Genomic DNA, 57,542 nt, shown 5'->3' with positions numbered 1-57,542 from the left:
TCCTCGGCCCTGATTTTCTACTGGGGCATCGCCCGCGAATTTCCCGAGCTCGACCTGCACAACATCTTCTTCTCAGCCGATTACCGCCGCGAGTTCGAAGCCATTTTTCAGGAAAAAACCGTGGCCGACGACGTAACGGTGTACGTCAACATCACGAGCAAAAAAACGCCCGCCGACGCCCCGCCTGGCCACGAAAACTGGTTTGTGATGGTGAACGTGCCCCACGACCAGGGCCAGGACTGGGACGCCCTCACCCGGCACACCCGCGCCATCGTGCTGCGCAAGCTCAGCCAGGCGCTGGGCCAGGAAATCGAGCCCCTCATCCGCGCCGAGCGGGTGTGGACGCCGCCCGGCATCGCCGCCGATACCTCGTCGTTTGGCGGGGCGCTCTACGGCAGCTCCAGCAATAATGCGCTGGCGGCCTTTCTGCGGCACCCGAATTTTTCGGGGGCGCTGCAGGGGCTGTACTTTTGCGGCGGCTCGGTGCATCCGGGCGGTGGCATTCCGCTGTGTTTGCTCTCGGCAAGAATCGTGGCCGACTTGATTGATAATTAATAATTAACAATTAATAATGAATGATTGAGAATGACGATTGACGGGGGCAGCCCTACTTTACCTTCTGCTTCACAGAACCAATTGCTCATTGTTAATTATTAATTGTTAATTAACCCAAATGGAGTTTTCAGAGTCAATTATTCCGGCCCCCAACCCGCGCCGGCTGCTGGTCGCGCAGGGGCTGGTACTGCTGTTTCACGTCACGGGCTTGCTGGGGCTTGCTTTTTCCAGTGACCCCGGCTTTTACTTGAAGTTCACGCCGCTCACGCTACTACTGTCGGGCGGCTTGCTGCTGGCGTTCCAGCGCGACAAGTCGCCGGGATTCTGGAGTTTCGCCATTTCGGTGGGCATGCTGGGCTTTCTGGTTGAGGTCATTGGCGTACACACCAGCCTGTTTTTTGGGCACTATCAGTACGGCGACACGCTGGGCGTAAAAGTAATGGACGTGCCGGTGCTCATCGGGCTAAACTGGCTGATAATGACTTACAGCTGCGGCATGCTGGCCCGCTACCTGCCCCTGCCCGAACTAGCGCGGGTGCTGCTGGCCGCCTTGCTCATGGTGGGCTTCGATGCCTGCCTGGAACCGGTGGCGGGCCCCTACGACTTCTGGCACTGGACGGCCAACGTCATCCCGATGCAGAACTTCCGCGACTGGTTCATCTTCGCCTGCCTGATGCAGCTACTGTTCAGCCGGGCACGCTTCGAAAAGTACAATGCGCTGGTGCCCTTGCTTTACCTTACGCAGCTGCTGTTTTTCTTTCTGCTGGGTTCCTTGTAGGAATTGTTGCATCTTCGGGGCAAATAGGCCGTAAATGCCCGTTGAGCGGCTTGCCCGTGCGTTGCTATATCCTTTCCATTCCCCTTTCCTCCCACGCTATTGGAAACAATCCTACCCTTATTCCGGCAGCACGGCCTCAAGGCCGTCACCGACGAGCAGCTGGCGGCGGCTCTGCAGCTCTCGCCGAGCGAATTTCGACAGCGCTACCCCAGCCGCGCCGCCCTGGTGCACGAAGTGACCCTGGCCGACATGGAGCGGCAGAAACGCGGCCACGCGGCCCTGTTTGCGCAATATAGCACGGCCGTAGAGCGCCTTTACGCCCTGATTGAGTACGGCCTGAATGACATGGTGGGCGTGGCCCCGAGCTACATCGCCGACCTGCAGGAGTACCCCGAAACCTGGGCAGCCGTGCTCGACCACCTCACCACCTACTCGGCGCCCCAGACGCAGCAGCTACTCAACGACGGCATTCGCCAGCGCCTGTTTCGCTCCGATATCAACATTCAGCTGGTCACCAAAATCCTGCTCGAGCAGGTGAACCTACTGCTGAATCCGCAGGTGTTTCCGCCCGACCGCTACAATATGGCCGAGGTGTTTCGCAGCATATTTCTGTACTACGTGCGCGGCCTCTGCACCGAGGAAGGCGCCCGCATCGCGGCCAATCATTTCTCGCGCTTGTAGGCACGGGAAGCAGCCCGGCGGGGCAACGGGTGTATTTTAGCGGTCTTTTCCATTCCCGCTCATGCTCAAACACCTGTTTGCCCCGTCGCTGCTGGCGGCGCTGGCCCTGTCGGCCTGCCAGTCCGATTCTAAAACCGATACCGCGGCCAGCCGCTCTGACATCCTGCGCGCCGCCCTCGACACCACCGTGGCGCCCGGCGACGACTTCTTCACCTACGCCAACGGCGGCTGGCTGAAGCAGCACCCCATTCCGGCCTCCGAAGTAAGCTGGGGCATCGGCAAGGAGGTGCAGAATGAAATCTACGCCCGCCTGCGCCAAACCAGCATCGAAGCCGCCGGTGCTAATGCCGCACCGGGCAGCAACCAGCAGAAAATCGGCGATTTCTGGGCCGTGGGTATCGACTCGGTGAAAGCTGATAAACAGGCAATTGCGCCAATAAAAGCCGAGCTGGACCGCATTGCGGCCCTGCGCTCGGTGGCCGAGGTGCCGGCCGCTACGGCGCACCTAATTCCGCTGGGTGTGAATGCGCTGGTAGGCCCCGGTGTGTATCAGGATGCCAAGAACAGCGCGAAAATGGCGCTGTACCTCAACCAAGCCGGCCTAGGCTTGCCTAACCGCGACTACTATTTCAACACCGATACCCGTACCAAAAATATCCGCCGCGACTACCTGCAGCACCTCGCCAAAACCTTCCAGTTGCTGGGCCAGGATTCGGTGACAGCTAAGGCCAATGCCGGTCGGGTAATGACGCTGGAAACGGCGCTGGCGAGGTCGTCGCGCAAGCTCGAAGACCTGCGCGACCCCTACGCCAACTACCACAAGATGAGCATTGCGCAACTCAATAAGCTCACGCCCGGCCTCGACTGGAAAATGTGGCTGACGCAGCTGGGTGCCAAGGCCGATACCGTCATCGTGGGCCAGCCCGAGTTTTACCAAACCGTGGGCCTCTTGCTGAAAACCACCCCGCTGGCCGACTGGCAGGCCTACCTGAGCTGGCAGCTGGCGCGCACCTACTCGCCCATGCTCAGCCAGCCGCTGACCGATGAGGACTTCCATTTCTACAGCGCCGTGCTGCGCGGGGCGAAGTCCCAACGCCCGCGCTGGAAGCGCGTGCTCGATTGGCAGGAGGAGGCCATGGGCGAGGCCCTAGGCCAGCTGTTCGTGAAAGAATACTTCAAGCCCGAAGCCAAGGCCCGCTACGAGAACATGGTAAAAGCCGTATCGGCCTCCTTCGCCGAGCACATCCAGAAGCTGGATTGGATGAGCGACTCGACGAAAAAGGTGGCGCTGGTGAAGCTCCAGAAAATCACGCCCAAAGTGGGCTACCCCGACAAGTGGCGCGATTACAGTGGTCTGAAAATCGACCGTAGCTCGCTGGCTGAAAACATGATGCGCGCCAACGAATTCAAATTCCGCTACCAGCTGGGCAAGCTCGGCAAGCCCGTGGACCGCACCGAGTGGGACATGACGCCCCAGACCTACAACGCCTATTACAATGGCTCGAACAACGAGATTGTGCTGCCGGCGGCCATCTTCGCCATCCCCGGCCTGCTCGATGCCGACGCCGACGACGCCATCGTGTATGGCTACGCTGGGGCCAGCACCATCGGCCACGAAATCACCCACGGCTTCGATGACGAGGGCAGCCAGTACGACGCCCAGGGCAACCTGCACGAGTGGTGGAGCAAGGTCGACCGCGCCCGCTTCAAGCAGCGCGTAAACGGGATAGTGCGCCAGTTCAATGGCTATACCGTGCTCGACTCGTTGCACATCAACGGCAAAGCCACCGCCGGCGAAAACATCGCCGACCTCGGCGGCATCGTCATTGCCTTCGATGCCTTTAAGAAAACCAAACAGTTTCAGGAGAATAAGAAAATCAGCGGCCTCACGCCCGCCCAACGTTTCTTCCTGGGTTACGCCCTGGGCTGGCAAAGCCACCAGCGCGACGAAAGCTTGGCTTCCCGCATCCTCACCGACGTGCACTCGCCCGCCCAGTTCCGCGTGAACGGGCCCTTTGCCGATGTGCCGGCGTTCTACGAGGCCTTTGGGGTGAAGCCGGGGCAGAAGCTGTACCGGGCCGATTCGGCGCGGGTGACAATTTGGTAGAACGAAACCTCCCCCCCCGGCCCCTCTCCTGCGGAGAGGGAGAGCCGGTCATGCGCGGTATTATTCCCGTCCGAGAACCGTCCGGCTCCCCCTCTCCGCAGGAGAGGGGGCCGGGGGGGGGAGGTTGAGCCACAGCGCCGCCAGCCCAAACACCGCCGGCAGCACTGGCGCCAGAAACCGCACGTCCCAATCATCCACCGTGAAGGAAATGATGGCGGCCTGTAACAAAAACACCCCCGCCAAGAACACCCGCGCCGGCCGCCACACCCGGCGCAGCCCCGCGCCCCGCGCCGCCAGCCAGTAGGAAGGCCACAATATCACCACACCCAAAATTCGGTGCGCCAGTGAGTAGTGCGGCTTGAGGTAGCTCAGAAACACGAAGAGCTTACCCAGCACCAGTTGCCCGAAATAGCCGGGATTGTGGGCCGCGAAGTACAGCACCCGCGCTGCCGGGCCGGTTCCGGGCGGCGGCATATCCAGTGGCGCGGCTTGGTGCACGGCCCACAGGGGCGAGCGGAAAATCAATTCACCGCGTTGGTAAGTGTCCATTAGATAATAGGTTTCGAGCTGGTGGTTGAGCGCCTGCCAGAGCAGCGGGCTGGCCAGCACCAGCAGGAGCAGGGCGGCCCGCCAGGCCCGGCGGTCGGGGCGGCGGCGCAGGGCATCGAGTCCGGCGAGGGCGGCGGCCAGCGGCACCAGGAAGCCGTTGGGGCGCACCAGCAGCACGGCCAGCAGCGCCAGCATGAGTAGCAGCCAGTCGCGGGGGCGGCCCAGGCGCACCTGCACGAAGGCGGCTATTGATAGCAAGGTGAGGCTGATAAACAGCGACTCGGTGAGCAGGAAAGCGTTGAATAGCTGGATGTCGGGCCAGGCGATGATGGCGAACGTGGCTAGCGCGGCCGCACCGCGTCGGCCATCGTCAAGCTGGCGGATGGCCCCATAGAAAGCGCGGGCGGCCAGCCCGGCCACGACCATTTGCCCCAGCACGATGCCCCACCAGCCCGCGCCCAGCCACAGCCACAGGCTTTCGAACAGCGGATAAAGCACGTAGCGCAGGTTATGGCCGCGCTCGAAGGTGCCGTGTTCAGCAATATTGGTGGCATATTCGAGGTAGCGGGCGCTGTCGTTGGCGAAGTGGGGGCCGTGGTAGCGCCGCAGAAACCATAGCTGCACCAACACCCACAGCGCCATTAGCAAGCGCGGGTGATGTAGCCACAACCAGCGGTAAAACGTACGAAGTAGGGTTGGCCATTGCATCTTGCAAAGCTAGCTTGGTGTCGGGTGTTCGGTTTTCGGTATCTGGTTTGGAATAGCATTACTCCGCCCCAAATACCTAATACCAAACACCGAACACCTAATACCGTAAGCCTGAAACAATCCCCGCGTCTTATTCTATGCCCCTTGCCCGCCTGCTTCGCCGCTTACTTCCGTTGTTGTTCCTGGTGGGCCTGGGCTGGTTTCTATGGCGCAAAGTCAGCCCCGCGCTCGATGGTCTGAATGTGTTGGGCGACAGCGAGCCCAAAGTAACCGTAACGCATAACACGGTACTTACCCAGGTGGAAAGCCTGGGCCGGCTGGAGTTGGTGCGCTACCGTTTCAAGGATGTGGTGGAGTATAAGCGCCGCACCTACCGCTATTTGCCCGAGTCGAAAGCCGCCCTCATCGTGGCCGGCGAGGCCATCGGCTGCCTCGACCTGCGCAAGCTGCGCCCCGAAGACGTGATACTGGAAGGCGACTCCATCGTGCGCGTATTCCTGCCCAAGCCCGAGCTCTGCACTTTCCAGATTGACCACAGCCAGAGCCGCGTGTTCAGTACCGAAAATGGCTACCTGCAAGATGCTGACCTGGTGGACGAGGGTTACCGTTACGCCGAGGCTCAAGTGCGCCGGGCCGCCCTGCAATCGGGCATCCTGCCCCAAACGCAGCGCAACGCCGAGCAGATTCTGCTGCCCATGCTACGCACCCTCACCGGCCGCCGCGTGGTGCTGGCCCAACGGCTGGAAATGCCCGCGCCCGCCCGTAAAGGCTAGGCAGGTTGCTGACGTTTGTTCAGCGCCCCGGTGCTCCACAGCGCCCCGGCCACCAGCACCGGCTGGAAGAACAGCCGCAAGAACCGCTTCTCGTCGGTATCGAGCGTGAGGGCCGAAATGCGGTGGGTGTACTGGTGGATATTGCCAGGGAACACGGCCACGTAGAACGCGGCCAGCCCAATACCCAGCGCCACCCGGTATTTCTTTGGCGTCAGCAACATAGCTAGGCCCAAGCCGATTTCCACTACGCCCGAAGCCAGCACCGTTGTGTCTTTGTCGAGCGGAACCCAATCGGGCACCTGCGCCTGAAACGGGTAGCGCGCAAACGTGAGGTGGCCGACGCCGGCCCCGACCATGAAGGAGCCCATTACATTGCGGGCGAAGGTTTGCAGCGGGGTTGTGTGAGCTTGGGGCAGCATGATGGTTCGGCTGGCTTGGTGGAACAGACTGGCTATACGGCCGACCAAGTACTTAGGGTACTGCCGGGCTCGTGCATCTGCAGGCTGGCACGACGTTGGCAACGCCGCCGACGTACATCACCCGTCCCTACCCACTACCGCTATGAAATCCTCTTTTATCGCCGCGGCCATCTTATTAGCCCTGAGCAGTTGCCAAAAAGACGACATCAGCCCTGATGAACTACCGCCCGCCACCAGCACCGGCGCCGAAACCCTGGGCTTCGTCATCGACGGCAGCGGCTGGAAGCCCGCCGGCCAGAAATGCGGCATCTACGGCTGCACGGACAACAAGGTCGAAGCCTCGTCCTACGTCGCCAACGGTCGCCGCCAGTTGCTCCTCACCGCCGACCGTACCGATGGCAGCCGCAACGAGTCGTTCATCCTGCAGCTCGATTCCCTGCCCGGCCCAGGCGTGTACCGTAGCAACTCCGGCGGCCCCGGCGCCACCGGCGGCGAAGCCGGCACCAAAATCTACTTCGCCAACAGCAAGCAAAGCCTACAATACCAGAGCCGTCCCGGCACGGCTACCATCACCATCACGAAGGTTGATACGGTGCAGAATATAGTGTCGGGGACTTTTGAAGGGCAACTGAGTCGTTTGGGCGGCTCGGGCACGGTGCAGGTGGCTAGTGGGCGGTTCGATGTGCTGTATAATCGGTAGTTATTGTCAAATAAGACTAACGTTCAGGTTAGTTGCCCCATACTATTTCGGTAACGCGCCGGTCTTGGAATAGCAAACAACGACCTTCGGTTGTCTTGCGAGATTCATAGTGTGAATAGCTGACTAAAGCAGAGTTAGGCGCGAAGGCGGTAGCAATTGTGTTATCTGGGCTTAAATATCTGTTGAACAGTGGGTCAACAATTGTTATGCTTTTACCGCTGATGCTAGCCAGAAAAGTAATCGGATGCAAGTTAACGACATACAGAATCTGTTCATGCCATTGAAAGCTACCTGCCATCGTCAGGCCATAGTAATTGAAGACGGACTTTACTGCTTCGTTAGGTTTGGAATCAGCAAAATGATACTGCCAGTCGCGGGCAGGGTCCAGTTTTTTAGTAATCACCGGTAATTTTTCTGGGGCGGATATCACGGCACTGTGGGTACTGCCCTGCATATGAGCCAAAGATGCCAGAAGGTGATACTGGCCATCTATCTTCTGTACTGTTGTTGCACAGGTGGCATTGGTGTAGTGAGTGCGTCGAGTTCGCTTATCGAAAAAATAGATATGTCCGCCAAACTCGCCGTGGCAATCCATTGTACAAACAAAACGCTCATCCTCAAAAACCTTGAGGCGTCCTTCAAACGGCAGCGGTTGCTTATATGATTGCCAAGTGCGTTGAATTGTATCGAAGTAAAAAGCCCGACCTTCACGCCATCCAATAAGCTGTTGGTTGAGTATCCAATGCCGCTCAAATACAAACGTATTGAGCTGTGCTTCCAGCAAAGTATCACGCTCGAAGTTAGTTATCCTAAAGCATCCGAAGTTCCCGGTTGTAAATAGGGCTACCAAGCAATTTTGATAAACTACCGAATAGCAGGCTGGCCGGTCACCGCCTGATTTTGGATTGTGCAAACGCACCGTTTGATGCTGAAGCTTCAACGGTTGCTCCGACAACCGCAACTCGTATTCTAAAGCACGAGGTTGAGTGTAAGTGCTGTCCCGAAAAATAACCGGTGGCGTCAGCAGCGTATTGCCATGCCGCTTTGGTGGCAATTTCTGCATTAACTCATCGAAGGCAGCGTAACGACTACGTGAAGAATCCAGTTGTTGGGCGTAGCAATAGTTGTTGGATAGAAGTCCAATAACTGAGAAAAGAAAACAAGCTAAACGAGATACTGACGGCATCTTCATAAACAAGCGTGGAGGCATCAACTTAACTGTAACTGCTGATACCTCTACGGTCAGATTTGCACACGCTGCTTTTAGTGCGCCTCCAGCCAGTTCCGCCCGGTTCCTACTTCCACCTCCAGCGGCACGCCGTGGGGCAGCAGCAGCGCATTGGCCATGAGGTCTTTGATTTTGGGCGTGATGTAGTCCACTTCCTCTTTCACGGCGTCGAACACGAGTTCGTCGTGCACCTGCAGAATCATCTTCGTGCCCAGCTTTTCCTCGATGAGCCACTCGTGGATGTTAATCATGGCCTTCTTGATGATGTCGGCGGCCGTGCCCTGGATGGGGGCGTTGATGGCGTTGCGCTCGGTGTAGCCGCGCAGGGTGGCGTTGCGCGAGTTGATGTCGCGCAGGTAGCGGCGTCGCTTGAGCAGCGTTTCGGCGTATTCCTGCTCGCGGGCGCGGTTAATGCTCTCGTCCATGAACTGCTTCACGGAGGGGAATTCCTGGAAATAGGTCTCAATGATTTCGGTAGCTTCCTTGCGGCTGATGCCGATGCGCTGGGCCAGCCCGAAGGCCGAAATGCCGTAGATGATGCCGAAATTCACCGTTTTAGCTTTGCGGCGCATCTCGCTGTCCACCTGGTCGAGGGGCACGCGGAAGACTTTGCTGGCGGTGCTGGTGTGCACGTCCTGCCCCAGGCGGAAGGCCTCAATCATAGTTTTGTCGCCCGAGAAGTCGGCCATGATGCGTAGCTCGACCTGCGAGTAGTCGGCGGCCAGCAGCAGGTGGTTTTCGTCGCGCGGCACGAAGGCTTTGCGGATTTCCCGGCCCTTCTCGGTGCGGATGGGGATGTTCTGGAGGTTCGGATTGGTGCTGCTGAGGCGGCCGGTGGCGGCCACCGCCTGGTTGAAATTGGTATGCACGCGGCCGTCATTCACATTCACCAACTGGGGCAGGGCCTCCACGTAGGTACTGCGCAGCTTGGTGAGCTGCCGGTACTCCAGGATGAGGGCGGCAATGGGGTTGTCGGCGGCTAGCTGGCTCAGGATTTCCTCGCCGGTAGCGTACTGGCCCGTCTTGGTTTTCTTGATTTTACCCTTTCCGAGGTCCATCTTGTCAAACAGCACCTCGCCCAGCTGCTTGGGCGAGCCAATGTTGAATTCCTGCCCGGCCTCGCGGTAAATCTGGGTTTCGAGCTCGGTGATGTAGCCTTGCAGCTGGGCCGAGTACTCGTTCATGGCCGCGCTATCGATTTTCACGCCCTCGTACTCGATGTCGGCCAGCACCGGCACCAGCGGGTTTTCCACCTCGTTCAGCAGACTCAGCAAGCCCAAATCCTTGAGCATCGGCTCGAAAACGTGCTTGAGCTGCAGGGTCACGTCGGCATCCTCGCAGGCGTAGTCCTTCACCTGGGCCGGGGGCACATCGGCCATGGTAATCTGCTTCTTCCCCTTCGGGCCGATGAGCTCGATGATGGAAATCGGCGAGTAGTGCAGGTAGGTTTCGGCCAGCACGTCCATGTTGTGGCGCATGTCGGGCTCGATGAGGTAGTGGGCCAGCATGGTGTCGAAGAGCGGCCCGGCCACCCGCACCCGGTAGTGCTTGAGGATGGTGAGGTCGTACTTGATGTTCTGCCCGATTTTCAGGATGTTCTCGCTTTCGAAGAAGGGGCAGAACTCGTCCACAATAGCCTGCGTGGCGGCCTGGTCGTCGGCCGGCACTGGCACGTAGTAGGCCTCGCCCGGCAGCCAGCAGAAGCTTAGGCCCACCAGCCGGGCCGTCATGGTATCGAGCCCGGTGGTTTCGGTGTCGAAGCTCACCTCCGTTTGCTGCAGCAGGAAACTCAGTAGCGACTGCCGCAGCTCGGGCGTGTCGATAAGGTGGTAATTGTAAGGTACATTTTCCAGTCGGCGGCGCGGGCCGGCGGGCGCCCCGGCGTGGCCGGTGCTGCCCTCCTCGGCCCCGATGGCCACCGCCTCGTCGCCCGGATTGCCAAACAGCGAAGCCTGCCCGGCCGCCGCCCGGGGCCGCCGCACTGGCGTCGAGCCTGGCGCCGCCACGCCGGCCGGGGCCCGCTCCGGCCCGCCACCTAGGATGCGGTTGGCCAACTGCCGAAACTCCAGCTCGTCGAACAGCGTCCGCAACGTGTCAATATCTGGCGCGTCGAGCACCAGCTTCTCGGCCTCAAACTCGATGGGCACGTTGACGTGAATCGTTGCCAACTCCTTACTCATCAGGCCCTGCTCGGCAAAGTTACGCACGTTTTCCTGCTGCTTGCCCTTGAGCTGGTCGGAGTTGGCAATCAGGTTCTCGACCGAGCCGAACTGCTTCACCAGCGCCTTGGCCGTCTTCTCGCCGATGCCGGGGATACCGGGGATGTTGTCGCTGGCGTCGCCCTGTAGGCCCAGGATGTCAATGACCTGCTCCACGCGCTCGATTTCGAAGCGGGCCAGCACGTGCGGCACGTCTAGGATTTCGGCCGCGTTGCCCATAAAGGCGGGGCGGTAAATCTTGATATGCTCAGTCACGAGCTGGCAATAGTCCTTGTCGGGTGTCATCATAAACACCTCGAAGCCTTCTTTTTCCGCCTTCTGCGCCAGCGTGCCGATGACGTCGTCGGCCTCGAAGCCTTCCATCATCAGAATGGGAATGTGGAAGCCCTGGATAATCTGCTTGATGTAGGGCAGGGCAATGCCGATGTCCTCGGGCATGGCCTGGCGCTGGGCCTTGTAGGCCGCAAACTGCTCGTGCCGGAAAGTCTTTTTCGGCCCGTCGAAGCACACGCCGATGTGGGTGGGCTTCTCCTTTTGCAGTACTTCTACCAGCGTGTTGGTGAAGCCGAGGATGGCCCCGGTATTCATGCCTTTGGAGTTGATGCGCGGGTTTTTGCTGAACGCGAAGTGCGAGCGGTAGATGAGGGCAAACGCATCAAGCAGGAAGAGCTTTTTGGGGGCGGCGGTGGCAGTGTCGGACATAGGGACGAAGGTACGGCGGGGCGGGGTTTGCAGGAAAGAAGCACGATAATTGCGCGCTACTCGCCAAGCTCTCACCTCTAAGCCAACGCCCTATGCCCCGTTTGTTACTCCTGTTAGTAGTACTGCTTATCCAATGGCGGGCGCAGGCCCAACTGGTCGACCCTTCTTTTCTGCCTGCTCGCATTTACCAGCCGGGTGTGGTGCGGCAAGTAGTAGAACAGCCTGATGGCAAAATATTGTTAATCGGAACGTTCACTCGCATTGCGGGACAAGATGCGCCTCCCTCCGGGCTGGTGCGGCTGATGCCCGGCGGCAACCAGATAGACACCGTTTTTCAGCGCAACACCCAATATCTGACGGCTGGCGTCCGGCAATTCCTGTTGCTCGCCAATGGTAAAATTCTGCTGAACGCAGCCAATAGCCCGGGGCCGGTTATTCAGTTGGGGAATGTTACGCGGCAGGCCTTGTTACGTCTGAATAGTGATGGCACTCCTGACCCCACCTTTAATGCGGGCACCGGGCCGAATGCCTATATCGTGCACATGCTGGAGCAACCCGATGGCCATTTATTGTTGTCGGGGGCCTTTACGCAGTTTAACGGTGCGCCGAAAATCGGTATCGTGCGGCTATTCCCGGACGGAGCGTTGGAACCCTTTCAAAGCCCTCAATTACTGGCCAGCTCGGCGGGAGTGGCTGCTCCGGCGAGCGTGTACTATATGGCATTGCAGTCGGATGGTAAAATTCTGGTTGGGGGCCGATTTACGGGCAGCAGTGCCAACAATAGGCAGGGCAGCTTGATACGGTTGTTGCCAACAGGGGCGCAAGACCTTAGCTTTCAAACCGCGGCTTACTCAGGGGGTAACATCTTGGCCATTGCCGTGCGGCCTGACAATACGTTTTATGTGCTTGGTGAATTGGGTAATCTAAGACGTTTGCAAGCCAATGGATTGCTCGATAATTCATTTGCGATGCAGACGATAGGGAGCTACAGCCTTCCGGATGACAACTGGGTACCCGGCAATGCCTTGATACACTTGGTTCCTGGTAGCAACCGGGTGCTGGTTTGCCGCCGGGGCACGCTCCGCAACGGCTGGAACGTGGGCGGCCTGATTGCCCTGACTCCCGCCGGCACGCTGGACCCGACATTTGACAACCTGGGGGCCGCCCCCCGCTCCCCGCTCGGAATGTGCCTTACGGCAGCGGGAAAAATACTGGTGGCTGGTCAAGGCCAGCGGTATGGTAGCCCCAGCGCCACGGCAACGCCGACAGCGCTGGCGTTGCTCCAGGCCAATGGCAGCCGCGATGGTAGCCTCAAGTCGCAGATTCATAATCTGGGGCAGGTGAGTACAGTAGTGCTGCAGCCTGATGGTAAGCTGATAGTGGGCGGCAATTTCACCGAAATCAACGGGCTGGCGGTGCCGGGAGGGCTGGCAAGGCTGCACACCGATGGGCTGCCCGACTCGCTGTATTCCAACCGGGCCAGCGCCAATGATGATATAACCTCGCTGGCTTTGCAGCCCGATGGCAAGCTCGTGGTGACGGGTGATTTCAGCCAGATAGGCGGTGGCAGCCAGCCGTATATTGCCCGGCTGACCACTTCCGGTATGTTGGACTCTACCTTCCGCCCGGTTTTCTCATCCGGGAGTTACCCTTATTTTTCGCAGGTGGCGGTGCAGCCCGATGGGCGCCTGCTGGTGCGTGGCCGAAACATCAACTGGAACCCGGCTCCGCTCAACCGAAATCAGAACGTCGTCCGGCTGTTCGGCAATGGGCAAATCGACCTCAGCTTTCAAGTTAGCTCATTCAATGCCACCAATTTCCTGCCCCAGCCCGATGGCCGGATAGTGGCCAGCGGAACATTGGCCGCTAATTCGAGCACGCGCCTGTGGCGCTGGCTGGCCAACGGCCGGGTCGATAGCAGCTTCTCCGTCGCAACACCTTCCAGCATCGGTAACCCAATTGCCAATTTGCTGGCGCAGGATGCCAGGGGGCGCACCTATTTCTCGTATGTGCGCTATGTAGCGGGCAATAGCAACCTTGTGGCCGAGGTGGTGCGGGCCCTGCCCGATGGCCGCACCGATACCACCTTTTCGTATAGCTACAACCCAGCTGATATGGGTATTGATGCGGTTACGGTGCAGCCAAACGAGCGACTGTTGCTGGCTACTACTTTCTTCCGGGGTACTTTGAGCCAACCGGGTTCTACCCGCCTGCTCGATTCTGGGGTTGATGACCCGAGCTTTCAATATTGGAGAAGCCCTACTCAACGCGTCAGCCAGATGCTGGTGCAGCCCGACGGCGCTATCATCATGGCGGGCAGCTTCCGCACGGTAAGCGGGCTGCCCATCAATGGGCTGGCCCGATTGCTCGATACCAATGTGCTACGTGTTTCCAGTCAGCGGAGCGCCATCCAAACCTCGGCCTACCCTGTGCCTGCGCACGGTGAGCTACACATCGCCCTCGAGGCCACGGCCCAGCCGCAGCAGGTGAAATTGTTGGATGCGTTGGGCCGCACGGTGCTGCAACATAAGGTGAACGCCGCCAGCTTCATGCTAAATACTAGCTTCTTACCCGCAGGGGCTTACATTCTGCGGGTCGAGTATGCCAGCGATGTAGCAACGCGGCGAGTGGTGCTGGAATAGACAGAACAAGGGGGGCCTGCCGCTAGCCGGGAATTTACGGGCACAACTGGCCGGCAAATTTGCGTAACCAAAAGGTTACACATACATTTGTACCACCTTTGCCCTCCCGATGAAAAGAGACGTTTTCCAGGCCATTGCCGACCCCACGCGCCGCAAGATTCTGGCGCTGCTGCTGGGCCAAACGCTGCACCTCAATGCGGTGGCCGAGCAGTTCGCCATCAGCCGGCCGGCCGTGTCGAAGCACGTTAAAATTCTCACGGAGTGCGGCCTGGTGCGGGTGGTACAGCGCGGGCGCGAGCGCTACTGCCAGGCCCAGCCGGAGCGGCTGCGCGAAGTGGCTTCCTGGCTGGAGCAGTACCGGCAGCACTGGGAGCAAAAGCTCGATTCGTTGGAACAGCATCTGGCCCAACTGCCGCCTCCACCGACCGACAACCCCAATTCCTGATTCACCTTCAACCTTCACTCATTCAATATGAACCCTTTCACGCCCACCCCGCCTACCGCCGAAGAGTTACTCATTACCCGCACCCTCAAGGCGCCCCGCCCGGTGGTATTCCGGGCCTTTGCCGAGCGGGAGCAACTGGAAGCCTGGTGGGGACCCAAGGGCTTCCCGCTGGAAGTGCGCCACTTTGATTTTCGGCCCGGCGGCCGCTTCCACTACGGCATGCATATGCCCGACGGCAGCATCATGTGGGGCAAGTTTGATTACCTCGAAATCGATGAGCCGCAGAAGATTGGCTTCATCAACTCGTTCTCGGACGAAGCGGGCGGCACTACGCGGGCACCTTTCGAAGGCATCTGGCCGCTGGAAATGCTGAATGAGTTTACCCTGGCCGAAGCCGGTGATAACCAGACGCTGCTGACCCTGCGCGTGAAGGCGCTGAATGCCTCGCCCGAGGAGCAAGCCACTTTCAACGAGGGCGTTGCCGACATGCGCGAGGGCTTCAACGGCACCATCGACAGCCTGGTAGAGCTGCTGGAAAAAGCGACGACGACCCGCTAAGGGTTTGAATGTCGAGGCAATACGCAGATGGTGGCCGTAAGCGCCGCCACCTGCGTATTGCCCCCCATGCGCTACCTTTCCCTCGACCTCGAAACCTCCGGCTCCAACCCTTTGCGCCACCAGATTCTGGAGCTGGCGGCCGTGGTGGAGGATGCCAGGCACCCGCTGCCGCTGGCCGAGCTGCCCAGCTTCCGCCGCATCATCCGACACCCGGAGATAACCGGTACGGCCGGCGCCCTGGCCCTCAACGCCCGGCTGCTGGCCGAGCTGGCCCGCAAGGAGCCCAACCCCGAGCTCTGCACGCCAGCCGAGCTGCTGCCACAGCTGCGCGAGTGGCTGCAGAGTCAGTCCTTTAAGCCAGATAAAAACGACTGCGTGCGCGTGACGATGGCGGGCAAAAACATCGCCGTCTTCGACCTGGGCTTTCTGCGCGAATTGCCCGGCTGGGGTACGCTGGTGGGCGCCGAGCCCGCCATGCTCGACCCGGCCGCGTTCTACCTCAACTGGCGCAAAGACTCGCGCCTGCCCACAATGGCCATCTGCAAAGCCCGCGCCCGCTTCGACGACCGCGACGTGGCGCACGAGGCCCTGGCCGATGCGCTGGATGTGGTGCGGTTGCTACGGCCGTTTTATGAGCTGCCAGTGTATCGGCAGGTGCCGGGCTACGAGGTGGCTGATTAAAGAGGCGTTTTTACCTCAAAAATAAAGCTCTGGCTAGTAGCCTGCCCGTCGGCTGTCAGGCCCTGGATGACGGCTTGGTAACGGCCGGCTTGGTCGCCGGTGTAGAACTCCAGCGTGTGGGGGGCGGTGGCAGGCAGCGTGAACTCGGGGTTCCAGTAGAGTAGGTTGCGTAGGTCAGGACGGCGCGACTGCTTTTCCAGCGCAGTTTCGTAGCGCGGAGCGTAGAATTCACGTTGCTCCTGCACACCTTCGTACTGCTGTAGCAGTGCGTGCGCCGATAGCGGGAAACCCTCTAAATCGCCCTTATAGGTGCTGAAGCTTATGATGCCCGGATACACGGTATGGCCGTGAAAATAACGGCCGTCAACTACTTCCAATTTTCGGATTTTCAGTGGATTGACAGCCATTAGCTTGTTGATGTCGAACACCGGCACACCGTCCATCAACACCAGCGGACTTTCTTCGAAAGGAATTTTGGTCAGCTTATTGAGCACCATCAGCCGGAAACCATCCTTGCGGATGCGCACCATTACGCCTGGTACATATTCGCGCAGTACCTCTTCCATCACCTTGAAGCGGGTATACTTATCGAGTAAGTAGGTTTCATCGGCCAGTCCGTAAAAGGCCGTGCTGTCGGCCAGGGCTTTAGGTGTCGAAAGCGCTGCCGGGGCCGCATAGGCCTGCTGTACCTGGGCCTGGAAATGCCGCCGGGCATAGTCGGCCTGCCAGCGGGCGGCGAGGCCGAGGGCTGGCATCGGCACCTGGGCGTAGCGCGGCGAGAACGGCGAAAGCAGCCGCAGCTGGCAGGTACTGTCCTGGCGCAGGTCGGCCTGTAAGATGAGGTCGCGCTCGCCAGCCAGCTCTGGTAGCTCGAAACGGACTATGCCGTTAGCATCGCTGAGGCCGTTGGTCAGCCGGATAAGGCGGCTGGGCGACGACAGGTAAGCCGTCAGGCCCGGCCGGGGCTGGTCGGTGCCCGCCTGCGTCAGCTGCACGCGGATAGTCGGGCCGTTCAGCTCGGGCAGGTGCGCGAAAGCGGGCGGGTAGGCGGCCTGCACCTCGGCCCAGCGAAACCGGCTCCAGCCCTGCGTCAGCATGAGGTTATCGGTGGCAGCTTCAGCAGCGGGGTCGCTGGTGTTCAGATAATAATCGGGGTTTTCCACGAAGCCGCGCAGGTCGGCGCTGAGGTTCAGGTAAGCGGCAATGCCGGGGCTGGGCGCGGTATTAAGCGAGTCGAGCCGGTAAACGGCTATTGACAGATTGACCGCTGGCGCGGTGGTCGTGAGCTGCACTGCTACCTTTTCGCGGCTGCCGTACTGAGATTTATCCGGGTGGGCGGTGAGAAAATCGGCCGCTGCCGGGCGTTGAAAGTACAGCCGCTCAGCCAGGGGCTGCTGTCGGCTGTCGAATACCGTAAAATGCACGATGCCTGGCAGGAGCCGGGCTTTGTCGATGACAAAGCTGGCGCGGCCACCCTGCAGTAGTGCTTGCGTAGCCACGGCAATTTGCTGCCGGGCGTGGACCAGCAGAGCCAGTGTTTCGGATTGATTATTAGTGCTCTCGACGTGCAGCGTGAGTTGGCTGGGGCTGGTGCTTTCGAGACGCAGTACGTAGCCTTGCTCCGCCACCGGCGGCAGCACCTGGCGAACGATGCGCTTATCAGCCAGCGTAATGAGAGCTGAGTATGGACCATCGGTCACAGGCCGCAACTCGAAGCTACCCATGCCGAAACGCAGTGTTTGGCAGGTGCCCACTACCTGGCCCTGCCGGTCGAGAATGCGGCCGCTGGCGGCGAGGCCCCGCCCGTGCCGGCCAGTCACCTTAAAGGCTACCCGGTTGCGCAGGCCCCGCACCAGCGTGCCGCCTTCGGCAAAAAACTGCACGTCTACGGCCGCCGAATCGGCGGTTGGCACCGGCGCGGAGGCGGCGAAGCCGTTGAGGATGCTGACCGTGGTCTGGAAAAAATACTCCGGCCCGAAATTCTGCATCCAGCTGGTATAGGCGCGCACGGTGTAGCTGCCCGAAGCCAGCCCACCGGGCAACTGGAAAGAGCCGTGGCCAGTAGCCTGCCGCAGTGCCACTGTGGCCTGCAACACTGGCTGCCGCTCGGCATTGAGCACCTCTACGTAAGCCACCGTGCTCAACGGCAGGGGCTTGCTATACGTGCCATCGACGGCGTACACCTTGAACCACATTGTTTCGCCGACGCTGTACACTGGGCGGTCGAGGTGCAGGAAAAGCTTTTCGGGCAAAGCGGCGCGTTGGTAGCGGCTGAATTTTCCCGTGAGGCCGCCCAGCGAATCGAGCTGCGCGTGGGCGGGGAGCGTTAGCAGCAAGGCCAGCAGTGTGGCCAGGCCGAAATGCCCCCATCGGCTTGCGGCAGCGAAAATTCTGGTTTGATAACTCATGGCGTGGCGCAGGAAAGTTATTGCCAGAAAGCCGGGCGCACGTCGGTGCCGCGCAGGCGGCAATCCACGCATTCCTTCGACGTAATGGCGTAACCTTCGGGTACTTGGTACAGCGGAATAATGGAGTAGGTGCCAAATATGTTATTCAGGTTTCGTATGGCTGTAAAATACAAAATGTTGGGTGGAATACAGTCGTCGTATCCCGATTGAATGCGCCACTCGGCCGGTAGCTGGGCCCGCCGGATAAAAATGCGTTTTTCGGTCATCGAGTGTGCGCCGAGGTAGCCTATCACCAGTTCGTTACTGTCGCTGACGTTGTGCAGGTTGCCGCTTAGCTGCGAGGGCAGCGGGTCGAACAGCGTGCCGATGCTTTCAGTATTTTTGCGCAGCAGCTCCCAGTATTGGTATTCCTCGCGCGTGAGGGCGTACTGATGCACCAGAATGCTATACTTAAGGTAGAGGCGATCGGCAATGGCGGGCAGCGTTCGCAACACGTAGTTTGAAACCACATCCTGGTTTAAGTTGGTAGTTTTACTGAGGTTAACGTTTGCCGATTTTTCGTTGCTCCAGCACACCAGCGGAAAATACACGGTAATCGGCTCGAGCCGGTCAGTGATTTTATTGTACTCTAGCTCAGGTGTTAGCAGGGGCCTGGTTTCCCAGGTTTCCTCGTATTCCCAGCGATAATACTGCGACGCATCACGGTCGTCGTGGGTGTTAACCAGAATTTTCAGCTCGTCGGCCTCCGGCCGGAAAGTCACGCTGTCGATGGGCGGCGTGATTTTCACCGTCACATAATCAGATGCATAGGTCTGGCCGGTGGCCGTGCTAAAAGAGAGGCGGTGCCGCACAGCCGGGTTCAGCACCAGCGCGTCCGATAGATAAGTGCCAGGCGTAGCGCTGCTTTCGCGCAGCTGGTAGCGCGTGCCGGTTTCTTCCTCGATGTAGAGCGTAGCCCGGGTTTCTTTGGGGGCGGCCGTGCCACCGCTGAGGCCATAGGTGCGCGACAGCTTTATCTGCGTGACCCCGTTGCTGTTGAGAAAGCCATCAACCACCAGGTAGCTCTGCGGACTGCTGATAACGTCGGGCATGTAAGGGTCGATGCAACCCGCGAGTAAGCCCAACAGTATCAGCCACGAAGAATAAAAAAGACCTTTCATCTAAAAGCGGAAGTTATAGGTGACCGTGGGGATGGGCTGACCGAAAACTGAAAGCTGGTAGCCCCTCACTTGCCCATTAGCAGCCTTGAAATAAATGGAATACGGGTTGCGCCGCCCGGTGAGATTGTAGACTCCCACCGTCCAGGAGCTGTGGGCGGGCTTGTTCACCTTGTGGTTGCCTTCGATGTTGAGGGCCAGGTCGGCGCGGTAGTAGTCGGGCACGCGGTAGGCGTTGCGGTCGGAGTACAGCACCCGCACGGAGTTGCCGAACTCATACAGCGCCAGGGGCAGCGTGATGGGCCGGCCGGTGCTGTACGTGAAATTGAGCGAAGTGCTGAAGCGGCGATTGATGCGGTAGTTGCCTACCAGCGTCACATCGTGGGGCTTATCAAAATTGCTGGGGTAGTACTGACCGCCGTTAATCTGCTCGGCGGGGGTGCCGGCATTCACCCGCACCAGCGAGCGCGAGTAGGTGTAGCTCAGCCAGCCATTAATCTTGCCAGTCAGCTTCTTCACCAGCAGTTCCACGCCGTAGGCGCGACCCTCGGCGTTCACAATGTCCGTTTCGATGTGGTGGTTGAGCACCAGCGTAGCCCCGCTCTTGTAGTCCACGAAGTCGCGCATGGTTTTGTAGTATGTCTCGACCGATACCTCCACCGTATTCGCCCGGAAATTGCGGTAGTAGCCCACCGAATACTGGTCACCCACCTGCGGCCGGATGTTGGAATCGCTCAGCTTCCAGATGTCGGCCGGCGACACGGAGGCCGTGTTGGTGAGCTGATGAATGTACTGACGGGTGCGGTTGTAACTAGCCTTTACGGAAGAGTTGTCGGTGAGCACGCAGCGGGCCGATACGCGGTACTCCGGCCCGTGGTAAGTGGCCACTTTGCCGCCCGCCCCCACGCGCACCGTATCAATGACCGATAGCTCGCTACGGGCCTCGCCCGGCGCGTAGCGGAGCACCGTGCGCGGCCCCAGCGCCTGAAACAGCGAGTAGCGCAGCCCCAGCGCCACCGACAGCCGCGGCGATACCTCGATACGGTCCGAAACGTAGGCGGCGCTTTCCACGGCCCGCTCGCGCTCCAGCACGTCGGGCGTCACCAGCGAGTTTTCGTCGCGCGGGGTCAGGCTGCCGGGCCGAATGGCATAGAACTGCGAGCTGGCGCCGAATTCAATCGTGTGCCTGGCATTCGGGAAAAAGCTGAAGTCGGCGCGCAGGCCGGGCTGGTCGATGCGGTACTGCAGGCGCGAGGCATTCACCGCGTTAGCGTCGCTGCGGATGTCGTAATCGTAATGGCTATAGGTGCCCGTGAGCACGCCCACCAGCCGGGTGCTGAAGCTGTGCCGCCACTTCAGGCTGGCCGCCTGATTCACGTATTGATACGTTGTATCGCTGGCCAGCCGGAACCGGTCGGAGCTGAAGTAGCCGGTGGCATAAATGGTATTGTTAGCGTTGATTTCGTGGCTAATGTGGGCCGTCAAGTCATAGAACTGCGCCGAACTGCGCCGGAACGACTTGCTCGACAACTGCTGCAGAATCCAGTCGGAATAGCTGGCCCGGCCGCTGAGCAGAAACGCGCTTTTATCTTTTACCAGCGGCCCTTCCAGCGCCAGGCGGCTGGTGAGCGGCCCGATGCCCCCGGAAGCCGACAGCTTTTTCTTGTTGCCCTCGCGGGTCGAAATATCCAGCACCGACGACAGCCGCCCGCCGTACTTGGCAGGGATGGCGCTTTTATAGAGTTCCACCGTTTGCAGCACGTCGGGGTTGAAGGCCGAAAAGAAGCCGAACAAGTGCGCCGGGTTGTAAATCGTGGCGTCGTTGAAAAGAATCAGGTTTTGGTCGGTGGCGCCGCCGCGCACGTTGAGGCCGGTGCTGCTTTCGCCCACCGATTTCACGCCTGGCAGCGTCAGCACCACGCGCAGAATATCAGTTTCGCCGAAGGCTGTGGGCACCTGCCGCATCGTCTTGATGTCGAGCCGCTCCAGGCCCATCTGGGTGCTGGCTACGTTGCGGTCTTTCTCGGCTTCTACCACCACTTCTTTCAGGGTCACAATGTCTTCTTCCACTTCCACGTCGAGCTGGCCGCTGCCGCGCACTACCACCTGCCGCTGGGTGTTTTTGATGCCCACGCCCCGCACCTTGAGCAGGTAGCGGCCAGCCGTCGGCAGCGTCAGCGAGTAGGAGCCGAACTGGTCGGTGCTAACCCCCACGTTCGGCGATTCGCTGTAGATGGAGGCTCCAATCACGGGCTCGCCATTGGTCTGCGCGCGGATATGGCCGGCCAGCGTTACCTTGCCCGCGCCGCCGCCCCGCCCCACCTCATACACGCGCGCTTCGGCCGCGCTCACCAGCCGCGAGCGACCGGGCGTAGCAGTTGAGCGCGCCTCGGCAACGGGCCGCTCAAGCAGCGGTGTACTGCCAGCCGGGCTGAAAAACGTAGCTGGCGCCAGCGACTCAATTACCACGTCCTTCGTGATGTACACACGGTGCTCATCATCGAAGGCGGCGTGTAGCGCCGTGCCCTGCAGAGCCAGCTGCAGCACCGTCGCCAAGGGCTGCTCCTGCACTTTCAGAGTCACAAACAATGTGTCGACGGCCGGTGGGTCGAAGAAAAAATGGTAGCTGGTCTGAATTTCCAGCTCGCGCACAAACTGCTCGAAGGGCAGGTGCGTGAAGTGCCCGCTCACCAGCTTTTCGGGCGGCTGCTGAGCGTAGGCCGCCCGAACCGAAATGCATAGCAGTAAAGTGGTAACCAGGCGATAAGCGTGTTGCATAGCGAGGGTAGAAGGCCGGGTTGATAAATTTCACGCAGGAGCTCGGGCGCCACGGCTAACGCGCCGGCAGGCTGGTATAGTATTGAGCCAGCCGCACCACGCTAGCTTCCAGATTGGGGCGGTTGAAGCGTAGCTTCTGCTCCTGCACGTAGCGCTGCATTTCGCTGCTGCGGTCGGCAAACGGGCGGAGTGCTGCACTTTTCTTGCTGATGGCGAAATACTGGCCGCTTTTATTGACAAAGAGCTTGTCTGTCACAATAAAAACTGCGTTAACGCGCTGGTCGCGGTTTTGCTCCTGAATGCGCTTGGCGCGCCGGGCCAGCACCTGCGCCGGGCCGGTGTGCAGCACCTCGTAGTAGCCCGGGCCGAGCACGCGGCTGGCCGCGCTATCAGGCTGCAGACGCACAAAACGGTGTCCATCGATGACGAAGTAGCCCACTTTTTCATTCACCAGCCGGAACTGTAAGGGACTGGTGGGCTGTGGCAGCACCACTTGGTCGCGCACCACGTCGTAGCTCAGCCTGAGATTGTCAAAATAGTAGCCGTTGTAAAATACACCCCCGGCATGTTTTTCCGGCGTCAGGAAAAACTGATGACCCACGATAGTGTAGTAACGCTGAGCGTAGTTCTCGTACTCCGGTCCGTTGATGAGCTGCGGGTGGGTGGTTTCGGCGGCCGCGGTGCGCGCCCGCACAGTGGCCACCGAGGCCGCCAACTGCTCAGCCGCCGTCGGCGGGGCCGACTGGCCAAAAGTGGGGCCAACCAGCGCCAGCAGAGCGGCGCCGCCAAAGCAAATCGTTTTCATAGTAGCAGGGAGAAAGCAGGGCGTAGCTGCAAGATAAGGCCAACGCTTGGGTCGGGCCGCTTCCTGCTCCTGCGCCACCTGTTCCCAATGCTAAAAAGCGCCAGTTTCCTGACCGGTTAGTACGCTGCCGCGTTGCTTGGGCCGGGAAAGTCCGGCCCTAACGCACCGAAGCCCCGAAGAATAAACGCCGGGGCTTCGGTGGGCTGATAACGGAATTGCAGCTCAAATCTTCGCCAAACTCTTGAAGAAGCCGTCCTGATACGACTTGCCAATCGGCACAAAATGGCCGCCCTTTAGATTAGCCGTATTGTCTTCGATGGATTCGATGTGCAGGGTATTGAGCAAGTAGCTGCGATGCACCCGCACAAAATTCGGGAACTGCGCCAAACGCGTCTCCAAGCCCTTGAGCGTAGTGTAGACGATGAATTTCTGCTTGGGAGTCACGATGTTGACGTAGTCAGACAGCGCCTCCACGTATAGCACCTCATCAAAATTAACGCGTACCATCTTGCTATTCACCTTCACAAACAAGTCGGCGCTGGGCGCAGCTTCGGCCGGAGCGGCTGCTGCTGGAGTGCCAGCGGTGGGCTTGCGGCGCTCCAGCACGCGCTGCACGGCTTGCGTAAAGCGGCTGAACTCGAAAGGTTTCACCAGGTAGTCGGTCACGCGCAGCTCGAAGGCATCGACGGCAAAATCCTGCCGGGCGGTAGTGATGATGACTTCCGGCGGGTCGGGCAGCACGCGCAGCAGGTCGAGGCCGCTGAGATGGGGCATCTCGATGTCCAAAAACAGGACATCGACCCGGTTGTCCTCCCGAAAGTATTTCAACCCCGCTATGCCATCGGATAGCGACGCCACCAGCTCCAGGTCGGGCGTCAGCTCGATGTAGTGCTCCAGCGTTAAGCGGTTGATTTCTTCGTCGTCAATGATGGCACAGGTGAGCATAGAAGCGGGGTTACGTGGGAGGCTACGAGAAAAGCACGGAAACGGATTTCCGTTCGCCGACATAAAGTAACCATTCGTTGGGCAAAAAGTCCCAACAGTCCATATTTTGGAAATTGCCTATGAGGGCCATTATAGCTTTGTACGGTCAACAACGCACAATAATAGCCACTGGCTTTTTTATACTCTTCTACGCTCATGTCGTCGCTTCGTTTTGTTCTCGCCCTTGTTGCTCTGGTAGTGTTTGGTCAATCGGCCCAGGCTGGGCATGGTCGTCGCCACGTAGCGGCAGAGGGCCGCAACGAAATGCCGGCGCCCAGCCTCTCGGCCCAGGTGCAGCAGGCCAACCGTGCTATCGTCTCGCTGCAGGATGCCCTGCGTCTGTCGCAGGCCCAGGTGAAGGCCTTCGATGCCTGCGCCGTGGTGGCCCTGCGCGACCTGGCCCTGGCTACCGATTCTGACGGGCTGGCCCTGGCCCAGCGCCACTACTTGCTGTCGGTTGGCCGGGTGCTCACTCCCAGCCAGTTCACGCACTACCTTACCCTGCACCCCCGCTTCAGCGATGCTCTGCTGCGCCTCGAAGGCCCGGAAGTAGCGGCCCGCTAAAATACCTCCGTTCCGCATTCCCCCCATAAGCCTTCAACGCTTGCTAAAAAATTACTCCCTAATCCTTAGTGTCATGCGTTTCACCACTGCCGCTGCTCTGCTTGCCCTGCTGATTTCCGGCGCAAGCCTGGAGGCCGCCGCTACTGACCTGCCCACTAAGGCCCGTCGGCCCGCCGGGGCCCCAGCCAAAGTGCCCGCCAAAGCCCCGGTTGCAAAAGCCGTAGTGAAGGCCGTGAAACCACAGACCAAACCCGTAGTAACTAAGCGCACTGCCGCTCCTGCGGCAGTGGTAGCCAGCCCGGCTAAAGCCCCGGCCAGCCCGCAGGCTACCAGCGCCCAGGTCATCACTTACTCGGGTATTGTGCTGGGACCAAACGAGCTGGCCCTGCCCGGTGCCTGCGTATTCGTGGCCGGCGACCGTAGCCGCATGGTGGTTACCAACGCCCAGGGTGAGTTTGCCCTCACCCTGCCCGCCAGCCAAACCGGTAGCCTGCAGGTGTCTTACGCCGGCCTGGCCGAGTCGCAACTGCCGATGGCGACTAACAGCCACACGGCGATGTTCGTGACTTTGAGCAAGAAATAGTAGCTGCAAGTAAAAACAGAAAGCCCTTCTGCCGCGCTGGCAGAAGGGCTTTTTTGTTGTGGAACGATATAAATGATATAGGGGTATAACCAGGCCCTGCTCCTACAGGCTACCCCTTCACCGCCATTTCCTGCTTCACCAATTCCTGCACCTCGGCCCGCTCATAATCAGCTTCCTGCTGAATGTGCGGCAGTAGCCGCGCCATGATGGCCTCCTGCTGCTGGCCGGCGGCCCAAGCCTCGGCGTAGGGCGTGTGCGAAAACGTGACCTGCGAGTAGAGCGGCATCCAGCGACCCGGGTACTGGGCCGAGATTTTTGCCTCGATTTTCTTCTGCAGCAGGAAGCGCGGGTCGGCCACGCGGTCGCGCATTTCCACGAAGTTGTACACAGCCAGGTCGGCGATGGCGTCGGCGTTGGGCTTACGTTGCTGCTGAAATTCAGCGAAAATGGTGGGCCAGGCGGCGTCGCCGTGCTGGTCGAGCAGCTCGTTGAGCACCGTGCAATCTTCGAAGCCGGCATTCATGCCCTGGCCGTAGAAGGGCACGATGGCGTGGGCCGCGTCGCCGAGCAGCAGCACGTCGTCGTCATATTTCCACGGAAAGCAGCGCACCGTAACCAGGGAACCCGTGGGGTGCTCGAAAAATTCGCGCTCCAGCTCCGGCATCAGCGGCTCGGCGTCGGGGAAAACGCGGCGGAAAAAGTCAGTGACCTGGGCCGGGGTTTGCAGGCTGGCGAAGCTCTCGGGCCCGTCGTAGGGGAAGAACAGCGTGCAGTTGAACGAGCCGTCGAGGTTGGGCAGCGCAATCATCATGTACTGCCCGCGGGGCCAGATGTGCAGGGCGTTTTTCTCCAGCTGCCAGCTGCCATCCGGGCCGGCTTCGATGGTCAGTTCCTTGTAGCCGTACTCCAGATAATGCTGCGAATAATCGAACCGCTCGGTCTTTTGCAAAGCCCCGCGCACGGCCGAAAACGCGCCGTCGGTGCCAAAAAGGCGGGTATATTTTTCGGTGTGTTCCTGGCCGCTTTCGCTATCGAGCAGCTGTAGCTGCTGGCGGCGCAAATCGATGCCCAGGCACTGCTGGCCGAAGCGCACCTGCACGTTGGGCCGGGCTTCGGCCAGGTCGAGCAGGGTGCGGTTGAGGTGGCCGCGGTTGACGGAGTAAATGGCTTGGCCATCTTCGCCGTAGGGCTGGTAGCTGAGCTGGCCTTTGGCATCGTGCATGATGCGTTGGCTCATGGCAATGCCCACCTGGCGGATGTCGTCGGCCACGCCCACGCCTTCGAGGGCGCGCCAGGCGCGGTCCGACACGGCGAGGTTGATGGAGCGGCCTTCAAGGAAGCCGGTGCGGCGCGGGTCGGGGCGGCGCTCGAACACCTGCACGGGGTGGCCGCGCCGGGCTAAGTACAAGGACAGCAGCGAGCCAACCAGCCCCGCGCCCATGACGGTGAGCGGTTCGGCGGCGGCCGTAGAAGAGGAAGCGTTGGACATAGAGGGGTGGGAGGGTGGGACAATCGGGGGGCGGTGGGTGCCGCCGGGCAACGAAGCTACTACGCCTCCGGCAAATAGTCGGCTAGCCGCATAGTTAAAAGTGTTGGTTGGGCGGCGGACCTTTGGGGTTCACCGAGTGGGCAGCAGAGTTGGCCGGGAATGGCTGATGTTGGGGGAAATAATGTCGGAGCTTTGTATAATGCTAGCAAAAAGCGTGATTCCCCAATCCTGCAGCAGCCGCCCGTTGCGGCAGCGGCTGAGCTTGCCATCGTTGCTGACCCGCGCCGTTACGCGGCTGGCCCGGCGGCGGCGGGCAAGATTGCCGTCGTTAGCCACGGTGAGCGTGGGCCGGTACCAGGTAGGGGCTGATACCGGCGACTTACTCCTGGGACACCCGGATATTCGCTATTAACTAACAGATTGGGAAAAACATAGTAGGTTTGTGCTTTCATCTTTATTATTCGCTTTATGCACAAGCACTACTTCATTCTTTTTCTGCTCCTGCTACTGTCGTTAAATAGTTGGGCTCAAAACAATCAAATGCTCAGCGGCACGGTGCTGGCCGAATCGGGCATGCCGGTGCCGGGCGCCACGGTGTTCGTGAAAGGCAGCTACGTGGGTAGCAGCACCAACGAAGAAGGGCAGTTTGAGCTGCCGAAAGTCAACTTCGGCAATCCGCCGGTAGTGCTGGTGGTGTCGTTTGTGGGCTACGAAAGCCAGGAAATCAGCCTGAGCCAGCCCGACAACGCCATTCAGGTGATTTTGAAGCCCAGCGCCATGCTCGACCAGGTGGTGGTGGCGGCCTCCCGCGTGGAGGAGAACATCGGCCAGGTGCCCGTGACGGTGGAGAAGCTCGACCAGCGGCAGGTGGAGCAGATTACCACCCCCGACATCGTGGCCGGCCTGGGCCGCTTCAAGGGCATCGACGTGAGCAGCTCCAGCCTGCTCACCAGCAGCTTCAGCACCCGCGGCTTCAACTCCTCGCGCTCGGAACGCGTCATCCAGCTGGCCGATTACATGGACACGTCCATCCCCAGCCTGAGCAGCAACTTCGGGAACCTGCTGGGCACGCCCATTCTGGACGTGGGGAGCGTGGAGATTGTGCATGGCCCGGCCTCGGCTCTCTACGGCGCCAACGCTTTCAACGGCGTGCTGCTGACGAACTCGAAAGACCCTTTCAAAGACCCCGGCCTCACCGTCCGGCTGCGGGCCGGCAACCGCAATATGCTTGATGGGCAGCTGCGCTACGCCGTGAAGCTGGGCGAGCGGGTGGCCTTCAAAATCTCGGGCGGCGCGGTGCAGGCCGACGACTTCCTGGCCGATAACCAAGACCCCACCGCCCGCATCATCGAGCCCGGCAACAACCCCGCCGGCTCCAACCTGGGCTACGACGCCGTGAGCCGCTACGGCGACGTGGGCAACACCTTTACCACCGGCGCGCTGGCGGGCAAAACGGTGTTCCTGCCCGGCTTCTCGGAGCGTGAGCTGGTGACGGCGGGCGACAACAAAACGCACTCCTATAAAGTGGTGCCCAGCCTGTCGGTGCTGCTGACCAACAGCATCAAAGCCACCCTCGACTACAAGTACTGCGAGGCTACCACCACCTACCAAAGCGCCAGCCGCTACCGCTTCGTGAACAGCGGCGCGCACCAGGGCCGGGTGCAGGTGGAGGGCCGCAACTGGTTTGTGCGGGGCTTTGCTACCCGCGACTTCTCGGGCGGCCGCGACCCGCAGACGGACGGCGCCTACAACCTGGGTATCCTGGGCGGCCTGCTGCAAACGCAGCTGGCGCCGGGCTTCACGGTGCCCAACGGCACGGGCGGCACCCGCCCCGGCACCTACGCCGAACGCTATTTCGGTACCTACAATGCAGTCTATAACCAGACCTTCGCGGCTAATGGCGGCAACGCCGATGCCGCCGCCCTCACGGCCCGCACGGCCGCCAATACCAACGCGCCGCTGCTCCAGCCCGGCACGCCCGAGTTCGACGCGGCGCGCAACGCGCTTATCCACAGCACGGCCACCACGGCCGACGGCCAGGCCCTGGGCGCCCGCAACATCCTGCGCTCCTACATGTACGACGGCAGCGGGCAGTACACCTTCAATACCAAAGTGGTGGATTTGACCCTCGGCGCGGCCTACCGCCAGTACCAGCTGGGCTCCGATGGCACGTTGTTCAGCGACGCGAAGGAAGGTGACCGGATTCAGAACTACGAGTATGGCGCCTACGGGCAGGCTAAGAAGGCGCTGCTCGACGAGCGGCTGCAGCTGGCCGTGGCGGCTCGCCTCGACCGGTTCCAGAACTTTGAGACGGCGTTTTCGCCCCGCGCCTCAGTGGTGTACTCGGCCGGCGGCGACAAGCAGCATAACTTCCGCGCCAGCTACTCGCGCGCCTTCCGGGCGCCCACGCAGAACGACCAGTACATCCGCCTCGACATCGGGCGGGCCATTCTGGTAGGGAATATCGGCAATGGCTTCCAGGGCTATAACACGGCCGTAGCGGCGCAGCTGCCGGGCATCCTGGCGCCGGGCCGCACGGCCGACCTGGCTACCTACGAGTACCAGAGCAGCGCCCTGAAGCTGGAGGAAGTGAATTCCATCGAGGTGGGCTACCGCGCCCAGCTGGGCAAGTACGCTTACCTCGACCTCGACTATTTCCACAACAACTACAACAACTTCATCGCCACCCAGAACTTCATCGGCAACCTCGACGGCAGCCGGCCCTCGGCCGCCCAGATTGGAGCCGCCGCCACCGGGCGCTTCCAGAATCCGGCGCTGCCCACCCGCGTCATCCAGATTGCCACCAACGTGGACCAGACCGTGCGCAGCCAGGGCGCCGGCCTCACGCTGGGCTACCGCTTCTCGCCGGCCCTCACGGTGAATACCAACTACAGCTACAACGACCTCGTGACCGAAACCTTCAAGCCCGGCACCCAGTCGTTTTTCAACACGCCCAAGCACAAGTTCAACCTCGGCGTGGATGGCGTGGTGCTGGGCCGCAAGCTGAGCTACAACCTCAACTACCGCTGGGCCGACAGCTACCTCTACGAATCGACCTTTGCCACCGGCACCCTGCCCGTGGCCCAGACGCTCGACGCCCAGCTGGGCTACCTCATCAGCCCGCTGCACACCACCGTGCAGGTGGGCGGCACCAATATTCTCGACGCGACGAACTTCCAGGTGTACGGCGCCCCGAGCATGGGCCGGCTGGTGTACGCCGGGCTGCTGTTCGACATCAAATAGCCCACTGGCAAGCCACACGAAAAAGCCCCGGCCGCTACTGGCCGGGGCTTTTTTTGTGCCCGAAGCCGAGGCTTACTCCACCACCAGCCGGCGGCTGATTTCGCCCGCTTCGCTGCGGATGCGCAGCACGTAGAGGCCGGCCGCCAGCCCCGCCGTGGGCAGGTGCAGCGTGGCAGCCGCGCCGACGGCCTGGGCCGGAATAACCACCTGCCCCAGCGCATTCAGCACTGTGACGCAGGCCCGCGCCGGGGCCGCTACCGTCACGCCCGCTGCAGCCTTAGCCGGGTTGGGGAACACCTGCACCTGGGCCTCCAGCAGCTGCGCGGCCGTGGCCAGCACGCCGCCGGGGCGGAACTCGACCGTGAAGCGGCCGGGGGCGGTGTAGCCCGCCAGGGTGAAGGCGTAAGTGGTGCCGGGGGCCAGCGGCGTGAGGGTGCCCAGCAGCGCATCGCGCAGGTAGAGCGTGGTGGCGGGAGCGAAGCTGGTCAACTGGTCCACGGCCAGCTCGTAGCTGCCGAGGGCAGGCGCGCCCACGCTCAAGGGCAGCACCAGCGGCGTGGTGCCCAGCGGCGGCAGGCCGTTGATGGCGTAGCTGTCGGGGCCGAGCTGGGAGGCCAGGTTGAGGCCGCTGGGGTTGGGCAGCTTGCCGGCATCGTAGGCAGGGTCGGGGGTGGGGGTGGCGCCGGTTTCGAAATAGATGAACGTTTTGTCGGCCTCACCACCGGTGGCGGGGCGCAGGGCCAGGGCCAGGGTGGGGCGGCCGGTGGCGGTGGGGGCGTCGCGGCGGAAGGTGGGGTTGGTGTACACCGTTTTGCGGGCCGCGTTGGTGAAGGTGAAGCTGGGCACGGGCTGGCTGACGTGCACAAAAAAGCCCTGCATGGCCGCGATTTCGCCGCCACTCAAGGTGCCCAGGCCATTCACGTAGCTGTCATAAAAGCCGGTGTACTGGCCGGTGCTGCGGAACACGTACACGGCATCGTCGAGCCCGGTGGGGCGAGCCACGCTGTCCCAGTCGATGGGCGAGGGGTAGGGGTTGCCGAGCAGGTGGTAGCCGGCGAAGGGGCCGGTGCCCGAGCGGCTGAGCGCGCCTACGGCCACCGGGCCATCATTGAGGAAGCCACTTCCAATGGTGGGCAGGGCTGTGCCGGGCAGGTTTACGGTGTAACCGCGCCCGGGCACCAGTGGGTCGTTAATCCCGGCCGGCGACACCCAGCCCTGGTCGAAGCTGCTGGCGGGGCCGGGCACCCCGGCCGCGCCCAGGCGGGCCTCATCGAAGCCAAAGACGGTGGGGAAGGGCGTCACGCTGTTGCCGGTCGTGTTGTAGGCTGGGTTCAGCACCGGCATGAAGACCGGGCCGTTGCTGGAATAGAGCTGAAAGAGGCGCGTGAAGCGCGAGGGCGCACTCAGGTGGCGGTAGCCCAGGCCGGCGTTGGGCCCACCGATGTAGCGCTGCATGTACACCACGCCGGTGCCTTGCACGGCCCCGCCCGCATTCACCACCATCGCCGTGCCGCTGGCGTCAGAGTCCAGAAACAGGGCCAGACCGTTGGTGTCGAAGCCACGCACCAGGTGCAGCACCCGCTTGACGCGCACGCTGGCATCCTGCCGCACCGACTGGCCAGCCGTGCCCGCGATGGTCAGGTTCCAGAAAGTGGGGCTACCGCCAATCAGCTGCAGGGTGGTGCCGGTGAAGGCCACGGTGCCGCCGGTCAGGGCCGTGCTGGGGAGGCTGTTCAGCAGGCCTTTGAGCTCCAGCGTGCCGCCCGTCATGGCCAGGGTGCCGTTGCTGGTAAAGTTGCCCTCCACCACGAGGTGGCCGGGTGCGGCCACGCGCAGGCTGCTACCGCCGGCGCTGATGAGGTTGAAACAGGTGGCTCCGGCGGTGCTCACCAGCGGCTGGTTAGGCGGCGTGGCCGGGATGGTGACGCTGGTGCCGGCCGTGGGCACCACGGCGGGGCTCCAGTTGCCGGCCACGGCCCAGCGGGTGTCCACGGCCCCGGTCCAGGTGACGGCGGTGGGGGCGGCGGCACTTACGCTAAGGTTGATGAGGTAGCTGCTTTCGTCGGGGTCGTCGTTGGCGATGGTGAGCGTGCCGGTACGCGTGCCCGTGGCCGGTGCCTGCGCGTTGAGGGCAATTAGGGTGCTGTCGCCGGGGCCCAGCAGCAGGGGCGGCACGCCGCTGCTCACCCCAAAGCCAAGGCCGGTGGGGGCCAGGCCCGTAATGGTCAGCACGTCCGCCGTGCTCAGGTTGCGGATGTAGAAGGTTTGAAAAGTGCTCGAACTGGGGGCCAGGGTGCCGAAGCTGTAGGTGCTGCCCGAGGGGTAGAGCGCGCCGTTGAAAGCGCGCACGCTGATTTCCGGGCCCGGCCCGTTCAGGCGCAGGCTCAGGCTGCCGGCCGAGGCATTGGCTGTCACGGCGTCAAGGTCGCCGTCGTGGTCTACATCGGCCATGGCCACGGCGGCGGGCTCGGCGCCCACGAGGTTGAGACGACCGGTGGCCGGGAAGATGCCGGCGCCTTGGTTAATGAACGTGCGCATTGTGCTGGGAGTAATGCCAATGGTGGCGGGACCTCCCACGCTCACAATATCCAGGTCGCCGTCGGCATCCACGTCGCCCACGGCCACGTCGCGGGGATAGTCGGCGGCGCCCAGCAGCTGGCCGCTGCCAAAGCTGCCCCCACCATTGGCCTGCACGGCCGTTACCGGGGCGCCCCCGGGCACGGAAATGCCCACCAGCACGGCCTCCGGGAAGTGGTCGCCGTCGAGGTCGCCCAGAGCCAGGGCCACCGGCTGCAGCTGCAGGCCCGCGATGAAGCCGCCCGTAAATGCGCCGGTGTTGGTGCCGTTGCCATCGCCCCCATTCAGCAGGGTGCGCAGCTGGCCGTTGCTGCCCCCAAAGCTCAGCGCCACCACCAGGTCCAGGTCGTCGTCGTGGTCCACGTCGGCCAGGGCCAAGTCGGTGGGCTGGCCGCCCACGGGCAGGCCGCCGGGATAGGGCGGGTTGTCGAAGCTGCCGGTACCGTTGTTGAGGCGCACGCTCACCAGGTTGCCCTGGTTGGAGTTGGCCACCACATCGAGGTCGCCGTCGCCGTCCACGTCGCCCACGGCCAGGCGGGTGGGGTTGTTGTAAATAGTAGTGGTGGGGCCGGCCACGAAGGTGCCGTTGCCCTGGTTGCGCAGCACGGCCAGCGTCGCGGTGGTGCTGGCGTCCACGGTCAGCAGGTCGAGGTCACCGTCGCCGTCCACATCGGCCACAGCCAGCGCGGCTGGGGCCGCGCTCACGGGCAGCGACTGAGGGCTGCCGAAGGTGCTGCCGCCCAGGTTGCGCCGCCACTGCAGGGTGTTTTGGACTTGGTTGGCGGCCACCAGGTCGAGGGCGCCGTCGCCGTCGAGGTCGGCGACGGCCACCGCTTGCGTCCCCACCCCCACGCCCATCGGCAGGTCGGCGCCGCCGCCGAAGTAGCCCCGGCCGCTGCCGTCGGTTTGGGTGGTAAACTCGAACGTGGCCGGCGGGGCCAGCGGCGTGCCACCGGTGCTGGTCACGGCCGATGTCACGCTCACCTGCACCACCTCGCCGGCCTGCAGGTTGAAGGCCGGGCCCAGCGCCCCGGGGTTGTAGAGCACGCTGTAGGGGCCCACGCTCACCGGGCCCATCGTGCCGGCCCGTTGCCCGCCGCGCTGGCTGCTAAACACCTTTAGCCCCTGCGCCGAGCCGCCGGCCAGCACCCGGTCAAGCTGGGCTGTGATGATGTCGTAGCGGCCCACGCCGGTGCTGCCGGGGTCGGGCGAGAGGCTGGTGAGGGCGGGACTTTGGGCTTGAGCGGAACCGCCGAGCAGCCCCGCCAGCAGGGCCGCCGCCAGCGGATTCATCAGGTAGCTTGGTTTCATCAGGTAGCTTGGTTTCATCGAAGAAAAAAAAGGTGAACGCAAAGCGGCTCCGGCGGGCGCGCCCGCCGGCCAGACAGAGCGAGCGGGCAAAAGGTGGTATCACGGGGCCCCAAAAAAATGCCCGGCAGCGCACTGCGGGGCTGCCGGCACGGGCCGGGGCATCTCGGCAGAGTTCTGCGGAGATGCCCCGGCTACCTCCCGCACCCCGGCAGAGTGCTGCCGGGGTGCCCCGACCAATGCCGGCACCTCGGCAGAGTTCTGCCGGGGTGCCCCGGCTAGCCCGGGCAGCCCGGCAGAACTCTGCCGAGGTGCCCGGACAAATCCAGGCACCCCGGCAGATAATTTTTTACCAATAAAGTGCAAGTCGGTGGCCGTTTCAGGCCGTGGGCAGCGTCGTGGGCAGCTCGGGCAGGTTGCCGTCTTCGGGGCCGCCGGTGGTGTTGGGGAAGGGAAACAGGGCGTAGGCCTGCATCGGCTCGGCCCAGTGCCGGGCCAGCAGCGCCGAGTAGGCGCGGTAGAGGCCCTGGCACACCACCAGCTCCTGCACGTCGATGGCGGCGGCGGCCTTTTTGGTGCCGGCCTTTGTGGTGTCGTTGCTCGTGCGGGCATCGGTGAGCAGCTTGAGCTGGTCGGCGGCTTCTTTGAGCGTCACCTTGGTCTGGTCGCCGTAGTCGTTGCTGATTTTGGTGAGGTAGTAGGTAGCCCGTTCCACCACATTGTCGTTGTCGGCCTGATACAAATAATCCATGCCGCCGGGCAAGATGTCGAGCCGCTCCTTCTGGTTGCGGTCCGGGAAGGCCGGGAACACCCGGGTGGTGTTCGTCAGCTGAGCCCATTTCAGGAACAGCCGCACGGCCTGCTGCAAGGCCGCGCTGCTGGCCACCTTGCCGCGCACCACGCCGCGGGCCTGGTGCTGCTTGTTGAGCTCGGCCACCTGGGCGCGCAGAAAATCAGCTTCCTCCGGGAAGCCCCCGTCGGTGTCGAGGTTGGCCAGCACGGTGGTGGCAAAGGCCAGAAACTCGTCGTCGGACAGCGAGGCCGCCAGGGCCTCAAAGAAGTTCTGGAAATACGTTTTGTGGGTCATCGGGTAAAAAATGAATGATGAGAGAAAAGTCGGCCGCAAGTAAGTAAAAATTTCGGCCTAGCCCGCTACCTCTCATCACGTTACCTGCGGGGCCAAGAGCCAAAAAGGCCCTGGCAGCGCTGCCAGGGCCTTTTTGGTAACATTTCGGGGTGAAAAATAAGCTATCCGCCCGCCACCCACCGAAACGTCAGGTTGAGCCGCGGCCCCACGGCCCGGCTGGTCTTGGGCAGCGCGTGCTGCCAGTGGGCCTGCGTGGGCGGGCGCATCAGCAGCAGGCTGCCGCTGCCCAGGTCGAGGCCCAGGGGCTCGGCCGCCGGGCCCCCGGGCCGGGGCCGCAGCCGGAAGCGCCGGGTGGCCCCCAGGCTGAGCGAGGCAATGGTGGGGGCGGGGCCCAGCTCGGGCTCGTCGTCGGCGTGCCAGCCCATGCTGTCGTGGCCGTCGCGGTACAGGTTTAGCAGCACACTATTGAAGCGGTGGCCGGTGGCGGCCTCCACCCGGCGGCGCAGCGTGTCGAGCTGCTGGCGCCAGGGCCGGGGCTCCCAGCGCAGCCCCGAGTAGGTGTAGGCTGCCCCCGGGTCGCCGTACCAGGCCGTGAGGCGGGGCTGGGCCACCTCGCGGCCGAAGAGGCGGATGCTGCGCTGCTCCCAGGGCACGGCGGCGCGCAGGTCGTCGCAGAGGGCCGCCGCCAGCGTGGGCGACAGAAAATGCGGGTCGAGCCAGAGGTCGGCCGCGGGCAGGGGCAGGGCGTGCAAAGCCATGGCGGAGGGTGCTGACGGGGCGGCTTACTCGTCCTTGGGCTCGCCCAGCAGCTCGCGCAGGCGCTGCTGCTGCTCCTTGGGCTGCTTGTCGATAAACGCCGGCAGCGCCCGCCGCACGCCCCACAGCATGGCCGCGCTCACCAGCACGCACACCAGCAGCGGCGGCAGCCAGCTCCGGCTGCGGAAGCTGGGCACCGCCACCTGCCGCGGCCAGAACCACAGCAGGTACACCAGCAGCGCCGGCAAATCCATCACCGACGCCAGCAGCGGGTTGAGGCCTGCCTGCAGCAGCAGCAGCAGGCTGCCCACCCGGTACACCACCACAAATACCACCAGCTGCACCAGCGCCCCCCAGCGCTTCAGGCGCCCCAGGTTGATGCCCATGAGCACGCCCCCGGCCACCATCGAGAAAAACAGGGAGAAGAAAATAATGGAAACCGGCGAGTACAGGAACGGGCCGGTTGGTTCGGCGGCGTCGCCGTCGGGGTCGGCGGCAGTGGTGGCCGCGCGGGCTTCGGCCCGCTGCCGGGCAGCTTCGGCTTCGGCCTGGCGGGCGGCCTCGAGGCCGGCGGCGGCCACCGGCTCCAGCACCGGGCGCAGCGCGGCTTCCTCGGGCGCGGGCTGGCCGCGGCGGCGCAGCTCATCGAAGGCCGCCAGCACGGCTTCTTCGCGGTATTGGGTGTAGCTCGTCACGTACTCGCGTAGCGCCGCCGTTGTTTTCAGCTGCATTTTAGCGGCGTAGTCTTCCATAGGAGGATAAAGGTAAAAAGAACGACGTAGGGGCGGGGCTTGCCCCCGCCCGTCGTTGAACGACTAGCGGATACGTCGGACTAATGATTCCGTTCAACGATTCCCGTTCAACGGCGGGCGGGAGCGAACCTCGCCCCTACTTGAAAAATTGCCGCAGCGCCATTCCGGCCCTATGAACGTCCTCAAACGAATTATACAGCGGCACGGGTGCCAGGCGAATCACATTCGGCTCGCGCCAGTCGGCAATGATGCCCTGGGCGGCCAGGAAATCGAACAGCTCGCGCCCCCGCTCGTGCACCAGCAGCGAGAGCTGGCAGCCGCGCTGCGCCGGGTCGGTGGGGGTAATGATTTCGAGCTTCGACTTGGGCAGCCGGAGCTCGTTGATAAGGAATTCGAGGTAGCCCGTGAGCTGCTCGCTCTTGCGGCGCAGGGTGGCCATGCCGCCGGCGCGGTCCACCATGTCGAGGCTCACGCGGTGAATGGCCATCGGGAAAATCTGGGCGTTGGAGAGCTGCCAGCCGCCCGCGCCGGCCATCGGCTGGAAGCCCTTCTTCATCTGGAAGCGGTTGGCGGGGTCGTGACCCCACCAGCCGGCCAGCCGCACCAGGTCGGGGCGGTGGGCAAACCGCTCGTGCACGTACACGCCCGAGGTGCCGCCGGGGCCCGAGTTGAGGTACTTGTAGGAGCACCAGCAGGCAAAGTCCACGTCCCAGCCGTGCAGCTCCAGGTGCAGGTTGCCGGCCGCGTGGGCCAGGTCGAAGCCCACCATGGCCCCCACGGCGTGCCCGGCCCGGGTGATGGCCGCCATGTCGAAGGCCTGGCCGGTGTAGTAGTTCACGCCGCCCAGCAGCACGGTGGCCAGCGCGTCGCCGAGCTCCGCGATTTTCGCCTCAATGTCCTCCGTGCGCAGGGTGTGCTCGCCGGGGCGCGGCACCAGCTCCACTATCACGTCGTCGGGGGCCAGGCCGTGCAGGCGGGCCTGGCTTTCCATCGCGTACTGGTCCGATGGAAAGGCGCCGCCCTCCATCAGAATCTTGTAGCGCGTGGCGGTGGGGCGGTAAAACGTCACCATCAGCAGGTGCAGGTTCACCGTCAGGTTGTTCATCACCACCACTTCGAGGGGCTTGGCGCCCACCAGCCGGGCCGTGGCCTCGGTCAGGGTTTCGTGGAAGGGCATCCAGGGCGATGAGCCGTCGAAGTGCGCCTCCACGCCCAGGCGGGCCCAGTCGGCGAGCACCTGCTCCAGGGCGCCCTGCACGCCCTTGGGCTGCAGCCCCAGCGAGTTGCCGCAGAAGTAGGCGCTGGGCTTCCAGTCGGGCCCGGGCGGGATGTGAAATTCCTGGCGGAAAGCGGCGAGCGGGTCCTGGGCGTCGAGCTGGGCCGCGAAGGCGGGAGAAGAGTCGTAGGTCATGGGGGGGCAAATATCGGTCGGCACTGGTCAAGCGCCTATCGTTGGTCAACCAGCACCGCGCAGTGCCTATCCCATCCAGGCGCCGCCGATAAAAAGATTGAGCAGTATTATCTGGTAGATGGTGTTGACGACGTACAGCCCAATGCGGATATCGCGCCCGTACCGATTGGTAGTGAAAGCTGCCACATAGCAGAGCAGGTACCCCAGCCAGGCGGCAAAGAAAAAAGTGGCTTCGCCCGGGAAAAAGCCCGGCATGCGGGCTGGCCAGCCACACCACATGGCTAGCGCGATGACCAAGGCCAGGGCTATTCCGGCGCTCACCCAGCGCACGCCCGCCGTAAGGCGCTGCCAGGCTGAGAGCTGAAGCAGGAGGACGGCAAAAAAGGGCGTACCCAGCACATACCGGCTGCTGTTGGACAAGTCGCCCTCCTGGTAAAGCACCATAAACGCAAACACGCCAACACAGTATCCCAACGAAAAAACCACGGCCCGCGAAGGCGCCGGCACTGCCTGGGGCTGCCACCAGCTGCGCAGCCAGCGAATGCCCAGCCACAGGCAGGCAACTACGGCCAGGCTGCTCGCCAGCATGGCCAGCAAGTCGAGCCCCAGCATGGGCAGGCCTGCTGAGCTAAACAGCCGGGCAGCTGGCGGCCAGCGCATCTCATGGCCCCAGTGCTGATAGGAGTTGAACAGCGCAAAGGCGTCGCCGGTGGCCAGGAAATGCATGTACATAACGATGCCCAGCGCGGCGGCGATGGCCAGCAAGCCCGTCAGCAGGCGCAGGGCAAACTGCGACACCTCGGCGCGGGAAGTGCAGGCCAGCAGTTCGGCAAACACAAACGCCGGAATGAAAAGAGTGGCTGCCGAGCGGGTCAGGCAGCAGCCCAGCAGCCCCAGGATGGTGAAGGCAAGGTGACGCCGGTGCAGCCCGTGCAGCAATACCGCCCCAAACAGAAAGAAGAGCCCTTCGGCATACGGCACCAGGCAAAAAAACAGCGGTGGGGTAGCTAGCAGCACCAGTAGCTGCTGGCGCGACAGCGAGAAGGTGCGCCCCAGCCAAACGCTGCCCAGAAACATAAAGCAAGCATTGACAATGCTAATCCCCAGTCCATTGAGGCCAGATAAACGCCACAGGTAGGGAAAGAGCGGAAAAAAGGGAATGTTCGTCTGACCGGTCCCTGCCTCGTAGCCGTTGGTGCGCACTGAGTTGAACCAGCCGGCGTCCCAGCTGATGAGCGTCTTGGCAGTAGGGGCGGTGGTGAGGATGCCAAACGAGTAAAGCGCGGCATACACCACCATTAGCAACAGGGCGTGGCTGGCCAACGCAGGCAGCCACGCCAGTCCCGGCGTTGGCGAAGGGGTAGCGGATACGCTAGTCTGCATTTTCAAGGGAAACATCGTCTATATACACGGCATTGCGGTCGCCAATGTGTTGGCCCCAAGCGCATATTGCTATTTCGTCCAGCGGCTGTAGTTCATGCGGCAGCGATACGAATACTGTGGTCGGCATCCACTGCTGATACTGGCTGATTACTTTGTTCAACGCCAGCCGCTGTATGTGCAGCACCGTGGCGCCCGCCCCAGGCGTCGGGCTGGGACGCTGGGCCAGTACGGTTACAACAACGGCGTTCTGCCGGTCGTAGGGCATCCATGCCCACAGGCGTAGCCGCAGGTGGTGCGACCGGTCATCCTCTTTCCAAGAGGCACCGCCAAGGGCCTGCCAGGTAGTGCCACATAAGAGAGCGTTAGGCTGGTTTTTATCCAGCTTTACGGCTTGGCTTCCGCTATGCACCTGCTCGTTGCTCAGCATTACCGGCGGCATTTCCGGTACTACCGGCTGTGGCCCGGTTGCCGGTAGCTCAAAGCCGGTTGAAAGCACAATTTTGCCCGGCGGCGGGGGCGTGCATCCGGGGATAAAGCAATAAGTGAATAGGACAAATGCTCCTAAGAATAAAACAGCTTTTGCGTCTTTCAAAATCAATTGCCTTTACAAATTCAAGCGCAAAGTTAGCTGGCAACTCCCGGTGAAGCTTAGTGTTGGCCTGACAGCTGGCGACTTTTAGGGCTCAGTGTTTAGCGCTAAACCGCTCCCGCGCCAGTCCCAGCCAGTCCAGCGCATTCTGCCCCAGCATCCGGGCCTTGAGGTCGTCCGAAAACGGCATCGACTTAATCAGCTCGCCCGGCACCAGCTCGCCCAGCGGAAACGGATAATCGGTGCCGAGGGTAATTTTATCCGCGCCCAAAGTTTTCACCAGGTACTCCAGCATCAGCGGGTCGTGCACCAGCGAATCGACCCAGAACTTGCCCAGGTATTTGCGCGGATTGTGCGGATTATCAATGGCGCATAGGTCGGGCCGCACTTGCCAGCCGTGCTCGATGCGGCCGATGGTGCTGGCGAAGGAGCCCCCGCCGTGCGCCACCGCTACGCGCAGCCGCGGCAGCCGCTCCAGCACCCCGCCGAAGATGAGAGAACACAAGGCCAGGGTGCTTTCGGCGGGCATGCCCACCAGCCAGGGCAGCCAGTATTTGGGCATTTTTTGCTGGGCCATCATGTCCCAGGGATGCACAAACACGCAGGCGCCCAGCTCCTCGGCGGCGGCAAAAACCTCGAATAGCTCTGGCGCGTCGAGGTTCCAGTCGTTGATGTGCGAGCCGATTTGGATGCCGGCCAGCCCGATTTTCAGGCAGCGCTCCAACTCCTTAATGGCCAAATCGGGCGCCTGCATGGGCACCGTGCCCAGGCCCACGAAGCGCGTGGGGTAGCGCGCCACCACGCCGGCAATGTGGTCGTTGAGCAGCATGCTCAAATCGAGGCAGTCGTGGGGCTTGGCCCAGTAGCTGAACATCACGGGCACGGTGCTCAGCACCTGCACCTGCACGCCGTGCTGGTCGTACTCGTGTATGCGCACCTGCGGGTCCCAGCAGTTGTCCTGCACTTCGCGGAAGAACTTGTCGTCCTGCATCATGCGGGCGCAGCAGGGCTTGTGGTGGTCAAGCCGGATGAATCCCCCATAGCCGTAGCGCTCCTTAAGGTCGGGCCAGCGCTCGGGCAGAATGTGGGTATGGATGTCGATGGAAAGCATGGAGTGGGGTTACAACCCAGAACGTCATCCTGAGCGACGAAGGAGCGAAAAGACCTCGCCTGCTTCGTTGGGGGTAGTAATTCATTACTATTGCACGCGGCGCGGGCGAGGTCCTTTCGCTCCTTCGTCGCTCAGGATGACGTTCTGGTAAGCGGTTATGCCACCTTGGCCGGTGCCTCCATGTAAGTGCCGCACACCTTGCAGGTACGCTTGTCGTCATCGGCCCAGAAGGCATTCATGATGGGCGGCAGCTGCGTCACGATGTCCGTGATTTCGGCAAACTCCTCGTAGAGCTTATTGCCACAGTTTTCGCAGTACCACTGAAAGCCATCTAGTTCGCCGGGCGTGCGGTAGCGCTCAATCACCAGACCCACACCGCCGGCCGGGCGGCGCGGCGAGTGCGGCACGTTGGGCGGCAGCAGAAACATGTCGCCGGCCTTCATGTGAATGTCTACGGGCTTGCCGTCTTCGATAATTTTGACGGTCATCTCGCCCTCAATTTGCAGAAACAACTCCTCACCCTCGTCCACATGGTAGTCTTTGCGCGAGTTGGGGCCGCCCACCACCATCACGATAAAATCCTTGTTGTCTTTGAACACCTGCTGGTTGCCCACCGGAGGCTTGAGCAGGTGGCGGTGTTCGTCAATCCACTGCTGGAAGTTGAAGGCGCGGGTTATCATGGGGCGGGAGGGGTTGGGGTGGGAGGGGGAGGAGGGGGTGCCTGGGGTTTGCCTCGGCAAATTACTGCATACTGCCGCATCAGGTGCCAACTTTGTGGCCCAACTCCTCCTACCCTCATCCCTCCACAACTATGGACTTCCTCAACCTTCGCGCCCTTGTGGGCGGCAGCACCCAGGGCATTGGCCGGGCCGTAGCCCAGACGCTGGCCGAGCGCGGCTGCACCGTGACCCTGCTGGCCCGCAACGCCGACGCCCTGCGCCAGGCCGCCGCCGAGCTGCCCACGCCCGCCGGCCAGACGCACGACTTCCTGGTGGCCGATTTCAACGACCCCGCTCACCTCGACCAGGTGGTGCGCGCGTACCTGGCCCAGCACCCGGCCGGCTTCCACATTCTGGTGAACAATACCGGCGGCCCGGCCGGCGGCCCCATCATCGACGCGCCCACCTCGGCCTTTCTGGCGGCCTTCAACCAGCACCTTATCTGCAACCACCTGCTGGTGCAGGCCGTGGTACCGGGCATGCGGGCGGCCGGTTTCGGGCGCATCATCAACATCATCAGCACCTCGGTGAAGGTGCCGCTGGCGGGCTTGGGCGTGAGCAATACCATTCGCGGAGCCGTGGCCAGCTGGGCCAAAACGCTGGCCAACGAGCTGGCCGCCGACGGCATTACGGTAAACAACGTGCTGCCGGGCGCCACCGTCACGCAACGCCATACTTCGCTTATCGAGAAGAAAGTAGCCCAGACCGGCCAGAGCACCGAGCAAGTGGAAGATGCCATGTTGAAAACTATTCCGGCCCGGCGCTTCGGGCAGGCCGAAGAGGTGGCGGCGGCCGTGGCTTTCCTGGCTTCGCCGGCGGCGGGCTATATCAACGGTACCAGCGTGCCAGTGGATGGCGGGCGCACCGGCAGCCTGTAAGGCGGACGCTAAGGCCGCGCCCGCTGGCTACCGGGTGCGGAGCGACGCCGGCTCGTGGCGCAGAATGCTATGCTGCGCCACGAGCCGGCGTACTTTTGCCGTTCGCGAATACCCGTTGCCGTGATTCAAATCAGCACGCTTTCCATCATCATTCCCGTTTATAACGAGGCCCGCACCGTGCACCAGATTCTGGATTTGCTGCGCAGGCTGGAACTGGTAAATGGTATCGGCAAGGAGATTATTCTCGTCAACGATTGCTCAACCGATGCCTCGGCCGCCACCATCCGGGCCTATGCCGAGCGCTACCCGGAAATGAACCTGCGCCTGCTGGAACATGCCGTAAACCAAGGCAAAGGCGCTGCGCTGCATACGGGCATTCGCGAAGCTACCGGCGACTATGTCATCATCCAGGATGCCGACCTGGAATACGACCCCGAGGAATACAACCTGCTGCTGCGCCCCGTGCTCAAAGGCTTTGCCGACGTGGTGTTTGGCTCGCGCTTTATGGGTGGCCAGCCGCACCGCATCCTGTTTTTCTGGCATAGCATCGGCAATAAGTTCCTCACCTTCCTGTCGAATATGGTCACCGACCTGAACCTGACCGACATGGAAACCTGCTACAAGCTTTTTCGGCGCGATATTATTCAGAATCTGAAGCTGGTGGAGCAACGTTTCGGCTTCGAGCCCGAAGTGACGGCCAAGGTGGCGCGGGTGCCGGGCGTGCGCATCTACGAAGTCGGCATCAGCTACTACGGCCGCACCTACGCCGAGGGCAAGAAAATTGGCTGGCGCGACGGGTTTCGGGCCATCTACTGCATTGGGCGCTACGGGTTACTGCGCGGGTAGGGCTGGCCACTATTATGGCTCGCGGCTTACCTGAATATCATCAAGGTAAGTGGCCGCGCCGGAGCCGGTGCGCCACAAGTACAGGCTCAGCTTGTGCGTGTTCTGAAGCCCGACGGGCAGCGTGACTACCTGGCTTACTTTCTCCCACTTGCCGTAGCTATTCCCGGCTTCATTCAGCTTGATATCCTGCCACAGCAGGGCTGGGGCGCTGGGCGCAGCCGGGTCGGTTACGGAAATAACCAGTGAGGCGTAAGCCTGCGCGCTGGGGCGCAATACCCAAGCCGTTACGCGCAGTTTGACGGGTAGCGTCAGGTGGAAATATTCCAGTGGCTTGCTGTACGTGAGGCTGTACTCGTGTGCGTCATCTACCTTGAGCGCCGTGCGGCCGGAGTGCGCCTGCTCATGCGTGAGCGTGGCGGTCTGGTCGTCGGGTAGCCAACCGCTCACAGTTTCAAAGCTATTTGTCAGCAGGATGTTGGCCGTTTCGGCTTGGTTGGTAGCAGAACTGCAGCCCGCCAGGCACAGGGCGACGAGGCAAAAAAACGCGTATCTCATTGTTGATGGACGGTTTGAAAGAAGGCGCTACGGCCTACCATAGCTCGGTGAGGCGCAGGTCGTCGGCGTACACTGGCGCGCCCGCCGAGCCGTTCCACAAATAAATGACCACGCGATGGTCCGAATGAATGCCGTCGGGCATGTTGAAGCTTCGGCTCACATATTTCCACTGGCCGTAAGGACGACTGTCACTCAGGAAAATGCTCTGGCTGAGTAGCGGATGGTCCGGGTCATTGGCGGGCACGATGGACAAAACTATGCGAGCGTCGTCGTAGGGCGTGGGCACCCACACCCAGGCGCCGAGCGTGAGCCGCAACGGCCGATGGTGCGGGCTGAGCCGGCCCAGCGCCGCCCGGTACGTAACAGTAAATGGCTGCTGCGGCGACGAGCGAACCGCATAGCGTCCCGAGTGCGCCTTTTCGGTAGTGAGGCCCGGGAGGTCTGTTCCCCAGCCATCCAATTCCTCAAAACTAGTCTGCATCAGCTCGCGTTCCTGCAGGGGAGCCCGTCCGTCGCGGGGGTGGCAGCCCGGTAGCGTTAGCAGGCCCAACAGCAGCAGCGATAGGCTGGATTTCAGGCGTGCGGCCATCATATTGGTCGTAGAATAAGGAATAGGAAAGGTTACCACGGGCGTTGGCGGTCGCGGCGGCGAAGAATTACGGCCGGGCGCTGGCCTATCGTTTCGAAGGCTGCCGCTAAGGCGGCCTGTTGCGGGGCCAGCCGGTTAAAGTCAGTGGGCGAAAACACCAGATAATCGAGGCTGTCGGCCGCCATCATGTTCAGGTAATCATCAACCGGCACGGCACCTACATCGGCCGGCTCCCAGGAAATGCCTCGCCGGTCGAAGTACACTTGCGCTACGTTAACGGCGTCGGCCACATATAGCACGTTGGCCGTGGTCGGTACGCGGGCTTGTTGCATTTCGGCAGCCCCGCCGCGCATCCATTGATGGGTATAGTACTGCGATAAGGGAAGGTAGTCATCGCTCATCCGGCGGTTCAGCCGCTTATAGCCAATAACTATCAGAAAGATTGTTAGTGCGGCGAAAAGCAGGGTAGTAGCGTGGCGAATTCGGCCGGTGTACTGGCTTAAATTCAGTAGCCCCAGCAATAATAGCAGGAGCGCTGGCGGCACGAATGAACAAATCCAGTGGTAATCGTGAATACTGAGGCCGCTGCCCATCACCAGCACGAAAACGCCTGCCACTGCCACCGAGGCTAGCAGCAGCAGCGTGAGGGGTAAGTAGCGACGTAGGTTTGGCCGGGCGAAGCCCAGTAATAGTACGGCGCATACGGCCAGTATGCGATAGTGCGTACGGGTAGCGTACTCCAGCCACCAGTAGCGCCGCACCGATTGTTGCAGTTCGTGCCACGTTTCGGGGTCTTGCACCGGGTTGGTTGAGGCCCGAAACTGCCCCGAGTGGTATATTTCATTCAACTGTTGATTGTGTAGGAAGAAGTAGCCAATTACACCCAAGCCCAAGCCGGCCCAAACCAGCAACTGCCAACGCTCCCGTGGCAGCAGCAGGGTGGGGTCGAAATAAGCCCACAGCACGGTGATGCCCACTACTGAGCCAAATAGCAAAGCAGTAGTTGTTTTAATAAGGCCAGCCAGTGCTAGTAAAAGCAATGCCCGCCGCAGGTCTGAAAACTGACGCTGGTCGAAAAACCGCAACCAGTAGAAGTAGGCAATAAAGCTGAGACTAAGGCTGAACGGGTCGGGTAAAAAGCTGCCCGCATAGAAGGCAAAAAACGGCGAAGCCAGTAGAAAAGCCGCTGGTACTAGCCCGGCCACAAAATGCCCGGTTCGCTCATAAATAAGCCGGAACATGTAGAAGAAGCCCAGCACCGTCATAACTACGTCAAGGCCCCGGAACACGGCCACGATATTATCCCGCCCGAATACCAGCCCGCCCAGCGCCGCCAGATACGCCTGCAGGGGAAACTCGACGCCCGTCACGCCACCAATAGAAGTGAGCGACGAGGTACGCGGCGTCAGAAAATGAAAACCGTAATCATAAAAATTGAGCGCCAGCGAAAAACGGTCTGATTGTGCCCAAGTGTGGATAGCTGTCGGGAGCTCGTGCAGGAAAGGTAGGTAGTACACCGCTGCGACCCCGGTCAACAGTAACGCAGCAGCCAAATGGTGCGGCCGGCTAAGCAGGCGCTGGTACGGTGTTGAGGCGATGGAGGAAGATGAATTCAAGCGAGAAGGGTGAAGAATCGAAATTTTAAATCAGAGCGATGTCAACTGCAGGTTCATTCGCTGGATAAGGCCGCGTAGCGCCATCCATTTTGCTTCGGCACAGGCTTAAGGTCGTTTTGATAAGAGCTGTCATTAATAGGTGATTCTGATACTTTCACCAGATTGGTAAGGGGGCGAAGTAGCGCAGCCGGTAATAATAGCTCACGAAGGGAAGCGAAGCTGAAAAGGGCGGGCACCGTGCCACCGCCATGAGAAATATAGATAGCAACCGTCAGCAGTAACGCTTCGGGCAGGAGGCCTGCCTCGAAGCAGCCAGCGCGCTTGAACACCAGACTTCTCCAATGATATGGCCAAGAAATTTTTGCCAGACAACCAAAAGCGGGAAGAAGTAAAAACAAAACAGTGTTCAGAGTATCAGAAAAGCGGTCGGACAGGTTACAGGCTACAAAAGTATGGCATCTACTCTATGCCAGCGGCTCCGTGTTGTACGTCACACATAAAGTTTGCTCGCAGTCCAAGCCTGTGGCTTGTGTTAAATTCCGCCACGCGTATGGCCTTTGCCGGGCCGGGTATCGTGTTTTTGGTGATGCTCGGTGCACTATGCTCGCGCTTTATTTTGCACAACTACGAGTTGGGTCAGACTTTGCTGATGGTCAGTACTTGCCATTACATTTAGACTGCCAGACGTCATTTCCGCTTTTCCCCCGACCTTTGCGGCTGGGCCGGGTTTGTGCGCGGCATCATGTAACAATCAGTGTCATTTGTGAAAATATCAGTCGTTATTCCTGCCTACAACGAGGAAGAGAACCTACTAGAAGTTGCCCATCGAATTAAGGAAAACCTCCCAAACGGCTATGAGCGGGAGCTGATTTTTGTTGATGATGGTTCACGCGATGACACGCAGCGGGTGTTACGTGAACTACGTGCTACTGACCCCGATATTCATTATGTATTGCTGTCGCGCAATTTTGGCCATCAGAGCGCCTTGCGGGCAGGAATTGATTATGCCTCGGGCGACTGCATTATTTCGCTCGACGCCGATTTGCAACACCCTCCTCGTCTGATTCCAACCTTGCTGGCCTACTGGCAGGAAGGCTACGACATAGTGTATACGCAACGGCAGGAAGACCAGCAATTGTCATGGTTTAAGCGTCGGACATCCAATGCATTTTACCAATTGATGAATGGATTGTCGAGCGTGGATTTTGAACCAGGCACGGCGGATTACCGTCTCATCGACCGTCGGGTAGCAGAAGTTATTCAGGCTAGTCCCGACGTGGAGCTATTTCTGCGGGGCTTTGTGCATTGGGTAGGTTTCCGCCAAAAGAAAGTGGAATATACACCCGAGCCGCGCTTCCGAGGAGCTACCAAATATACCCTGCGTAAGATGGTGCAACTGGCTCTGAGCGGTATCACTTCCTTTAGCGTACGACCACTGCACTTTGCCACGTTGGCGGGCGCAGTTGTATCGGGACTAGCTTTTCTTTATGCGCTGTATGCGTTATATATTGCATTTTTCACCACACAGGCTATTGCCGGTTGGACGTCGGTATTGGTGAGTGTGCTCTTCATTGGCGGTATTCAACTGCTGGTGCTGGGTATCATGGGTGAATACCTCGGCCGGCTGTTCGTACAGTCGAAAGCCCGTCCGCCTTATCTGGTGCGCGAAACTGATGCAGGTTTGCTCCCGCTTGGGCGCCGTCGCCGCACTACCAGTAGCGAATAGGTAGTTGTTTTTTTGGTGAGTAAAATAATTTATGAAGATGTGTATTTTTTTAAATTTTTTTTTCCATATGTATTGCCGCAGCCGTAACCTGAGACAGTATCCAGAATAGCTTTTGAAGCCGTTTAGGAAGTAATAAAGGAATTCCAAAATTGAGCGAAGTTTGAGATGCGCCCATCACCTTTTTGCCTTATGATAAAGGCATGTTGAATCGAGTTAGTGTTCTGTTTTAAAAATGGTTTATATATTTTTTTATGAAATGAATTTTAACCATTTACGCACAGCCCACCGTATCCAAGCCAGTATTGCCCACAAGTTGCGTGCTACCTGCTGGCAAATCGATGACGATACGTGGTTTGATAGCGAATTATTCTGCGTCAGTGCGTTATCAGGCACATTAATGCTTGGCTTAACAGTTTCAGAACCTTACTTGTGCGTTATGAAACTAGGATACAGTACTTGCTCGCATTTCGCCCGCGTTTATCCCCCTTTTTTTGCGAAAAGAAGCACCAAACACAATTCTTAAACGCTTCATTGTGTGCCCCCGCGTATTACGCCCCGCTCAATACGCCCCTGCGGGTGGTAGAATTGCAATGGAATAATCACTGCCAAAAAATGTTATTGCTTTCCAGGTCCTGATTTTTAGCAGGGTAACGCCTTGTCGCTGCCACCATACTTCTTGCCAAGGCCTTATTTTTCCGCTATGGATTTCTCAATTATCATCCCCATTTACAACGAAGAGGCAAATATCGACGCCCTTTATACCCGCCTGCTGGGCGTGCTGGAAAGCATGCGGGTGAGCTTCGAGTTTATTTTTATCAACGACGGCTCGCGTGACCAGTCGTTGCACCTGTTGCACCTGCTGGCCGCCCGCGACGAGCGGGTGCGCTACATCGACCTAAGCCGCAACTTCGGCCACCAGATTGCCGTCACGGCTGGCCTCGACCGGGCCGCCGGTGAGGCCGTCGTCATCATCGATGCCGACCTGCAGGACCCGCCGGAGCTCATTCCGGAACTCTACCAGAAAATGCGCGAGGGCTACGAGGTTGTGTATGCCCGGCGCCGCTCGCGACAGGGTGAAAGCGCGGCCAAAAAGCTGACTGCCCGCTTATTCTATCGGATTCTGGCCAGTATTACCAACGTTTCTATTCCCGTCGATACTGGCGACTTCCGTATCATTTCGCGGAAGGTAGTGGAGGGCCTGCGGCGTATGCCCGAGCAAAATAAATTTCTGCGGGGCCAGATTTCCTGGATTGGCTACCGGCAGACTTTTGTGGAGTACGACCGCGCCGAGCGCGCCGGTGGCGAAACCGGCTACACCTATCGCAAGATGATTCGCCTGGCCCTCGACGGCATCACGGCTTTCTCGGATGCGCCGCTGAAAGGGGCCACGCTCATGGGCTTTGCCGTGTCAGGCATTGCGTTCGTAGTAATGCTTTACACGCTGTATTCGCGCTTCATTTCGCACAGCTACGAACCGGGCTGGGCTTCGTTGATGGTCAGTATTTTATTTCTGGGAGGAGTGCAGTTGATTGCCGTTGGCGTCATTGGGGAGTACCTGGCCCGCCTGTCGGCCAATGTGCGCCAGCGGCCGCTGTATTTCGTGGCTGACACCAACTTGCCGCCGCATTCGGAAACCAATCCTGGCGCATAAACGCGTGTTTTTACTGCCTTATGAACCTGGCTTACGAAGCTAGTTATCATCAGCTTGAAGAATAGTACTGGTGGTTTGCCAGCCGCCGCGATGCGGTTTACGGCCTGGTGAGGCAGCTTCAACTGCCTCCCACGGCCACTGTGCTGGAAATCGGCTGCTCGGGCGGCCCGCTGCTGCAGCGCCTGCGCACCGTAGGATACACCGACCTGACGGGTATCAACGTAAGCGCGCCGGCCATCGAACTGGCCCAGGCCTGCGTCATGGCTAACGTGTCGGTAATGGATGGCGCTAACCTGCAATTTGCCGACAACCGCTTCGACCTGGTAATTGCCTCTGATGTGCTGGAACACATTGAAGATGAGCAATGCGCCCTGGACGAATGGGTGCGCGTGCTGAAGCCCGGCGGCTGGCTGCTGGTGTTTGTGCCCGCCCACACCTACCTCTGGAGCGAGCACGACGTAGTGAACCACCACTTCCGCCGCTACTCGCGCCAGGGGCTTTGCACGGTCCTCGAGCAGCAAGGCTTGCGCATCGAGCGTAGCTCTTTCTGAAACACGGCGGTGTACTTTCCTACGGCTGCCTTGCGCCTGGGCAAGCGCCTACTGGGCGGCCTCGTGCCCACCAAAAGCGAGGCCGGTTCCACCGGCGACCTGAAGCACTTTGCTGGCCCGGTCAACAGCCTGACATTGAATTGGGTGAAGCTCGAAAATCGTATGCTGCGCTTTCTCAGTCTGTCGCTGGGCGTGAGCGTGTTTGCGCTGGCGCAGAAACCCCGTTAAGTGAGCCTATTCCTTCTCCAACTGGATATCATCCAGATAAACAGGCTGGCCGCTGTTACCCCACAGGTATATCGTAAGCACACTTTCGGGCGTGGCGGTAGCTGGCAACTCGATAGTCTTGCTTACTTCAACCCATTTATTGGGGCTCTTCACCGCTTCAGCCAAATCGAGTCCGGCCCAGAGTAGCGGCTCGCCCTCAGGCGCCAGAGGGTCGTTGATGGCGACTACCAGCGTGCCTTTGGCATCGGGCGTCGATAGGAAACCCCAGCCCGATACCTTGATTTTGGCCGGCCGGGTTTCGAATATCTGGCGCAGGGCTCCTTTGTACGATAAGCTGTATTCGTTACCTGCGCCCGCTCGGAGGGAGTAGCGCCCAGAGTGCGCCACATCGTGGCTGATTGAGGCGAGCTGAGCATCTGGAAACCAGCCGCTCATGCCTTCAAAGTCGTTTTGCATGACCGTCTTCGAGTTTGGACTATTGCGGTCGGAGCTACAGCCAGCTACTACTACGGCTGCGATAAGAAGGGAAAAACAAACTTTCATTAGTAATCGGGATAGGGCGTAAAATTACAAGGGAACAGCCAACGGCCCGCTTAATTTCTGGCTTAGTGTCGCGGCTGCCACTCATAAAGCGACCAACTGCCTTGGTGAGCAAGACGGCGCATCTGCTGCTCCCGGATAAAGTCGGGACCTCGCTCGAAAATAGCTCGCATCTCAGGTCGCTCTTCGGGCTTGAGCAAGTCACGGTAGTAATTATTGCGGCCATCGTAATAGGCCGTATCGAGGAATACTAGTATCGGACGTGTATCGAGACGGGCCAGAAACGCTGGGTCGGGGCCACCAGGGCGGAACATAGAGTACAGTGCTTGCGCCTGTTCCGTAATGGCCCGGGTAGCCTTGTGTGACATCAGCGGCAAGTTCGAAAATATCGATAGCTGGTAAGTAACGTTGCAGTGCGGGTCGTCGGGGTCCACGATGAGATTGATGACTCCTTCCCGCGCATCGGTGCCGCTGTGATAGTAGGGTAATGGCAGCAGGGCCTGGTAGCGGTGGCTATCCACCTGCTGTAGTAGCTGGCGAACGGGTTCAGACCGCGGCCCAAAGGCAAACAGGTTGTCTTTTTGAGGTACAGTATGATAAAAATGCCTGGCATTGAGGGTGTCTACTACCAGGATGACGCACAGCGCCAGCAGTACCCAGCGCAAGCCCCCCAGACGCCACCAGCGCGCCACATACCAGCTAAAGCCCAGCACTACCGCCCACCAGAACGGCCAGATAAAGCGGCCAAGTGCCCGAAACTGGGTTACCCGGTCGGTAACCTTGTGCAGCCAGCGAAATACATTCAGGTAATTATGAATCACATACGCTCCGCCATCCAGCTCTATATTCTCACCCAGCGCAATGAATGCCAATGGCAAACTGGCAAGGAGCAGATAAAGCAGGAAGCGGGCATTGTCGTCGGCCGCCAGACGAGGCAGGCGGGCGCCCGCTGGCAGGCGCCGCACTGCCAGCAACACAGCCACTACTAGTAGGCCAAATAACACAAAACCAGTCAGGTATGCCGCTGACTCGTAAGGCGCTACAGCGGTGCGCTCAAATGGAAAGCGAATTTTAGTGAACACATAGCCTTGAAACAAGGCTCCGAACTGGAATTTCCATTCTATCCAATCATAACCGCCACTGCGTGTCTCGCGCTGTCCTTGAAGCGGGTCGAGCAGCATGAGTAGGCCCGCAGTCAGCACCAGTGAGCTAAGCAGGGTGACCCCCGTGCATACTATCAGTTCCCGCCAGCGCCGTCGTAGTGGGCGCTCAGCCAGCAGTACTATTGCAAAGAAGGCCAGGGAGCCTCCTAGCAATGGCAGGTAATAGAAGTGCAGCCATGAAGTGACGACAATACCGAACAACAATAAGCTGAATGGTTTCCATAATGCAGCATCTGCGCGCCAGGCGTCATACAGCTTTTGCAAGGCCAAAATGCCAAACAGAATGGCTGGAGTGTAGGCCAAGCTCATGTGCCCGACGTTGAGGCGTACGGTCTGCGGTCCCAACCACGGTAGAGCCACAGCCAATAGCAGCGTCAGGGCAGTGGGTACGGCCAGCCGCCGCAGTATCAGCACCAGCAGCGCCGAACTGATAACGATGCTCGAAAGAACGAATAAGTCGTAGATGTAGAGGCCATATGGCGCCAGCGCCGGCACAGTTTGCACTAACCAGTGCAAGGGGGCCACCACCAGTGGGGTACTATCGGTGTAGTACATGTATTCGCCAAATGGGTAATTATGACCGTGCAACAGCATGCCATCGCCCAGCGGCTGCTGCAAAAATGAGGCAATGGAGAAGTAGCTCTTCACACCGTCATAATGGTCCACAATTATGTAATCACCGGGATGAAATAGCAGCCTGTTGAATGTAGAGGCCAATAGGAGCAACTGGGCCAACACTGCAAGAGCAATCACCTGCCAGCGGGGCATGCGCGGCATCGTAGGTTGCCAGGTTTCGGAAGCAGTCATGTAGAAGCGAGATGAACTATGCGGAGTAGGCGTAATGCTGCAAAGGTACACGAGCGTTTGGCAGCCAAATGGCAAATAGCCGGCACTGAACCAGCGGGTACATGTTCGCGCCAGCCACTACATTTGGGCTACTGGCGTGTCGCGCCATCCTCCTCATGCTTCAGATTCAGAATTACCTTAACGGCCAGCTCGTCCCACCCCTGACCAGCCGCTACCTCGACAACGTGGAGCCCGCCACCGGCCAGGTGTACGGCCTCATTCCTGACTCGGGCCCCGATGACGTGGCCGCCGCCGTGGCCGCCGCCGAAGCTGCCCTGCCCGCCTGGCGCGCCCTGTCCGCCGAAGACCGCGGCCGCCTGCTCGTTCGCATTGCCGACCTTATCGACGCCAACCTGGAGCGCCTGGCCGAGGCCGAAAGCCGCGACAACGGCAAGCCGCTGAGTTTGGCCCGGGTGATGGATATTCCGCGGGCTGCCAGTAACTTCCATTTCTTCGGCACCGCCGCCGGCCACTTCGCCACCGAGGCCCACGTGCAGGACGGCGTGGCCGTGAACTACACCGTGCGCCACCCCGTGGGCGTGGTGGGCTGCATTTCGCCCTGGAACCTGCCGCTCTATCTCTTCACCTGGAAAATAGCGCCCGCGCTGGCCGTGGGCTGCTGCGTGGTGGCCAAGCCCTCGGAAATTACGCCCGCTACGGCTTTTCTGCTGAGTGAGCTGTGCATCGAAGCGGGCCTGCCGGCGGGCGTGCTCAACATCATCCACGGCAACGGGCCTAACTGCGGGCAAGCCATCGTGGAGCATCCCGGCATCAAGGCCATCAGCTTCACGGGAGGCACGGCTACGGGGCGGCACCTGGCCCGCACGGCGGCGCCCATGTTCAAGAAGCTCAGCCTGGAGCTGGGTGGTAAGAATCCCAATATCATCTTCGCCGACTGTGACTTAGCCACGGCCGTCAGAACCAGCATCCGCAGCAGCTTCGCCAACCAGGGCCAGATTTGCCTTTGCGGCTCACGCCTGTTCATCGAGCGGCCGATTTACGAGCAGTTCAAGGCCGAATTCCTGCAGCAGCTGGCCGAGCAGCGCGTGGGCGACCCGCAGGAAGCCAGTACCACGCAGGGCGCGCTGGTAAGCGAAGCGCATTTGCACAAGGTGCTGGCATACATTGAGCTGGCCAAAGAGGAAGGTGGCCGTCTGCTGGCCGGTGGGCAGCGCGTGCAGGTGCCCGGCCGCTGCGCCGAGGGCTATTTTCTGGCCCCTACGGTGTTCGAAAACCTGCCCTTCGACTGCCGCACCAACCAGGAAGAAATTTTCGGTCCCGTCGTCACGCTCACGCCCTTCGATACCGAGGAAGAGGTCCTGAGCATGGCCAACAGCACCGACTACGGCCTCTCGGCCACGCTCTGGACTCGTGATATTCAGCGTGCTCACCGCGTGGCCCACGCCTTACACAGCGGCATCGTGTGGATAAACACCTGGCTGCACCGCGACCTGCGCACCCCCTTCGGCGGCATGAAAAACTCCGGCGTCGGCCGCGAGGGTGGGCTGGAGGCGTTACGCTTCTTTACCGAGGCGCAAAATGTGTGCGTGAAACTGTAGCCATGATTTCCGAGCCCGCTACTACACGGCCCTTAGGTTTATTTATTAAGGGCTTTGCGGGCACCGTATTGGGTACGGTGGTCTGGCAGTTATGCGTGGTGGTTGCAAACGAGTTGGTAGCCTCCAGCCACTGGCTGGCCATGCACACGCGCTACCGCGCCGAACTGGCAGTAGGTGGTTGGCTAATTGGCCTCCTGCTGAATGGGGGGGGCAATCTGCCTGGCATATCGCCGCGCTCAGACCCGCACCCAGGCAGGAATCCGGGCTGGGTTTAGGCTGCTGCTGTTCGTCGGTATTCTGTTAGCTTGGCTGGCTACAATAACGCATGATATTGTCATTGGCTTGCGCGACTAGCTGATGTGAAGTCTTCTGTGCTACGCGCCGGATATTTATCACCCCACAAAATTCCGCACCAACTCAAATACCTCGTCCGGCTTCTCGGCGTGTACCCAGTGGCCGGCATCGACCACGGTAGCCACCTGCGAGTTGGGGAATAGCGCCGGGATGCCCACCAGCTTGTCTTCGGGCGTGATGTAATCCGATTTGCCGCCGCGAATGAACAGCGTGCGCTTTAGGAATGGCGTACTGCCAGCGGTTTCCTCACCAATGGCGGGCAGGCTGGCCGTGAGGGCGGGCAGGTTGATGCGCCAGGCGAAGGAGTTGTCTTCGGCGCGGTAGAGGTTCTTGAGCAGAAACTGACGCACGCCCAACTGCGGAATGTGCCGGGCCAGCGCCGCGTCGGCCTCCTGGCGGGTGGCGAGGGCGGCCAGGTCTACGGCCTGCAGGCCGGCCACGATGTCGTCTTGGTGCTCCATGTTGGAGAAGCGTGGGGCAATATCCACCACGATGAGCTGGGCCAGCCGTTCGGGGTGGTCGAGGGCGAGGCGCATGGCCACTTTGCCGCCCATGCTGTGGCCCATGAGCGTGGTCTCCGGACCCAGGCCAAGGTGGTCGAAGAGCTGCAGCACGTCCTGCGCCATGAGGGCGTAGCTGTGCTCGGGGCTGTGGAAGGAGCGGCCGTGGTTGCGCAAATCGACGCTGATAACGCGCAGGCCGGCCTCGGTGGCCCAGCGGCGAGCGAGGCTGTGCCAGTTGTCGAGGGTACCGAAAAGGCCGTGGAGAATTACCAGCGGCCGGCCCTGGCCCTGGTCGAGGTGGTGCAGCAAAGTCATGGCACGAAGGTACGGCTGTCGCTTCCGGCGCGTACAAGATTCGGGCATTGCCCATCCTTCCAAGACCAGTGGCGTACCTTTGCACCTAGATTATCCACCCAATATTTCCGCGTGTACTTGCATTCCGTGGCGGCCTATCTGCCGGCAGCCATCATTGATAACGCCCACTTTACCCGCCTCAACGGCTTGGCCGACGAGTGGATAATTGAACGTACTGGCATTCGCGAGCGTCGTAAAGCGGCCCCCGGCGAAAACTCCAATACGATGGCCATTGCCGCCACCGATGCGGTGCTGGCCCAGGCCCCGGCCTTCGCCGCCGACAGCATCGACCTCATCGTGGTGGGTACCTACACGCCCCACGATACCATTTTTACGGCTGCCCACGCCGTGCAGCGTCACCTCGGTATCAATGAGATACCGACGGTGAGTATTTCCTCGGCCTGCTCCTCGCTGCTCAATGCGGTGGAGATTGTGGAAGGCTACTTTGCCATGAATAAGGCCCGCCGCGCCCTGGTTGTGGTGAGCGAGCACAATACGGCTTACAACAATGAGGAAGACACCATCGCGGGCCACCTCTGGGGCGACGGCGCGGCCGCTCTGCTCATCTCGAAAGACCGTATGAGCCCCGCCGACCTGCTCATCCGCGAAGTAGTGACGGGCGGCGCGGCCCCCGTCAGCAAGGCCGACGAAGCCGTGACCCTCAAGCCGGTAGAGCGCGGCATCGTGATGCCCTTCGGGCGCGATGTGTTCCAGCAGGCCTGCACTTACATGGCCCGCGTGACGCAAACGCTGCTCGATAAGCACCACATTCCCAATCAGGAACTGACTTACCTCATCCCGCACCAGGCCAACCTGCGCATCTCGCTGAACGTGGCCAAGCAGCTCGGCCTGGCGCCCGAGCGCGCTGTGAGCAACATTGAGCGCCTCGGCAACACCGGCTGCGCCGGAGCCGCCATCGCCCTGGCCGAGGTGTGGGATACTATCAAGGCCGGTAATAAGGTGATTGTGACGGTATTCGGTGGCGGTTATTCCTACGGCGCCATGCTGCTGGAGCGGAATTAAAAATTGGCGAAAAACCAGAATGGCCCGGGTTCCCAATTTTTAATTTATCATTTTTAATTTAAAATGCTCCCGCCGCCCGCCGCGTTTCTGCCCGAAATCACCTTCCAGACCAGTCGCGCCAGCGGCCCGGGTGGGCAGAACGTGAACAAGACGGAGTCGCGGGTAGAGCTGCGCTTTCATCTGCAAAATTCGCAGCTGCTCAGCGAGCACCAGAAACAGCTGCTGCTGGAAAAGCTGGCCCCGCGCCTCTCCGCCGACGGCCTGCTGCTACTCGTGGCCCAGGACGACCGCAGCCAGCTTCGCAACAAAGACCTCGTGCTGATGCGCTTCTACGAGCTGCTGCAGCGCAGCCTGCGCCGCCCCAAGCCGCGCAAAGCCACCAAGCCCAGCGCAGGCGCCGTGCGCAAGCGGCTGGAAACGAAGAAGCGCACGGGGGAGAAAAAGGCCAACCGGCGCTGGACGGAATAAAGCTAAGAGTTGACAGTAAAAAGCCCTGACGTTCACTCAACATCAGGGCTTTTTACTGTCAACTCTTAAGATTTAATTTACTTAACCACCTCCACCCAGCCTTTCATAGTGCGGCCAGCGGTGTCGTGCAGGAGGTAATAATAAATACCCGCCGACAAGTTTTCGGCCTGCCAGTTGTCCGTATAGTTGTCGGTTCGATATACCTCCTGGCCCCAGCGCGAGAATATCTTCAGCGAAGTGGGCTGGCAGCTGAAGCGCGGGCGGAAGGTGTCGTTCTGGCCGTCGCCGTTGGGCGTGATGATGTTGGGCACGAACACGCCGCCTACCTCCACGGCCACAAACTGGGTGATTACCTGGCAGTGGGAATAAGACGCCGTGAGCGTGACGCGGTAGCTGCCGGGCCGTTCGTAGCGGTGCGTGGGCATGGCCTCGCTGCTAACGGGGCTGCCGTCGCCAAAATCCCAGCTGTAAATAGCGTTGGGGGCCTGCAGGATGGGCGTCAGCTGGCAGTCGAACGGCGCCAGGCCCGAGTATTGTGGGGCCACGTCGCACTGTGGCAGGTTGAGGCTGACATCGGTGCTGGGGGCGGGGGCCAGCACTATCGTACGAGTGGCCGTTGCCACGCAGGGCGGCCGCGAAATGG

49 protein-coding genes (2 of these 49 cut by a window edge) are annotated in these 57,542 nt (G+C 60.9%); 22 read left to right on the top strand and 27 right to left on the bottom strand.

All coding sequences use genetic code 11. From position 1 onward, the window contains the following. The 4 genes from crtD to Q5H93_RS10230 all read left to right on the top strand — a co-directional run. Positions 1-555 carry the 3' end of a 1-hydroxycarotenoid 3,4-desaturase CrtD gene (gene crtD / locus Q5H93_RS10245; RefSeq protein WP_305006433.1) on the top strand. It extends 942 nt beyond the left edge of the window, so only the last 555 of its 1,497 coding nucleotides appear in the window; the start codon falls outside the window, past its left edge; it ends in the stop codon at positions 553-555. A 118-nt stretch (positions 556-673) separates the two neighbouring features. Further along, positions 674-1,333 carry a carotenoid biosynthesis protein gene (locus tag Q5H93_RS10240; protein ID WP_305006432.1) on the top strand — a complete coding sequence of 220 codons (660 nt, stop codon included), beginning with the start codon at positions 674-676 and terminating at the stop codon, positions 1,331-1,333. Positions 1,334-1,432: 99 nt separating this feature from the next. Further along, positions 1,433-2,014, top strand: coding sequence for a TetR/AcrR family transcriptional regulator (locus tag Q5H93_RS10235; RefSeq protein WP_305006431.1), 582 nt, complete (start codon positions 1,433-1,435; stop codon positions 2,012-2,014). 61 nt (positions 2,015-2,075) lie between these two features. Continuing rightward, positions 2,076-4,121 (top strand): M13 family metallopeptidase, encoded by a 2,046-nt coding sequence (locus Q5H93_RS10230; protein WP_305006430.1) that lies wholly within the window; start codon positions 2,076-2,078, stop codon positions 4,119-4,121. Positions 4,122-4,181: 60 nt separating this feature from the next. Here the strand turns inward: Q5H93_RS10230 and Q5H93_RS10225 are convergent, their stop codons facing one another. Then, positions 4,182-5,378, bottom strand: coding sequence for a hypothetical protein (locus Q5H93_RS10225; RefSeq protein WP_305006429.1), 1,197 nt, complete (start codon positions 5,376-5,378; stop codon positions 4,182-4,184). 137 nt (positions 5,379-5,515) lie between these two features. On the opposite strand from Q5H93_RS10225, the gene Q5H93_RS10220 reads away from it, so the two are divergent. Continuing rightward, complete coding sequence (locus Q5H93_RS10220; protein WP_305006428.1) at positions 5,516-6,151, top strand: DUF4230 domain-containing protein; 636 nt, start codon at positions 5,516-5,518, stop codon at positions 6,149-6,151. On the opposite strand, the gene Q5H93_RS10215 is transcribed toward Q5H93_RS10220, so the two are convergent. After that, entirely contained in the window at positions 6,148-6,570 is a 423-nt protein-coding gene (locus tag Q5H93_RS10215; RefSeq protein WP_305006427.1) for a DoxX family protein, read from the bottom strand. The genes Q5H93_RS10220 and Q5H93_RS10215 overlap by 4 nt on opposite strands. A 142-nt stretch (positions 6,571-6,712) precedes the next feature. Here Q5H93_RS10215 and Q5H93_RS10210 point away from each other — a divergent pair, with 142 nt between their 5' ends. Further along, the gene (locus Q5H93_RS10210) at positions 6,713-7,270 is read left to right on the top strand and encodes a Riean_0653 family protein (RefSeq protein WP_305006426.1); all 558 of its coding nucleotides are present in this window, start codon (positions 6,713-6,715) and stop codon (positions 7,268-7,270) included. A gap of 28 nt (positions 7,271-7,298) precedes the next feature. Here the strand turns inward: Q5H93_RS10210 and Q5H93_RS10205 are convergent, their stop codons facing one another. Together Q5H93_RS10205 and polA are read right to left on the bottom strand one after the other, a co-directional pair. Beyond that, complete coding sequence (locus Q5H93_RS10205; RefSeq protein WP_305006425.1) at positions 7,299-8,456, bottom strand: hypothetical protein; 1,158 nt, start codon at positions 8,454-8,456, stop codon at positions 7,299-7,301. A 77-nt stretch (positions 8,457-8,533) separates the two neighbouring features. After that, positions 8,534-11,419 (bottom strand): DNA polymerase I, encoded by a 2,886-nt coding sequence (gene polA, locus Q5H93_RS10200; protein ID WP_305006424.1) that lies wholly within the window; start codon positions 11,417-11,419, stop codon positions 8,534-8,536. 92 nt (positions 11,420-11,511) lie between these two features. On the opposite strand from polA, the gene Q5H93_RS10195 reads away from it, so the two are divergent. The 4 genes from Q5H93_RS10195 to Q5H93_RS10180 all read left to right on the top strand — a co-directional run bounded on the left by Q5H93_RS10195 (position 11,512) and on the right by Q5H93_RS10180 (position 15,745). Then, complete coding sequence (locus tag Q5H93_RS10195; RefSeq protein WP_305006423.1) at positions 11,512-14,061, top strand: T9SS type A sorting domain-containing protein; 2,550 nt, start codon at positions 11,512-11,514, stop codon at positions 14,059-14,061. A gap of 109 nt (positions 14,062-14,170) precedes the next feature. Beyond that, positions 14,171-14,506, top strand: coding sequence for an ArsR/SmtB family transcription factor (locus tag Q5H93_RS10190; protein WP_305006422.1), 336 nt, complete (start codon positions 14,171-14,173; stop codon positions 14,504-14,506). 27 nt (positions 14,507-14,533) lie between these two features. Beyond that, on the top strand, positions 14,534-15,064 hold the full coding sequence (locus tag Q5H93_RS10185) for an SRPBCC family protein (protein ID WP_305006421.1): 531 nt from the start codon (positions 14,534-14,536) through the stop codon (positions 15,062-15,064). Between the two features lie 66 nt (positions 15,065-15,130). Next, positions 15,131-15,745 (top strand): 3'-5' exonuclease family protein, encoded by a 615-nt coding sequence (locus tag Q5H93_RS10180; protein ID WP_305006420.1) that lies wholly within the window; start codon positions 15,131-15,133, stop codon positions 15,743-15,745. On the opposite strand, the gene Q5H93_RS10175 is transcribed toward Q5H93_RS10180, so the two are convergent. From Q5H93_RS10175 to Q5H93_RS10155, 5 genes are all read right to left on the bottom strand, one after another. Further along, positions 15,742-18,081 carry a hypothetical protein gene (locus Q5H93_RS10175; protein ID WP_305006419.1) on the bottom strand — a complete coding sequence of 780 codons (2,340 nt, stop codon included), beginning with the start codon at positions 18,079-18,081 and terminating at the stop codon, positions 15,742-15,744. The two genes, Q5H93_RS10180 and Q5H93_RS10175, sit on opposite strands and share 4 nt — an antisense overlap. Before the next feature lie 89 nt (positions 18,082-18,170). Continuing rightward, positions 18,171-19,313 (bottom strand): DUF4249 domain-containing protein, encoded by a 1,143-nt coding sequence (locus Q5H93_RS10170; RefSeq protein ID WP_305006418.1) that lies wholly within the window; start codon positions 19,311-19,313, stop codon positions 18,171-18,173. Further along, positions 19,314-22,088 carry a TonB-dependent receptor gene (locus Q5H93_RS10165; RefSeq protein ID WP_305006417.1) on the bottom strand — a complete coding sequence of 925 codons (2,775 nt, stop codon included), beginning with the start codon at positions 22,086-22,088 and terminating at the stop codon, positions 19,314-19,316. It abuts the gene before it with no gap. 55 nt (positions 22,089-22,143) lie between these two features. Then, positions 22,144-22,893 (bottom strand): hypothetical protein, encoded by a 750-nt coding sequence (locus Q5H93_RS10160; protein ID WP_305006416.1) that lies wholly within the window; start codon positions 22,891-22,893, stop codon positions 22,144-22,146. A gap of 222 nt (positions 22,894-23,115) precedes the next feature. Next, a complete protein-coding gene (locus Q5H93_RS10155; RefSeq protein ID WP_305006415.1) occupies positions 23,116-23,838 on the bottom strand; it encodes a LytR/AlgR family response regulator transcription factor in 723 nt (240 codons plus the stop codon). 195 nt (positions 23,839-24,033) lie between these two features. Here Q5H93_RS10155 and Q5H93_RS10150 point away from each other — a divergent pair, with 195 nt between their 5' ends. After that, positions 24,034-24,441 (top strand): hypothetical protein, encoded by a 408-nt coding sequence (locus tag Q5H93_RS10150; protein WP_305006414.1) that lies wholly within the window; start codon positions 24,034-24,036, stop codon positions 24,439-24,441. A gap of 73 nt (positions 24,442-24,514) precedes the next feature. Next, on the top strand, positions 24,515-25,024 hold the full coding sequence (locus Q5H93_RS10145; protein ID WP_305006413.1) for a peptidase associated/transthyretin-like domain-containing protein: 510 nt from the start codon (positions 24,515-24,517) through the stop codon (positions 25,022-25,024). A 109-nt stretch (positions 25,025-25,133) separates the two neighbouring features. On the opposite strand, the gene Q5H93_RS10140 is transcribed toward Q5H93_RS10145, so the two are convergent. Next, complete coding sequence (locus tag Q5H93_RS10140) at positions 25,134-26,513, bottom strand: FAD-dependent oxidoreductase (protein ID WP_305006412.1); 1,380 nt, start codon at positions 26,511-26,513, stop codon at positions 25,134-25,136. Positions 26,514-26,981: 468 nt separating this feature from the next. Between Q5H93_RS10140 and Q5H93_RS10135 the strand changes: the two genes are divergently transcribed. Further along, positions 26,982-29,756, top strand: coding sequence for a TonB-dependent receptor (locus tag Q5H93_RS10135; protein WP_305006411.1), 2,775 nt, complete (start codon positions 26,982-26,984; stop codon positions 29,754-29,756). Between the two features lie 72 nt (positions 29,757-29,828). On the opposite strand, the gene Q5H93_RS10130 is transcribed toward Q5H93_RS10135, so the two are convergent. The 9 genes from Q5H93_RS10130 to Q5H93_RS10090 form a co-directional block, all read right to left on the bottom strand. Next, entirely contained in the window at positions 29,829-33,662 is a 3,834-nt protein-coding gene (locus Q5H93_RS10130; protein WP_305006410.1) for an FG-GAP-like repeat-containing protein, read from the bottom strand. 358 nt (positions 33,663-34,020) lie between these two features. After that, positions 34,021-34,728 (bottom strand): hypothetical protein, encoded by a 708-nt coding sequence (locus Q5H93_RS10125; protein WP_305006409.1) that lies wholly within the window; start codon positions 34,726-34,728, stop codon positions 34,021-34,023. Positions 34,729-34,889: 161 nt separating this feature from the next. After that, positions 34,890-35,486: an alpha-ketoglutarate-dependent dioxygenase AlkB family protein gene (locus tag Q5H93_RS10120; RefSeq protein WP_305006408.1), complete on the bottom strand. Its 597-nt coding sequence runs from the start codon at positions 35,484-35,486 to the stop codon at positions 34,890-34,892. Between the two features lie 24 nt (positions 35,487-35,510). Next, positions 35,511-36,236, bottom strand: coding sequence for a hypothetical protein (locus Q5H93_RS10115; protein WP_305006407.1), 726 nt, complete (start codon positions 36,234-36,236; stop codon positions 35,511-35,513). 136 nt (positions 36,237-36,372) lie between these two features. Continuing rightward, positions 36,373-37,647 (bottom strand): kynureninase, encoded by a 1,275-nt coding sequence (gene kynU / locus Q5H93_RS10110; RefSeq protein ID WP_305006406.1) that lies wholly within the window; start codon positions 37,645-37,647, stop codon positions 36,373-36,375. A 66-nt stretch (positions 37,648-37,713) separates the two neighbouring features. Continuing rightward, the gene (locus Q5H93_RS10105; protein ID WP_305006405.1) at positions 37,714-39,030 is read right to left on the bottom strand and encodes a putative hexosyltransferase; all 1,317 of its coding nucleotides are present in this window, start codon (positions 39,028-39,030) and stop codon (positions 37,714-37,716) included. After that, the gene (locus Q5H93_RS10100; RefSeq protein ID WP_305006404.1) at positions 39,020-39,628 is read right to left on the bottom strand and encodes a hypothetical protein; all 609 of its coding nucleotides are present in this window, start codon (positions 39,626-39,628) and stop codon (positions 39,020-39,022) included. Before Q5H93_RS10100 ends, Q5H93_RS10105 begins: the two co-directional genes overlap by 11 nt. An 85-nt stretch (positions 39,629-39,713) precedes the next feature. Next, positions 39,714-40,730 (bottom strand): amidohydrolase family protein, encoded by a 1,017-nt coding sequence (locus Q5H93_RS10095; protein ID WP_305006403.1) that lies wholly within the window; start codon positions 40,728-40,730, stop codon positions 39,714-39,716. 155 nt (positions 40,731-40,885) lie between these two features. Continuing rightward, complete coding sequence (locus Q5H93_RS10090; RefSeq protein ID WP_305006402.1) at positions 40,886-41,410, bottom strand: 3-hydroxyanthranilate 3,4-dioxygenase; 525 nt, start codon at positions 41,408-41,410, stop codon at positions 40,886-40,888. 131 nt (positions 41,411-41,541) lie between these two features. Here Q5H93_RS10090 and Q5H93_RS10085 point away from each other — a divergent pair, with 131 nt between their 5' ends. After that, entirely contained in the window at positions 41,542-42,327 is a 786-nt protein-coding gene (locus Q5H93_RS10085; RefSeq protein ID WP_305006401.1) for an SDR family oxidoreductase, read from the top strand. A gap of 120 nt (positions 42,328-42,447) precedes the next feature. After that, the gene (locus Q5H93_RS10080) at positions 42,448-43,173 is read left to right on the top strand and encodes a glycosyltransferase family 2 protein (protein WP_305006400.1); all 726 of its coding nucleotides are present in this window, start codon (positions 42,448-42,450) and stop codon (positions 43,171-43,173) included. A 12-nt stretch (positions 43,174-43,185) separates the two neighbouring features. Here Q5H93_RS10080 and Q5H93_RS10075 read toward each other — a convergent pair whose 3' ends face one another. Genes Q5H93_RS10075 through Q5H93_RS10060 form a run of 4 tightly spaced genes read right to left on the bottom strand, consistent with a single transcriptional unit; the run spans position 43,186 to position 46,331 of the window. After that, a complete protein-coding gene (locus Q5H93_RS10075; RefSeq protein ID WP_305006399.1) occupies positions 43,186-43,728 on the bottom strand; it encodes a hypothetical protein in 543 nt (180 codons plus the stop codon). Between the two features lie 34 nt (positions 43,729-43,762). Beyond that, on the bottom strand, positions 43,763-44,320 hold the full coding sequence (locus Q5H93_RS10070) for a hypothetical protein (protein WP_305006398.1): 558 nt from the start codon (positions 44,318-44,320) through the stop codon (positions 43,763-43,765). A 29-nt stretch (positions 44,321-44,349) separates the two neighbouring features. Next, the gene (locus tag Q5H93_RS10065; protein ID WP_305006397.1) at positions 44,350-45,933 is read right to left on the bottom strand and encodes a glycosyltransferase family 39 protein; all 1,584 of its coding nucleotides are present in this window, start codon (positions 45,931-45,933) and stop codon (positions 44,350-44,352) included. A gap of 53 nt (positions 45,934-45,986) precedes the next feature. After that, positions 45,987-46,331, bottom strand: a complete 345-nt coding sequence (locus tag Q5H93_RS10060; RefSeq protein ID WP_305006396.1) for a hypothetical protein — start codon at positions 46,329-46,331, stop codon at positions 45,987-45,989. Positions 46,332-46,696: 365 nt separating this feature from the next. Here Q5H93_RS10060 and Q5H93_RS10055 point away from each other — a divergent pair, with 365 nt between their 5' ends. From Q5H93_RS10055 to Q5H93_RS10040, 4 genes are all read left to right on the top strand, one after another. After that, positions 46,697-47,659, top strand: coding sequence for a glycosyltransferase family 2 protein (locus tag Q5H93_RS10055; RefSeq protein WP_305006395.1), 963 nt, complete (start codon positions 46,697-46,699; stop codon positions 47,657-47,659). A 700-nt stretch (positions 47,660-48,359) separates the two neighbouring features. After that, a complete protein-coding gene (locus tag Q5H93_RS10050; protein ID WP_305006394.1) occupies positions 48,360-49,310 on the top strand; it encodes a glycosyltransferase family 2 protein in 951 nt (316 codons plus the stop codon). A 107-nt stretch (positions 49,311-49,417) separates the two neighbouring features. Next, positions 49,418-49,861 carry a class I SAM-dependent methyltransferase gene (locus tag Q5H93_RS10045; RefSeq protein ID WP_305006393.1) on the top strand — a complete coding sequence of 148 codons (444 nt, stop codon included), beginning with the start codon at positions 49,418-49,420 and terminating at the stop codon, positions 49,859-49,861. A 9-nt stretch (positions 49,862-49,870) separates the two neighbouring features. Beyond that, positions 49,871-50,089, top strand: coding sequence for a hypothetical protein (locus Q5H93_RS10040; protein ID WP_305006392.1), 219 nt, complete (start codon positions 49,871-49,873; stop codon positions 50,087-50,089). A 6-nt stretch (positions 50,090-50,095) separates the two neighbouring features. Here Q5H93_RS10040 and Q5H93_RS10035 read toward each other — a convergent pair whose 3' ends face one another. Next, on the bottom strand, positions 50,096-50,545 hold the full coding sequence (locus tag Q5H93_RS10035) for a hypothetical protein (protein WP_305006391.1): 450 nt from the start codon (positions 50,543-50,545) through the stop codon (positions 50,096-50,098). A gap of 149 nt (positions 50,546-50,694) precedes the next feature. Continuing rightward, the gene (locus Q5H93_RS10030) at positions 50,695-52,599 is read right to left on the bottom strand and encodes a DUF6311 domain-containing protein (protein ID WP_305006390.1); all 1,905 of its coding nucleotides are present in this window, start codon (positions 52,597-52,599) and stop codon (positions 50,695-50,697) included. A 155-nt stretch (positions 52,600-52,754) separates the two neighbouring features. Here Q5H93_RS10030 and Q5H93_RS10025 point away from each other — a divergent pair, with 155 nt between their 5' ends. Then, positions 52,755-54,197 carry an aldehyde dehydrogenase gene (locus tag Q5H93_RS10025; protein WP_305006389.1) on the top strand — a complete coding sequence of 481 codons (1,443 nt, stop codon included), beginning with the start codon at positions 52,755-52,757 and terminating at the stop codon, positions 54,195-54,197. A gap of 392 nt (positions 54,198-54,589) precedes the next feature. On the opposite strand, the gene Q5H93_RS10020 is transcribed toward Q5H93_RS10025, so the two are convergent. After that, the gene (locus Q5H93_RS10020) at positions 54,590-55,369 is read right to left on the bottom strand and encodes an alpha/beta fold hydrolase (protein WP_305006388.1); all 780 of its coding nucleotides are present in this window, start codon (positions 55,367-55,369) and stop codon (positions 54,590-54,592) included. 111 nt (positions 55,370-55,480) lie between these two features. Between Q5H93_RS10020 and Q5H93_RS10015 the strand changes: the two genes are divergently transcribed. Continuing rightward, positions 55,481-56,431, top strand: a complete 951-nt coding sequence (locus Q5H93_RS10015; protein ID WP_305006387.1) for a 3-oxoacyl-ACP synthase III family protein — start codon at positions 55,481-55,483, stop codon at positions 56,429-56,431. 63 nt (positions 56,432-56,494) lie between these two features. Then, positions 56,495-56,899: an alternative ribosome rescue aminoacyl-tRNA hydrolase ArfB gene (gene arfB / locus Q5H93_RS10010; RefSeq protein ID WP_305006386.1), complete on the top strand. Its 405-nt coding sequence runs from the start codon at positions 56,495-56,497 to the stop codon at positions 56,897-56,899. Between the two features lie 77 nt (positions 56,900-56,976). Here arfB and Q5H93_RS10005 read toward each other — a convergent pair whose 3' ends face one another. Next, positions 56,977-57,542, bottom strand: partial view of a DUF7948 domain-containing protein gene (locus tag Q5H93_RS10005; protein WP_305006385.1) — the 3' portion only. The gene runs 2,929 nt beyond the window's last position; only the last 566 of its 3,495 coding nucleotides appear in the window; the start codon falls outside the window, past its right edge; the stop codon is at positions 56,977-56,979.

The organism is Hymenobacter aranciens (genome assembly GCF_030580865.1).
GTDB lineage: Bacteria > Bacteroidota > Bacteroidia > Cytophagales > Hymenobacteraceae > Hymenobacter > Hymenobacter aranciens.
The sequence above is the reverse complement of the archived record's forward strand: the minus strand, read 5'-3'. Positions and strand labels throughout refer to the sequence as shown.

What these genes read in the sequence shown, in the direction of transcription:
- Q5H93_RS10240 (WP_305006432.1), top strand. Translation starts at nt 674, where the DNA reads ATGGAGTTTTCAGAGTCAATTATTCCGGCCCCCAACCCGCGCCGGCTG.
- Q5H93_RS10230 (WP_305006430.1), top strand. Translation starts at nt 2,076, where the DNA reads ATGCTCAAACACCTGTTTGCCCCGTCGCTGCTGGCGGCGCTGGCCCTG.
- Q5H93_RS10225 (WP_305006429.1), bottom strand. Translation starts at nt 5,378, where the DNA reads ATGCAATGGCCAACCCTACTTCGTACGTTTTACCGCTGGTTGTGGCTA.
- Q5H93_RS10220 (WP_305006428.1), top strand. Translation starts at nt 5,516, where the DNA reads ATGCCCCTTGCCCGCCTGCTTCGCCGCTTACTTCCGTTGTTGTTCCTG.
- Q5H93_RS10215 (WP_305006427.1), bottom strand. Translation starts at nt 6,570, where the DNA reads ATGCTGCCCCAAGCTCACACAACCCCGCTGCAAACCTTCGCCCGCAAT.
- Q5H93_RS10210 (WP_305006426.1), top strand. Translation starts at nt 6,713, where the DNA reads ATGAAATCCTCTTTTATCGCCGCGGCCATCTTATTAGCCCTGAGCAGT.
- Q5H93_RS10205 (WP_305006425.1), bottom strand. Translation starts at nt 8,456, where the DNA reads ATGCCGTCAGTATCTCGTTTAGCTTGTTTTCTTTTCTCAGTTATTGGA.
- polA (WP_305006424.1), bottom strand. Translation starts at nt 11,419, where the DNA reads ATGTCCGACACTGCCACCGCCGCCCCCAAAAAGCTCTTCCTGCTTGAT.
- Q5H93_RS10195 (WP_305006423.1), top strand. Translation starts at nt 11,512, where the DNA reads ATGCCCCGTTTGTTACTCCTGTTAGTAGTACTGCTTATCCAATGGCGG.
- Q5H93_RS10190 (WP_305006422.1), top strand. Translation starts at nt 14,171, where the DNA reads ATGAAAAGAGACGTTTTCCAGGCCATTGCCGACCCCACGCGCCGCAAG.
- Q5H93_RS10185 (WP_305006421.1), top strand. Translation starts at nt 14,534, where the DNA reads ATGAACCCTTTCACGCCCACCCCGCCTACCGCCGAAGAGTTACTCATT.
- Q5H93_RS10180 (WP_305006420.1), top strand. Translation starts at nt 15,131, where the DNA reads ATGCGCTACCTTTCCCTCGACCTCGAAACCTCCGGCTCCAACCCTTTG.
- Q5H93_RS10170 (WP_305006418.1), bottom strand. Translation starts at nt 19,313, where the DNA reads ATGAAAGGTCTTTTTTATTCTTCGTGGCTGATACTGTTGGGCTTACTC.
- Q5H93_RS10165 (WP_305006417.1), bottom strand. Translation starts at nt 22,088, where the DNA reads ATGCAACACGCTTATCGCCTGGTTACCACTTTACTGCTATGCATTTCG.
- Q5H93_RS10160 (WP_305006416.1), bottom strand. Translation starts at nt 22,893, where the DNA reads ATGAAAACGATTTGCTTTGGCGGCGCCGCTCTGCTGGCGCTGGTTGGC.
- Q5H93_RS10155 (WP_305006415.1), bottom strand. Translation starts at nt 23,838, where the DNA reads ATGCTCACCTGTGCCATCATTGACGACGAAGAAATCAACCGCTTAACG.
- Q5H93_RS10150 (WP_305006414.1), top strand. Translation starts at nt 24,034, where the DNA reads ATGTCGTCGCTTCGTTTTGTTCTCGCCCTTGTTGCTCTGGTAGTGTTT.
- Q5H93_RS10145 (WP_305006413.1), top strand. Translation starts at nt 24,515, where the DNA reads ATGCGTTTCACCACTGCCGCTGCTCTGCTTGCCCTGCTGATTTCCGGC.
- Q5H93_RS10140 (WP_305006412.1), bottom strand. Translation starts at nt 26,513, where the DNA reads ATGTCCAACGCTTCCTCTTCTACGGCCGCCGCCGAACCGCTCACCGTC.
- Q5H93_RS10135 (WP_305006411.1), top strand. Translation starts at nt 26,982, where the DNA reads ATGCACAAGCACTACTTCATTCTTTTTCTGCTCCTGCTACTGTCGTTA.
- Q5H93_RS10130 (WP_305006410.1), bottom strand. Translation starts at nt 33,662, where the DNA reads ATGAAACCAAGCTACCTGATGAAACCAAGCTACCTGATGAATCCGCTG.
- Q5H93_RS10125 (WP_305006409.1), bottom strand. Translation starts at nt 34,728, where the DNA reads ATGACCCACAAAACGTATTTCCAGAACTTCTTTGAGGCCCTGGCGGCC.
- Q5H93_RS10120 (WP_305006408.1), bottom strand. Translation starts at nt 35,486, where the DNA reads ATGGCTTTGCACGCCCTGCCCCTGCCCGCGGCCGACCTCTGGCTCGAC.
- Q5H93_RS10115 (WP_305006407.1), bottom strand. Translation starts at nt 36,236, where the DNA reads ATGGAAGACTACGCCGCTAAAATGCAGCTGAAAACAACGGCGGCGCTA.
- kynU (WP_305006406.1), bottom strand. Translation starts at nt 37,647, where the DNA reads ATGACCTACGACTCTTCTCCCGCCTTCGCGGCCCAGCTCGACGCCCAG.
- Q5H93_RS10105 (WP_305006405.1), bottom strand. Translation starts at nt 39,030, where the DNA reads ATGCAGACTAGCGTATCCGCTACCCCTTCGCCAACGCCGGGACTGGCG.
- Q5H93_RS10095 (WP_305006403.1), bottom strand. Translation starts at nt 40,730, where the DNA reads ATGCTTTCCATCGACATCCATACCCACATTCTGCCCGAGCGCTGGCCC.
- Q5H93_RS10090 (WP_305006402.1), bottom strand. Translation starts at nt 41,410, where the DNA reads ATGATAACCCGCGCCTTCAACTTCCAGCAGTGGATTGACGAACACCGC.
- Q5H93_RS10085 (WP_305006401.1), top strand. Translation starts at nt 41,542, where the DNA reads ATGGACTTCCTCAACCTTCGCGCCCTTGTGGGCGGCAGCACCCAGGGC.
- Q5H93_RS10075 (WP_305006399.1), bottom strand. Translation starts at nt 43,728, where the DNA reads ATGAGATACGCGTTTTTTTGCCTCGTCGCCCTGTGCCTGGCGGGCTGC.
- Q5H93_RS10070 (WP_305006398.1), bottom strand. Translation starts at nt 44,320, where the DNA reads ATGATGGCCGCACGCCTGAAATCCAGCCTATCGCTGCTGCTGTTGGGC.
- Q5H93_RS10050 (WP_305006394.1), top strand. Translation starts at nt 48,360, where the DNA reads ATGGATTTCTCAATTATCATCCCCATTTACAACGAAGAGGCAAATATC.
- Q5H93_RS10035 (WP_305006391.1), bottom strand. Translation starts at nt 50,545, where the DNA reads ATGCAAAACGACTTTGAAGGCATGAGCGGCTGGTTTCCAGATGCTCAG.
- Q5H93_RS10030 (WP_305006390.1), bottom strand. Translation starts at nt 52,599, where the DNA reads ATGACTGCTTCCGAAACCTGGCAACCTACGATGCCGCGCATGCCCCGC.
- Q5H93_RS10025 (WP_305006389.1), top strand. Translation starts at nt 52,755, where the DNA reads ATGCTTCAGATTCAGAATTACCTTAACGGCCAGCTCGTCCCACCCCTG.
- Q5H93_RS10020 (WP_305006388.1), bottom strand. Translation starts at nt 55,369, where the DNA reads ATGACTTTGCTGCACCACCTCGACCAGGGCCAGGGCCGGCCGCTGGTA.
- arfB (WP_305006386.1), top strand. Translation starts at nt 56,495, where the DNA reads ATGCTCCCGCCGCCCGCCGCGTTTCTGCCCGAAATCACCTTCCAGACC.